The organism is Asticcacaulis sp. P4_H10, from assembly GCF_056400965.1.
Map to the genome: position 1 here is coordinate 175,191 of NZ_JBFUKH010000010.1, position 57,671 is coordinate 232,861.

43 protein-coding genes, 1 tRNA gene and 1 riboswitch (2 of these 45 cut by a window edge) are annotated in these 57,671 nt (G+C 61.5%); of the genes, 15 read left to right on the forward strand and 29 right to left on the reverse strand.

Translation table 11 applies throughout. The annotated features are described in order from the left end of the window. The 5 genes from AC1DON_RS18825 to metB form a co-directional block, all read left to right on the forward strand. Nucleotides 1-747, forward strand: partial view of an RNA polymerase sigma factor gene (locus tag AC1DON_RS18825; protein WP_476936353.1) — the 3' portion only. 495 nt of this gene lie to the left of the window's left edge; 747 of the gene's 1,242 nt are visible here — the last part of the coding sequence; the start codon falls outside the window, past its left edge; it ends in the stop codon at nucleotides 745-747. Between the two features lie 105 nt (nucleotides 748-852). Further along, entirely contained in the window at nucleotides 853-2,526 is a 1,674-nt protein-coding gene (locus AC1DON_RS18830) for a methyl-accepting chemotaxis protein (RefSeq protein WP_476936354.1), read from the forward strand. Nucleotides 2,527-2,664: 138 nt separating this feature from the next. Further along, a complete protein-coding gene (locus AC1DON_RS18835; protein ID WP_476936355.1) occupies nucleotides 2,665-3,993 on the forward strand; it encodes a Gfo/Idh/MocA family protein in 1,329 nt (442 codons plus the stop codon). Nucleotides 3,994-4,083: 90 nt separating this feature from the next. After that, nucleotides 4,084-4,206, forward strand: a riboswitch (SAM riboswitch). 99 nt (nucleotides 4,207-4,305) lie between these two features. Continuing rightward, nucleotides 4,306-5,298: a homoserine O-succinyltransferase MetX gene (gene metX / locus AC1DON_RS18840; RefSeq protein ID WP_476936356.1), complete on the forward strand. Its 993-nt coding sequence runs from the start codon at nucleotides 4,306-4,308 to the stop codon at nucleotides 5,296-5,298. A 129-nt stretch (nucleotides 5,299-5,427) separates the two neighbouring features. Further along, entirely contained in the window at nucleotides 5,428-6,642 is a 1,215-nt protein-coding gene (metB, locus tag AC1DON_RS18845) for a cystathionine gamma-synthase (protein ID WP_476936357.1), read from the forward strand. Here the strand turns inward: metB and sigJ are convergent. Both sigJ and AC1DON_RS18855 read right to left on the reverse strand, forming a co-directional pair. Beyond that, a complete protein-coding gene (gene sigJ, locus AC1DON_RS18850) occupies nucleotides 6,629-7,513 on the reverse strand; it encodes an RNA polymerase sigma factor SigJ (protein WP_476936358.1) in 885 nt (294 codons plus the stop codon). The two genes, metB and sigJ, sit on opposite strands and share 14 nt — an antisense overlap. Then, nucleotides 7,510-7,962: a carboxymuconolactone decarboxylase family protein gene (locus tag AC1DON_RS18855; RefSeq protein WP_476936359.1), complete on the reverse strand. Its 453-nt coding sequence runs from the start codon at nucleotides 7,960-7,962 to the stop codon at nucleotides 7,510-7,512. Before AC1DON_RS18855 ends, sigJ begins: the two co-directional genes overlap by 4 nt. 132 nt (nucleotides 7,963-8,094) lie before the next feature. Between AC1DON_RS18855 and AC1DON_RS18860 the strand changes: the two genes are divergently transcribed. From AC1DON_RS18860 to AC1DON_RS18880, 5 genes are all read left to right on the forward strand, one after another. Beyond that, nucleotides 8,095-8,976: a Cif family virulence factor gene (locus AC1DON_RS18860; protein ID WP_476936360.1), complete on the forward strand. Its 882-nt coding sequence runs from the start codon at nucleotides 8,095-8,097 to the stop codon at nucleotides 8,974-8,976. 185 nt (nucleotides 8,977-9,161) lie between these two features. Next, nucleotides 9,162-10,235, forward strand: a complete 1,074-nt coding sequence (gene mgrA / locus AC1DON_RS18865) for an L-glyceraldehyde 3-phosphate reductase (protein WP_476936361.1) — start codon at nucleotides 9,162-9,164, stop codon at nucleotides 10,233-10,235. A 215-nt stretch (nucleotides 10,236-10,450) separates the two neighbouring features. Then, on the forward strand, nucleotides 10,451-10,678 hold the full coding sequence (locus AC1DON_RS18870; RefSeq protein WP_476936362.1) for a hypothetical protein: 228 nt from the start codon (nucleotides 10,451-10,453) through the stop codon (nucleotides 10,676-10,678). Nucleotides 10,679-10,798: 120 nt separating this feature from the next. Beyond that, nucleotides 10,799-11,020 (forward strand): hypothetical protein, encoded by a 222-nt coding sequence (locus AC1DON_RS18875; protein ID WP_476936363.1) that lies wholly within the window; start codon nucleotides 10,799-10,801, stop codon nucleotides 11,018-11,020. Between the two features lie 70 nt (nucleotides 11,021-11,090). After that, nucleotides 11,091-11,756: a DNA alkylation repair protein gene (locus AC1DON_RS18880; RefSeq protein WP_476936469.1), complete on the forward strand. Its 666-nt coding sequence runs from the start codon at nucleotides 11,091-11,093 to the stop codon at nucleotides 11,754-11,756. A 2-nt stretch (nucleotides 11,757-11,758) separates the two neighbouring features. Here AC1DON_RS18880 and AC1DON_RS18885 read toward each other — a convergent pair whose 3' ends face one another. Beyond that, complete coding sequence (locus AC1DON_RS18885) at nucleotides 11,759-12,778, reverse strand: glycoside hydrolase family 43 protein (RefSeq protein WP_476936364.1); 1,020 nt, start codon at nucleotides 12,776-12,778, stop codon at nucleotides 11,759-11,761. Between the two features lie 290 nt (nucleotides 12,779-13,068). Here AC1DON_RS18885 and AC1DON_RS18890 point away from each other — a divergent pair, with 290 nt between their 5' ends. Continuing rightward, on the forward strand, nucleotides 13,069-13,806 hold the full coding sequence (locus tag AC1DON_RS18890; protein ID WP_476936365.1) for a FadR/GntR family transcriptional regulator: 738 nt from the start codon (nucleotides 13,069-13,071) through the stop codon (nucleotides 13,804-13,806). On the opposite strand, the gene AC1DON_RS18895 is transcribed toward AC1DON_RS18890, so the two are convergent. Together AC1DON_RS18895 and AC1DON_RS18900 are read right to left on the reverse strand one after the other, a co-directional pair. Next, nucleotides 13,803-14,900: a glycoside hydrolase 5 family protein gene (locus AC1DON_RS18895; protein ID WP_476936366.1), complete on the reverse strand. Its 1,098-nt coding sequence runs from the start codon at nucleotides 14,898-14,900 to the stop codon at nucleotides 13,803-13,805. The two genes, AC1DON_RS18890 and AC1DON_RS18895, sit on opposite strands and share 4 nt — an antisense overlap. Before the next feature lie 192 nt (nucleotides 14,901-15,092). Next, on the reverse strand, nucleotides 15,093-17,840 hold the full coding sequence (locus tag AC1DON_RS18900) for a TonB-dependent receptor (RefSeq protein WP_476936367.1): 2,748 nt from the start codon (nucleotides 17,838-17,840) through the stop codon (nucleotides 15,093-15,095). 355 nt (nucleotides 17,841-18,195) lie between these two features. On the opposite strand from AC1DON_RS18900, the gene AC1DON_RS18905 reads away from it, so the two are divergent. Continuing rightward, nucleotides 18,196-19,332 carry a hypothetical protein gene (locus AC1DON_RS18905; protein WP_476936368.1) on the forward strand — a complete coding sequence of 379 codons (1,137 nt, stop codon included), beginning with the start codon at nucleotides 18,196-18,198 and terminating at the stop codon, nucleotides 19,330-19,332. A 3-nt stretch (nucleotides 19,333-19,335) separates the two neighbouring features. Here the strand turns inward: AC1DON_RS18905 and AC1DON_RS18910 are convergent, their stop codons facing one another. Continuing rightward, nucleotides 19,336-20,265, reverse strand: a complete 930-nt coding sequence (locus tag AC1DON_RS18910; protein WP_476936369.1) for a glycoside hydrolase family 43 protein — start codon at nucleotides 20,263-20,265, stop codon at nucleotides 19,336-19,338. Nucleotides 20,266-20,535: 270 nt separating this feature from the next. Between AC1DON_RS18910 and AC1DON_RS18915 the strand changes: the two genes are divergently transcribed. Next, a complete protein-coding gene (locus AC1DON_RS18915; protein ID WP_476936370.1) occupies nucleotides 20,536-22,032 on the forward strand; it encodes a tryptophan halogenase family protein in 1,497 nt (498 codons plus the stop codon). 47 nt (nucleotides 22,033-22,079) lie between these two features. On the opposite strand, the gene AC1DON_RS18920 is transcribed toward AC1DON_RS18915, so the two are convergent. The 17 genes from AC1DON_RS18920 to kduI form a co-directional block, all read right to left on the reverse strand. Further along, nucleotides 22,080-23,240, reverse strand: coding sequence for a glycoside hydrolase 5 family protein (locus AC1DON_RS18920; protein WP_476936371.1), 1,161 nt, complete (start codon nucleotides 23,238-23,240; stop codon nucleotides 22,080-22,082). Between the two features lie 205 nt (nucleotides 23,241-23,445). Then, nucleotides 23,446-24,759, reverse strand: coding sequence for an extracellular solute-binding protein (locus tag AC1DON_RS18925; RefSeq protein WP_476936372.1), 1,314 nt, complete (start codon nucleotides 24,757-24,759; stop codon nucleotides 23,446-23,448). Continuing rightward, complete coding sequence (locus tag AC1DON_RS18930; RefSeq protein WP_476936373.1) at nucleotides 24,756-25,601, reverse strand: carbohydrate ABC transporter permease; 846 nt, start codon at nucleotides 25,599-25,601, stop codon at nucleotides 24,756-24,758. The genes AC1DON_RS18925 and AC1DON_RS18930 overlap by 4 nt, the downstream gene beginning before the upstream one ends. Then, complete coding sequence (locus AC1DON_RS18935; protein WP_476936374.1) at nucleotides 25,598-26,464, reverse strand: carbohydrate ABC transporter permease; 867 nt, start codon at nucleotides 26,462-26,464, stop codon at nucleotides 25,598-25,600. Before AC1DON_RS18935 ends, AC1DON_RS18930 begins: the two co-directional genes overlap by 4 nt. Further along, nucleotides 26,461-27,561 (reverse strand): ABC transporter ATP-binding protein, encoded by a 1,101-nt coding sequence (locus tag AC1DON_RS18940; RefSeq protein WP_476936375.1) that lies wholly within the window; start codon nucleotides 27,559-27,561, stop codon nucleotides 26,461-26,463. Before AC1DON_RS18940 ends, AC1DON_RS18935 begins: the two co-directional genes overlap by 4 nt. Nucleotides 27,562-27,663: 102 nt before the next feature. Beyond that, nucleotides 27,664-28,431, reverse strand: coding sequence for a FadR/GntR family transcriptional regulator (locus tag AC1DON_RS18945; RefSeq protein ID WP_476936376.1), 768 nt, complete (start codon nucleotides 28,429-28,431; stop codon nucleotides 27,664-27,666). Between the two features lie 57 nt (nucleotides 28,432-28,488). Next, nucleotides 28,489-30,117, reverse strand: a complete 1,629-nt coding sequence (locus AC1DON_RS18950; RefSeq protein ID WP_476936377.1) for a sodium:solute symporter family transporter — start codon at nucleotides 30,115-30,117, stop codon at nucleotides 28,489-28,491. A 384-nt stretch (nucleotides 30,118-30,501) separates the two neighbouring features. Then, nucleotides 30,502-31,821 (reverse strand): BNR repeat-containing protein, encoded by a 1,320-nt coding sequence (locus AC1DON_RS18955; protein WP_476936378.1) that lies wholly within the window; start codon nucleotides 31,819-31,821, stop codon nucleotides 30,502-30,504. Nucleotides 31,822-31,885: 64 nt separating this feature from the next. Next, complete coding sequence (locus tag AC1DON_RS18960) at nucleotides 31,886-34,804, reverse strand: TonB-dependent receptor (RefSeq protein ID WP_476936379.1); 2,919 nt, start codon at nucleotides 34,802-34,804, stop codon at nucleotides 31,886-31,888. A 121-nt stretch (nucleotides 34,805-34,925) separates the two neighbouring features. Continuing rightward, nucleotides 34,926-38,006 carry a TonB-dependent receptor gene (locus AC1DON_RS18965; protein WP_476936380.1) on the reverse strand — a complete coding sequence of 1,027 codons (3,081 nt, stop codon included), beginning with the start codon at nucleotides 38,004-38,006 and terminating at the stop codon, nucleotides 34,926-34,928. 137 nt (nucleotides 38,007-38,143) lie between these two features. Next, complete coding sequence (locus AC1DON_RS18970; RefSeq protein ID WP_476936381.1) at nucleotides 38,144-39,106, reverse strand: FecR family protein; 963 nt, start codon at nucleotides 39,104-39,106, stop codon at nucleotides 38,144-38,146. Next, a complete protein-coding gene (locus tag AC1DON_RS18975) occupies nucleotides 39,093-39,683 on the reverse strand; it encodes an RNA polymerase sigma factor (RefSeq protein WP_476936382.1) in 591 nt (196 codons plus the stop codon). The genes AC1DON_RS18970 and AC1DON_RS18975 overlap by 14 nt, the downstream gene beginning before the upstream one ends. 87 nt (nucleotides 39,684-39,770) lie before the next feature. Next, the gene (locus AC1DON_RS18980) at nucleotides 39,771-40,211 is read right to left on the reverse strand and encodes a GlcG/HbpS family heme-binding protein (RefSeq protein WP_476936383.1); all 441 of its coding nucleotides are present in this window, start codon (nucleotides 40,209-40,211) and stop codon (nucleotides 39,771-39,773) included. A gap of 177 nt (nucleotides 40,212-40,388) precedes the next feature. Continuing rightward, nucleotides 40,389-43,274 carry a TonB-dependent receptor gene (locus AC1DON_RS18985; RefSeq protein WP_476936384.1) on the reverse strand — a complete coding sequence of 962 codons (2,886 nt, stop codon included), beginning with the start codon at nucleotides 43,272-43,274 and terminating at the stop codon, nucleotides 40,389-40,391. 632 nt (nucleotides 43,275-43,906) lie between these two features. Then, on the reverse strand, nucleotides 43,907-45,166 hold the full coding sequence (locus AC1DON_RS18990; protein WP_476936385.1) for a DUF2264 domain-containing protein: 1,260 nt from the start codon (nucleotides 45,164-45,166) through the stop codon (nucleotides 43,907-43,909). Nucleotides 45,167-45,178: 12 nt separating this feature from the next. Further along, a complete protein-coding gene (locus tag AC1DON_RS18995; protein ID WP_476936386.1) occupies nucleotides 45,179-46,390 on the reverse strand; it encodes a glycoside hydrolase family 88/105 protein in 1,212 nt (403 codons plus the stop codon). 62 nt (nucleotides 46,391-46,452) lie between these two features. Continuing rightward, nucleotides 46,453-47,301 (reverse strand): 5-dehydro-4-deoxy-D-glucuronate isomerase, encoded by an 849-nt coding sequence (gene kduI / locus AC1DON_RS19000; protein WP_476936387.1) that lies wholly within the window; start codon nucleotides 47,299-47,301, stop codon nucleotides 46,453-46,455. A 515-nt stretch (nucleotides 47,302-47,816) separates the two neighbouring features. On the opposite strand from kduI, the gene AC1DON_RS19005 reads away from it, so the two are divergent. Beyond that, nucleotides 47,817-48,425, forward strand: coding sequence for a hypothetical protein (locus AC1DON_RS19005; protein WP_476936388.1), 609 nt, complete (start codon nucleotides 47,817-47,819; stop codon nucleotides 48,423-48,425). A gap of 12 nt (nucleotides 48,426-48,437) precedes the next feature. On the opposite strand, the gene AC1DON_RS19010 is transcribed toward AC1DON_RS19005, so the two are convergent. Continuing rightward, nucleotides 48,438-48,514 (reverse strand) — tRNA-Arg (locus AC1DON_RS19010). Nucleotides 48,515-48,795: 281 nt separating this feature from the next. Here AC1DON_RS19010 and AC1DON_RS19015 point away from each other — a divergent pair. Continuing rightward, nucleotides 48,796-51,729: a helicase-related protein gene (locus tag AC1DON_RS19015; protein ID WP_476936389.1), complete on the forward strand. Its 2,934-nt coding sequence runs from the start codon at nucleotides 48,796-48,798 to the stop codon at nucleotides 51,727-51,729. On the opposite strand, the gene AC1DON_RS19020 is transcribed toward AC1DON_RS19015, so the two are convergent. The 5 genes from AC1DON_RS19020 to AC1DON_RS19040 all read right to left on the reverse strand — a co-directional run. Further along, nucleotides 51,677-53,068 (reverse strand): hypothetical protein, encoded by a 1,392-nt coding sequence (locus AC1DON_RS19020; RefSeq protein WP_476936390.1) that lies wholly within the window; start codon nucleotides 53,066-53,068, stop codon nucleotides 51,677-51,679. The genes AC1DON_RS19015 and AC1DON_RS19020 overlap by 53 nt on opposite strands. Continuing rightward, complete coding sequence (locus tag AC1DON_RS19025; protein ID WP_476936391.1) at nucleotides 53,068-53,634, reverse strand: TetR/AcrR family transcriptional regulator; 567 nt, start codon at nucleotides 53,632-53,634, stop codon at nucleotides 53,068-53,070. Before AC1DON_RS19025 ends, AC1DON_RS19020 begins: the two co-directional genes overlap by 1 nt. A 55-nt stretch (nucleotides 53,635-53,689) precedes the next feature. Beyond that, entirely contained in the window at nucleotides 53,690-54,067 is a 378-nt protein-coding gene (locus AC1DON_RS19030; RefSeq protein WP_476936392.1) for a hypothetical protein, read from the reverse strand. Between the two features lie 102 nt (nucleotides 54,068-54,169). Beyond that, nucleotides 54,170-55,261 (reverse strand): calcium:cation antiporter, encoded by a 1,092-nt coding sequence (locus AC1DON_RS19035; protein WP_476936393.1) that lies wholly within the window; start codon nucleotides 55,259-55,261, stop codon nucleotides 54,170-54,172. Nucleotides 55,262-55,327: 66 nt separating this feature from the next. After that, nucleotides 55,328-57,671: the 3' portion of a glycoside hydrolase family 9 protein gene (locus AC1DON_RS19040; protein ID WP_476936394.1), read on the reverse strand. Its footprint extends 152 nt past the window's final position; only the last 2,344 of its 2,496 coding nucleotides appear in the window; its start codon lies beyond the right edge, outside the window; it ends in the stop codon at nucleotides 55,328-55,330.

Consider the following 57,671-nt stretch of genomic DNA (forward strand, 5'->3'; position numbering starts at 1 on the left):
GCCGGTATCGGCTTCAGCGACATAGCCCCCGAAGATTTCGATATCCGGCTGGGCGCCGTGCTCCAGGTCATCTACCTGATCTATAATGAAGGCTATTCGGCTTCGAGCGGTCCGACCTACCTGCGCCTGTCACTGTGCGAGGAAGCGCTCAGGCTGGCGCGTATGCTGGTACACATGGCCGGGGACGAGGGCGAGATCCACGCCCTCTTGGCCCTGATGGAGCTGCAGTCGTCGCGCGCCCGTGCCCGGACGGACGCCACGGGGACGCCCATCCCTCTGCCCGAACAGAACCGCCATCAATGGGACCGGTTGCAGATCGCGCGCGGGCTGAAGGCACTCGAAGCTTCTCGCAAACTTGGCGGTCCGCCCGGCGTCTATTACCTGCAGGCGGCGATCGCCGCGTGTCATGCCCGCGCTGTGACGGCCGACGCCACTGACTGGCCGCAGATTTCGGCGCTCTACAGCCTCCTTTTCGAAATGACTCAATCTCCCGTGGTAAGGCTTAACCACGCGGTCGCCGTCGGCATGGCCTATGGTCCTTTGAGCGGTCTGCAACTGCTGGCCCCGCTGCAAACCGAAGCGGCGCTTAAGGACTATCATCCGCTGTGGGCCGCGCGCGGAGAGCTTCTTTATCGGGCCCAGCGTCACGACGAAGCCCGTCGCGCGTTCGAGACGGCTGCCGCCATGACGCGCAATGCGCCTGAAAAGACAGCCCTTTTGGCGCGCGCGGCCGCCTGTGCGGGATGATTGCACGCCTGAAGGGAATTCGTCACCTTCCATTAACTGTAACCGGCTTATAACAGCGAAATCTCGCTGTAATAACAGCCGCTTATAGTATGGGAGTACCCCCAAATGACGATCAAGTCGCGCATCCTCCTGCTGGTCGGATGTTTCGCATTGATGGCCGCAGCCGTCACCGGCCTGGGCCTGCTGACCATCCAGGACTACAACCGTATCCTGCGTGAGGTCTCAGAGGCGCATGAAAATGCCTATCGCGGCGAACATCTCAACCGCCTGGTGACCGCGGCCGTCATGGAATCGCGCGGCGTCTACATGTCCAAGGACATCGAAGAGGCCAAGAAGTATGCCGATGGCGTCGACAAGAACCTCGACAAGATCCAGAAGCTGCTCGGCGAATGGCAGCCCGCGCTGAGGCCGGGACAACTCCCCGAATTCGACGGCGTGAAAGCCAAGGCCGACGAATTCACCGGCTTCCGCCGCGAACTGGCGCGCCTCGGCCGCGACGTATCGCCCGAAGCCGCCAACGTCCAGGGCAATAACGAAGCCAACCGCTCCAACCGCAAGGCCTTCCAGGAAAAGATCGACGCCATGGTGGCGCATATCCATACCAACCTGGAAGCGACCGAAGCCAAGCTGGTCGCCTACAAGGAAAAGCGTATCTGGCAATTCCTGCTGATCGCCGTTACCGGCATCCTGGCTGTGCTGGGGGCATCGTTGTGGGTCGCTTTCCGGCAGATTTCGCGCCCGCTGCAGCACGTCAGCGAAAGCGTCGTGCGCATCGCCGAAGGCGCCTACGACACCGCCATTCCGGAAACGCGCGGCAAGGACGAGATCTCGTCGCTGTGGCGTTCGATCCGCACCCTGCGCGACCAGGCGCTGGAAGCCGAGACGCTGAAAGCCCACCAGCGCGAGGAAGAAGAGCGTATCGCCATCAACATGCGTGAAGAACGCCTGCGTATCGCCGGCGAGTTCGAACAGAGCATGGGGGAACTGGCCAACCGTTTCGCGACCTCCTCGCGCACGGTCGCCGACCAGGCCCGAACCCTGTCGCAAAGCGCCGACGACGCTTCGGCCCGGACCGAATCAGTCAACCATGCCGCCATCGACGCCGCCAACAACGTGTCGAACGTCGCCGCCGCCACCGAAGAACTGTCGGCCAGCGTCGGCGAGATCAACAACCAGGTGTCGCGCACGTCTGAAATCACCCAACTGGCCGTCGTTGAGGCCCAGAAGACCGAAGCCGCCATCCAGACCCTCAACACCGCTGCCAACCAAATCGGCGATGTCATCAACCTGATCCAGGCGATTGCCGCTCAGACCAACCTGCTGGCGCTCAACGCCACCATCGAGTCGGCCCGCGCCGGCGATGCCGGCAAGGGCTTCGCCGTTGTCGCCTCGGAAGTGAAGCAACTGGCCCAGCAGACCGCCCGCGCCACCGACGATATCCGCGCCAAGATTTCGGAAATCCAGTCGGCGACCTCAGCGACGGTCAGCTCGATCGATACCATCGTCAAGACGATCGAAAACATCGGCAGCCTGACGACGGGCATCGCCGCCTCGGTCGAACAGCAGGGCCTCGCGACCAATGAAATCGCCAACAACACCAACCTGGCCGCGACCGGCACGATGGAAGTGACCGGCCACATCTCGGGCCTCAGCCATGCCGCTTCGGCGACCGGCACCGCCGCGCAGTCCCTGCTCAGCCTGTCCAACGACCTGGAGCGCCGCTCCGAGGATCTTCAGGCCGAAGTCTTCGACTTCGTTGGCCGCCTGCGGTCGGCATAAAATCCACCGAATATTTCCGCTTAAAAGCCCTGCTTCGGCAGGGCTTTTTTGTTGCGTCCCGCTCGATGCGGTAATTCCGCTTTACAAACGGCGAAGGCTGGTATCGATTACAAAAAACAAATGCCTCAGGGGGCAAACATGTCATCATTCAACCGCCGCAGCTTTATCGGTGCCGCTACGGGCGCTTCCACCCTCGCCGCCGTCTCCGCCCACGCGGCGACCAAGGCCAAAAAGGCCGCCCCCAGCGACCAGGTCAATATCGCGCTCATCGGCGCCAAGGGTATGGGCTGGTCTAACATGAAAGCCCACCTCAAGGTGCCGGGCGTCAATGTCACCACGCTGTGCGACATCGACGACAAGGTGCTGGCCGATCGCGGCACCGAGCTTCAGGGCATGACCGGCAAGGCGCCAAAGATCGTCCGCGACTATCGCCGCGTCCTCGACGACAAGGATATCGACGCTGTTATCATCGCCACGCCGGACCACTGGCATTGCCTGATGGCGGTCGACGCCTGCTCCGCCGGCAAGGCCATGTATGTCGAAAAGCCGCTCGGCAACTCGATTGCCGAATGTAACGCCATGGTCGCCGCCAAGCAGCGCCACAAGTCGGTCGTCCAGGTCGGCCAGTGGCAGCGGAGCAATCAGCACTGGGCCGACGCCATCGCCTACGTCCATTCCGGCAAGCTGGGCCGTGTGCGCATGGTCAAGGTCTGGGCCTACCTGCCGTGGGCGCCGATTGTCACGCCACAGCCGGATGGTCCGGTCCCCGCTGGCGTCGATTACAATATGTGGCTGGGGCCAGCGGCGGAGCGCCCCTTCAATCCAAATCGCTTCCATTATAATTTCCGCTGGTACTGGGACTATGCCGGCGGCCTGATGACCGACTGGGGCGTCCACCTGATGGACATGGCCGTGCTGGGCATGAAGGCCGGGGCACCGAAATCGGTCATGGCGCTGGGCGGCAAGTACGCCTATCCCACCTCGGCAGCCGAAACACCGGACACCTTGTCGGCGCTCTACGACTACGGCGACTTTTCGCTGCAGTGGGAACACAGCCAGGCCATCGGCAACGGCTATTACGGCCGCGAACATGGCGTCTCCTTCATCGGCGAGAACGGCACACTGGTCGTCGATCGCGGCCAGTGGATGGTCCTGCCGGAAAAGGCCGACAAGACCGGCGCGCTGAAGATCGAAGCCGTCGAGCCGATAAAGCCTTCCGATAACGGACTGGACAAGCATGCGGCCAATCTGATCGCCTGTATCAAGGACCGGTCACTGACGCCGAACTGCACGATCGAAGACGCAGCCAATACGGCCATTGTCTGCCAGATGGGCAATATCGCCTATCGTACCAAGGACAAGATTTTCTGGGATCAGGCCTCGGGCCGCTTCGGCGATAATGCCTCGGCAAACAAACTGATTACCCCGACCTATCGCGCCCCGTGGAAGCTGCCGCCGGTCGCATAAAGCGCTGTCCGGCTGGGAAAGCGTCAAGAGAGGCCGGGGTTCGCCCCGGCCTCTCTTGACGTCCTGGCAAGATATCGGGCATATTGTGGTTACTCATCGAGACCAGCCGAGGGATAGGCCCAACGACGCTGGGGCAACCGCTGACATATTCAGTATGGTGCCAACTCCTACGGGGCTGCCCAAGCCGTTTGCGCCATTGGCGCAAGTTGCGGAAAAGCAAAAAAGCCCTGATAGATGAGACGAAGAACAGCGCCGTATGGCGCGTGCTCTCCCGTCTGGTCTCGATGACAGTATCTTGCGACCGGACACACCATGAACGCCCTGCATTTTGACTTTGCCAAGCCCGACCTGATCGGCACTGACGTCGTTGCCATTATTCCCGACGATTTTCGCCTTCAAAGCGGCGAGAAGCTTGAGCAGACGAACGTTATCGCCCGCGTCTACGGTCCGGCCAACGCCCCCGTCGTCGTTGCCGCCGGCGGCATTTCGGCCGGCCGCGTCCTGTTTGCCAAAGAAGACACGACCGATACCGCACCTGGCTGGTGGGAAGGCGTTGCGGGCCCCGGTGAGGCGCTGGACCTCAACCGCTACCGCGTCATGTCGATCGAATTCGCGCCGCAACTGCCGGCCAGCCGTGTCTACACCATTACCACACACGATCAGGCACGCCTTGTCCGGTTGCTGCTCGACCAGTTGGGCACGCAAACAATCTTTTCCTTCATTGGCGCATCCTACGGTGCGATGATCGGCCTGGCCTTTGCAGAGCTTTATCCGGACGATGTCGAGCGCCTCTGCATCATCTCGGCGGCGCACCGCGCCCATCCGATGTCGACCGCCTTCCGTGGCCTTCAGCGCCGCCTCTTGCAGTTCGGCAAGGACAATGGCCGTCCACAGGAAGGCATCTCGCTGGCCCGCCAGCTGGCCATGACGACCTATCGTTCGGACGCCGAGTTTTCAGAACGGTTTGACGGGGCACCGCCGCCGACCGCAGGCGGCAACTATGTCGTCTGTCAGTACCTGCGCGCGCGCGGCGACGCCTATACGGCTACCGATGTTAATCGCTGGATCTCGATGTCCGACAGTCTGGACCGTCACCGCATCGATCCGTCGAAGATCAAGGCACGCGTTTATCTCGCCGCCGTCCCTACCGACCGCCTGGTGCCCTATGCCGACATGAAGTTCCTGCATGAACATCTGGCGGACAGCGTCTTCATCGACTTTCCTTCGCTCTACGGCCACGACGCGTTTCTGAAAGAAATCCCGCTGGTGTCAGAGATCGTGAAGCAATCCCTTCTCCCCGCTTGAGGGGAGAAGGTGGCCCAAAGGGCCGGATGAGGGGTCTCTTTCAGCCGGCACAAACCCCTCACCCGGCTTGCTAAAGCAAGCCACCCTCTCCCCTCAGGTGGGGAGAGGGGAATATGGCAGACCCGGCTTATGACCAAAGACTATCTGAAGGACGCGCAGCTTTCGACGCGTGTGATCAATATCGGCATCGACGCGGACCCGGTGCATGGCGCCGTCATGCCGCCCATCTACCTGTCATCGAACTACACCTTCGAAGGCTTCGGCAAGAAGCGGACCTATGACTATGCCCGCTCCGGCAATCCGACGCGCGAAGTCATCGCCGACGTCATCGCCGACCTGGAAGGCGGCGCCGGCGCGGTCATCACGGCGTCAGGCCTGGCGGCGCTAGACCTCCTGTGGCAGGATCTCGATCGCACCGCGCCGATCGCGCCGGCCGCCGTCGCCGATCCATCGGCGATGAAATCGAAGCGCGTCGTCGTTCCGCACGACTGCTATGGCGGCACCCAGCGCCTGCTCAATGCCCGTCACAAGCAGGGCGTCATCGAATGCGTCTATGTCGACCAGACCGACGAGGCGGCGCTGATCGCGGCGCTGAAAGTCCCGACCGCCCTGCTCCTTTTGGAAACGCCGTCCAATCCGCTGATGCGCCTGATCGACCTGGAAAAGCTGATCCAACTCGGCCACGACAATGGCGCGCGCGTGGCGGTCGACAACACCTTCCTGTCGCCGGCCCTGCAGAACCCGATCCGCTTCGGCGCCGACTACGTCATCCACTCGACGACCAAATATATCAACGGCCACTCCGACGTTATCGGCGGTGCGCTGGTCTGCGCGCATCAGGCCGATGTCCTGCCGATGCGCTGGTGGGCTAATTGCGTCGGCAGCACGCAGACAGCGTTCGACAGCTATATGACCCTGCGCGGCGTGCGCACCCTGTTCGTCCGCATACGCCAGCAGCAGGAAAGCGCCCAAGCCGTCGCCGAGTGGCTGGAGCAGCATCCGGCGGTCAAGGCTGTCCACTATCCCGGCCTGAAATCCCACCCGCAGCATGAACTGGCCAAAAAGCAGCAGCAGGGTCCCGGCGCCATGATGTCGTTTGAGCTCAAGGGCGGGATCGACGCCGTCAAGGCCGTGCTTGATGTCGTTGACCTGTTCAGCCTGGCCGAGAGCCTCGGCGGCATCGAAAGCCTGATCGTGCATCCGGGCTCGATGACGCACGCCGCCATGTCGCCGGAAGCCCAGGCCACGGCCGGCATTACGGGCGGCCTGCTGCGCATCTCGATCGGCCTCGAAGACCCCCAGGACCTCATCAAGGCGCTCGATCGGGCGTTTAAAGGGCTGTGAACTGCCTCAGCTTGTCGGGATTGCGGACGAAGTATACGGCGCTGACCTGATCGCCAGAGCGTTCGATATTCAGCAGGTCGAGGGTGCCGTCGGCGTGATGGCTCAATACAGCCATGGCGCCGTTGACACGCAGGTATTCAGTCTTGATGACGGTGTGCTGACGGAACTTCAGCCAGACACCGATCAGGAACTTCGATACCCGGTCGCGGCCTTCGAGGATATTGATCGCTGCCTGTGCCTTGCCGCCGCCGTCCGAATGCAGGCTGACATCACGCGTCAGCAAGGCTTCGAGCGCTGTGGTATCGCCCGACTGCGAGGCCTCGAGAAAGGCCTGCATAAAAGCACGTTCGTCGCTTTCGCTGATTGAAAACCGCGGCGGTGCCGGGTCTCTTTCTCGTCGCACGGCCTTGCGTGCCCGTGCCGCCAGTTGCCGGCAGGCGGCTTCGGAACGGTCGAGCGTAGCGGCTATGTCGGTAAAGCTGTTGCCGAAGACGTCGTGGAGCAGAAAGGCTGCGCGTTCGAGCGGGCTCAGCCGTTCCAGCGCGTACAAAAGACCGATCGACAGGTCATCGGCCATATCGGCCTCCCCTGCCCGCGCCCCGGTAAAATCAGAGATATCGTGCAACGGTTCCGGCAGCCACGGCCCGACATAGGTCATGCGCTGGCGGTGCGCCGACTTCAGCACATCGAGGCACAGCCGCGTCACCACGCGCGTGAGATAGGCGCGCGGATGGTCGGCGGTCTCGACCTCCCGCACGCGTAATGCCGCCTCCTGCACCACATCCTCGGCCTCCGACAGGGTGCCCAGCATGCGGTAGGCAACGCCAATCAGATAGCGGCGGTGCGTCTGGAAGTGGCTAAGGAGTGTCACTGTGTCTTGTCCTGAGGGTGGACCGTCCGCAGTCCGACGGACACGCGGTTCCAACCGTTGATCTGAGCGATCAGGAAGGTCAGGTCAATGATCTCCTTGTCGCTGAAATGCGCCTTGAGCGCTTCATAGTCGGCGTCGGGTGCGTGCGTATCCGGCAGATGGGTCAGACTCTCGGTCCATTGCAGCGCCGCCTTCTCGCGCGGTGTGAACAGGTTCGATTCCGCGAAGGCGCTCAACAGCAGCAGGCGCTTTTCGGTATCGCCGTCCTTCAATGCCTCCAGGCGATGCATATGGATGCAGTTGGCGCAGCCATTGATCTGCGAGGCGCGCATCTTGACGAGGTGGACCAGGATCGGGTCGAACCCTGAGTCCTTGATATAGGTTTCCACAACCGCCTTGGCGGCAAAAGCTTCGGGGGCGATGGCATAGGCATTCAGACGTTGCGACATAGTATTCTCCTGTGTGTCTGAAGGTAAGACGAGCCAGCGTGATGCCCTGTGACATCCCCCTGAAGAAAATTTCACTTGCCAATGTGGCCAGCCATGAGACCGTCGGCCAAACAGCCAAAAGGGGGCCTTCTCATGCGTATTCTGGCCGGTATCGTCGCATCCGCCATGCTTGTCGCCACCACGGGCGCAATCGCCGCGCAGCCCAAGCCCGTTCAACCCAGTCCCGCAGACGAGGTCTTCAAGGCAGAGCAGGACTTTGACGCCTGTACGGCCGAGCACGGCATCACGGTCGGCTTCCATGCCTATTCGACGCCGGACGCCATCGGTTTCCGTCCCGAAGCGATGCGTATCCACGAACGCCTGAGCGAGGAAATAGCCAAGGGTGAAGGCGGCAAGGACGCGCCGTCCAAGCTGCGCTGGCGGCCCTATCGCGTCGCCGTGGCGGCTTCGGGCGACATGGCATGGGACATGGGGCCCTGGACGATCGCAGGCACTGACCGTGCCGGCTGGTTCTTCACCATCTGGCAGAAGCAGGCCAATGGACGCTGGCTGTGGCCGCTCGATACCGGCGCCGGCGCCGCGCCCGCCAACAAGCTGCCGCCCGTCGGGGCGCGCGAGACCTTTTCCTATGGTCGCACCAGCGCGGTCGATCCGACGGCAGCGGCCTCGGCGGCCGCACGCGACGCCGACCTGAACACGGCACTCGGCGCGCATCCGGCGACCGAGGTCTACAAGGACTTTCTGATTGGCGACATGACCTTTGTCGGCGGCGGCGAAGCGCCGGTCACTGGCAAGAAGGACGTCGCCGCCCTCCTCGGCAAACGGCCGCAAAGCTTAGTCTGGGGGGCTGACGGCAACGGCCAGTCCACTGCCGGCGACATGGTCTATACCTATGGCCATGTGACGGACGCGTCTGGCGCGCACCAGGGACACTATGTCCGGGTGTGGAGCCGCTTCGGCAAAAAGCCCACGGACTGGAAGCTGACCGTCGATATCTATAATTCGGCCAAGTAGTTTCTGTCAGGCCAATTCGGCCTTGCCATACGACGCTGCCGCGATACAACTCCCCGCAACGGAGCAGCAGATTCCGTATGCCGCCGATGAGCGCTTTCCGGGAAAAGGCGCCCCCAAGACCGTAACCGAGAGTCTATGTCCAGCGTATCCGGTTGGATAAAGACTCTGATCAGGAGAGACGCCTTATGGGCCACATGCCCCCCTTTGCCGCCGCGGACACCCGCTACTCGTCCATGCCCTATCGCCGTTGCGGCCGGTCAGGCCTGAAGCTGCCCGCCATTTCGCTCGGCCTGTGGCAGAACTTCGGCGACATCAACGCCCTCGATACCCAGCGCGCCATGTTGCGCAAGGCATTCGACCGCGGCGTGACGCACTTTGACCTGGCCAACAATTATGGCCCACCGTTTGGGTCCGCCGAGATCAATTTCGGCCGTATCCTCAAGGAAGACTTCCCGCCCTACCGCGATGAACTGATCATCTCGACCAAGGCCGGCTGGGACATGTGGCCGGGGCCTTACGGTGGCATGAATGGCTCGCGGAAGCACCTGATCGCCTCGTTCGACCAGAGCCTGAAGCGCATGGGCCTCGACTATGTCGACATCTTCTATTCGCATCGCCCCGACCCGCATACGCCGCTGGAAGAAACCATGGGCGCGCTGGCCCTGCTCTACAAACAAGGCAAGGCGCTCTATATCGGCATCTCCAACTACAATGCCGAACTGACGAAGCAGGCCGTCGCCATCCTCAAGTCCGAAGGCGTGCCGCTGACCATCAGCCAGCCGAACTACAGTCTGCTCGACCGCTGGATCGAGCCGGACCTGCTGGGCGCCAATGCCGACCATGGCGTCGGCACCATCGTCTTCTCGCCACTGGCGCAGGGCTTCCTCAGCACCAAGTACCTGAAGGACGTTCCGGGCGATTCGCGCGCCGCGCGCCTTGATTGGGTGCGCAATGGTCTGAACGAGGCCACCATCGGCCGTATCAAGGCGCTCAACGACCTGGCCCAGGCGCGTGGCCAGAGCCTGGCCCAGATGGCCCTGGCCTGGACACTGCGCGACGCCCGCGTGACCTCGACACTGATCGGCGCCCGCACCGTCGAACAACTGGAGGACAGCCTGGGCGCGCTGAGCAACCTCGCCTTTACGGCAGCGGAACTGAATGCGGCCGACCAGATCACGCGCGGCGATGCCGACATCTTCACCGCCCCGGCCAAGGCCAGTGGCGACGATCTGCGCGCCAACCCTGATTATCGCGCCTGATATTAGGATTCTATTGAGCATAAAGGGCGTGATGCATTGCACCACGCCCTTTATTCTTGCGCGCTATACTGAGTCAAAAACCGTTACCGGGTCTTTGACATATGCCCTTATTGCAATGCGGAAAATTATTCCCCAATCACGCGAACCGAATCACATTTCATCTTTATTTCTGAATCAGTAAAACTTACCCAAGGCTGACATAAGGGTTCACAAGCATGTCGATCACCGAGGAAACCTGCCGCTGGGCCTACGCCAAGGCGATGCGTAACGAAAACATCCGCCGCGCTCTCCAGGAAGCCGGCCGGGCCATCTATCTCGATGATAACCCGTCCGACGAATCGGTTTTTCCTGCTTCTAACCGCTACGTGCTGTCGCGCGTCGAACTGCACGGCGAACGCCAGCCAGAATCTCTCGTCTACTGCAACGGCGTCTGCGTCGCCTGATCCATGTCCTGCACCGTCGCCGAACGTGCGGCGCCACCTCCCTGCTCGATCCGAAGAACACGACTATTGACAGGTGTCCAGAATTAGAACAAAATGTGAACATTAGATCCGGAGTTGATCATGTACGCACAATCCCAGCCGTCTCAAAAAGCCTCCTTAAACTGGTCACGCGTTGATGCCGCCGATACGCGCGTCGAACGCGATCTCAAGATGATCCTCTGTGCCGGTGATTTTCAGGCGCTTAGCGGCGCGCGCGCCGTTACCCCCTGTTATTATCGCGGCCGTGACCGCGCTGGCAACGCCATAACCATTCGCGTCATCGCCGACGAAATGGCGGCCTAGCGTCACCGGCTTGACTTTATTCCACGCCGCACCGCACACTCTTCACTTGCTGTGAGAGGTCTCAAGCGTGATGACTGGCGCTGCGCTGATCGCCGAACTGGAAGCTATGGCCAGGACCGAGGATATCCCATCGGTCGCGCGCTTCTTTGGCGGTGGCGATCCGGACACGACGGTTATGGGCGTCTCGATCGGCGCAATCTTTCCCGTCGCAAAGCGCTACACAAACCTGCCGCTGGATGCGATCGACGCATTGCTTGATGACCATCGCTACGAGGTCCGTATGGCCGCCGTTGCCGTCATGGACTTTCAGGCCCGCGCGCCGAAACTGTCCGATACCGACCGCAAGGCAGTGTACGATCTCTATCTCGGCCGTCATGACCGGATCAACAACTGGGATCTGGTCGATCGTGCCGCGCCTTGGGTTATCGGCGAATACCTGCGCGATCGCGATCGTTCCGTGCTGGAAGGCCTGGCGCGTTCAGCCGATCCGCACCGGCGACGCACGGCGCTGGTCGCCACCTATGCTTTCCTCCGCCGCAAGGATACGGAATGGACCTTTCGCATCGCCGGTCTGCTGGCCGCCGACGCGGACGTCTACGTGCAGAAGGCGATCGCTTCGTGGACGCGCGAAGCCGGCAAGACCGCGCCTGACGTGCTTGAGGCGTTTCTGGCCAAATACGCCGATACCCTTCCCCGCACGACTGCGCGGGAAGCGTCCAAGGGCCTGCGCCAGTAACGCTATTTCGGTGCGTCGAACGGCACGCCTTCCTTCAGTGGCTCGCCGAACTGCGGCCGGCCATCCGCACCCCAGCTAAACGGCTGGATATGCGGTGCGCGCTTAGCCGTGCAACCCATATTGAGACCGGGATTGGCGTGATAGATGATCCAGTGGCTCTTGCCGTCCGGCGAAGTGAAGAAGCCGTTGTGACCGGTGGCATAGACGCCATTTGTCTCCGACTTAGCCAGGACTGGCTTGGGCGACTTCGTCCACACCTTCGCGTCCAGTGGATCACTACCGGCCGGCGCGCTGAGCAGGCCCAGGGCGTAGTCGTCCGACCAGCAGGCGCTGGCCGAATAGGTCATGAACAGCTGGCCATCCGGACCGGGCAAGAACTCAGGCCCTTCCAGGATCTGGCGGCCACCCTGGCGTTCCCAGTCAAGATCGGGGCGCGCGATGATGGTCTCGGCGCCAGCAAGCGTCCATGGATTGCTCATCCGCGCGATGCTGAGCACGCTGTCCGGCCCGACATAGGGCGAATAGACGAAATAGCGCTGCCCGCCATACGCGAAGGTCGTGCCGTCGATGCCGGGATGGGCGGTATTGACCCGGCCCTTGTCGACCCAGGTACCGGCCGTCGGGTCGGGATCGCTGTTTTCAAGCACGAAGACCCCGCGATGGCCGTCATCGTCAAAGCCGGCTTCGGCGGCCGTGTAGAAAAGGTACCACTTGCCGTCGATCTTGTGCAGTTCCGGCGCCCAGATCGAGATGGCGTTCGGTCCCTGACGCGGCGACGTCCATACCGTCTTGCGCCTGGCCTTGGACAAGGCGGCGATGTCCTGGGTTTTCCAGATGACCAGCCGATTACCGAGCGTATGCATGTAATAATAGGTATCACCATCGCGCGTTACCCAAGGGTCCGGTCCTGAGTGCAGCAGCGGATTGGTGAAGGTTGCGGCAGGCGTTGCAGCCATGGCTGGCGCGCAACCCGCCATCAGGCCCATCACGGCGAAAAGTGGCAAACATCTGGAAACTTTCATCGTCGCACCATCACAATTATCGTATTTATAATATAATATTGTGCGTGATGACATAGCGCAATCGAAATCTTGCCGTGTCAGTCTGCTCAAGCAGGAAAGACAAACGACGAAGCGTCAATTGAGGACCAATATAGTCGCAGACGTGACTTATCCGGCCTGTTTCGACAGATTTGGAAGCGCTTCGATCCGATCTATAATACAATTAAGCGGCAAACGACTTGCCGTTTTACGGATTCGGCCATATCACTACCGGTCTGGGCGTTTCATTCTCTTGGGTATTGCAGCCATCTATGCACGTTGAAAAAGAGTCCGGCTCGACCTTGTCCCTGGGCCGCAACCTGACCGTAGGACTGCTTGACCATCTGGGTAAGGCCATCGTCGTCGGCTATTACGACAACAAGGTGTTCCCGACCGAAGCCGTCCTGGCCGAACAGTACAATGTCAGCCGTTCCGTCACCCGCGAAGCCGTGAAGATGCTGACCGCCAAGGGGCTGCTGATCGCCCGGCCGCGTCAGGGAACGGTCATACAGCCAACCCTGCAATGGAACCTGCTCGACAAGGACGTGCTGCGCTGGCTGCTGGAACGCAAGTTCTCGCTGCGCCTGCTGCGTCAATTCACCGAACTGCGTGTGTCGGTCGAACCCAAGGCGGCGGAACTGGCGGCGCAGAACGCCTCATACGAGGACCTTCAGCGCATGAAGCTGGCTTTCGAGCGCATGGTCAGCGCCGATGGCGGCGACGGCGATCCGACCCTGGCCGATATCGACTTCCACATTTCGATCCTGTTCGCCTCGGGTAATCCGTTTTATTATCAGTTCCAGGAATTGATCCGCACGGCACTCAAAACCTCGATTCAGTTCACGACGCGCATCAACCAGTCGACGCCGAATCTGGAAGCGCACGAGAACATCATGAAGGCGATCTTCGACCGGGATCCCAAGCGCGCCTATGCCGCCATGCACCTGATCGTCAACGACGTGCTGATCGTCATCCACGCCCAGGAAGAAGCCGACAAGCGCGAGCTTTAGGATTCGCGCGTCATCCGGCGGATCATGTCGACTTCCGCCTGGCGGTACGGCCGGCCATCGGCATGGAAGATGTCGTGGAACCACAGGGTCGGCTGAATGTCGACATAGGGCCTTTGCCACGAATCCCACGGCATATTGGTCTGGGTCTTGCCGACGACGAAACCCCAGTTGATCATGGCGATGTTTTCGCGCCGGCCCACCGGCAATGCCGAATCGAAGGTCGATCCGTTGCCACGCGCCATGTATTCCGTCAGCAATAGCGGCCGGCCATAAGGGCGCAGTTGCGCGATCCGCGCCTCCAGCGTTTCCGGCCAGTCGTAATTGTGAAAGCTGATGATGTCGGACTGTTCAAGCTGGATACGCTCGACGGCGTTGAGCGGGCCGGCCGGCGACCAGTCCTCATTGTGCCACAGGCCGCTGGTCAGGGGCTGAACAGGGCGGGCGCTGCGCACCCAGTCGAACACCCGAGGCAACAGACCGGCGACAAGACCGATCTTTTCAGCTTCATCCAGTTGGGCATAGGTGGCCCCGCCCTGGTTGTCGGGCTCGTTCCACACGTCCCAGGCGAGGACACGTGCGTCATTGGCAAAAGCGCCGACGACTCCCCTGGCATAGGCTTCGAAGCGTGGATATTGCGCCAGGTCACGTAAACCGTCCGTGCCAGGGCTCTGCGCCCAGCCGGAATTGTGCGTCCCGGGTCTCGGTGCGCGCTGCGGACCGGATTGCGGATTGGGGTCCCAGCACGAATCGAACAGCACGAAAATCGGCCGGATGCCGTGGCGCTGAGCGATGCCTAGGAAGGTATCGATACGTCCGAGCAGGCCAGGCCCATCGGCCCATAGCCGGTCGTGCAGAAAGACGCGCGCGGTGTTCATGCCAATACCGGCAGCCCAGCCCAGTTCGCGGTCGATCGTCACCGGATCGAAGGTCTCGGCCTGCCACATCTCAAGCTGGTTGATCGCCGTCGACGGCGTGAAATTGCTGCCGACCAGCCACGGCTGTTGCGCGTACCAGTCGTGCGCCGCCTGCGCGGTCCAGCGCTGTTCGATTGTGTCTGTAGCCGTCGAAACGCGTACCTGACCAGAAGCCACCATAACTTTACCAACTCCGTTACGCGTCCACGCAACATATATAAGATTTATATGAACAAGCCTGCCACAGCCCTCTTCCCTTGGTCAAACGCCGAAAGGTGAGAGGGCTCCGCAAAACAAAGCCTCCCGGCCCGGACACCGGACAGGGAGGCAAGTTTGAGGAAAACGCAGGAGAGGCGTCTACCAGGGGAAGCTTTAGTAACGGAAACGAAGTCCGACCGAATAGACCGTCTCTTCCGTCCGGATCTGTGTGTTGTAGATGCCTTCGCCACCCCCCGCGATGTCGTTCATGTAGACCCGATAGGTGCGCAACGGTTTCGGGAACAGGTTGTTGAGATCGGTGGCAATCGTCAGATTGTCATTGATCCTGTAGCTGGCCGAGAAGTCGAAGCGCGCCGTGCCCTTGGTATATTCGCAGCCGGGATTGCCGCCCCATTCCACAGGTGTGTCACAGACATTGAGCCACTTGCTGCGCGCATTGTACGCCAGGCGCGCAGACCACGGGCCGTTCTCGAACATGCCGGTCAGGTTGCCGGTCAGGTGCGACACGCCCGGCTGGTTCCGGTCCTGCTCGCAGGCATTGGCGGCCGTCGTGCAGGGGGCCAGTTCGCTTTCCATGTAGGTGGCGTTGGCCTGCACGCCGAAGTGCTGCGCCCAGGTCGGCAGGAAGTCGTAGTCGAAGAAGGTGGTGAACTGGATTTCCGCGCCTTTGAAGGTCACCGTATTGGCGTTGTAAGGCACGCTGATGCGGACATTCTGTGTGTCGGTTGCATAGCCGTTGTTGTTGGGATCTGGCGCCGGGTTGTTGGTGAAGCTGGTGTCGATGATCTTCTTGGTCTGATAGCTGATGAAACCATCGACTTCGCGATGGAAGACGTTGGCCGCGAACAGGCCTGTCGCGCCGAAATAGTGCTCGAACGTGACGTCGAAGTTCTTGGACGTATAAGGCTTCAGGTCGATATTGCCCGAGCCGCCACCCCAGCGGAAATACTCGTTGGCGGCCGAGTCGTATTCGATGCGCGTGCCCGAATTGACGACATAGTTCGGGTTGAGATCGCCGAAGTTCGGCCGCGTCCGCGTCTTGTTGGCGGCAATGCGAACCTGCGTGTCATTCGACAGGTGGAAACGCATGGTGGCGGTAGGCAGGGTGTCGGTATAGCCACTCTCCGAGGTCCGCTGGCTGCTGGTGACGCTTTCGTCCGTCTTGACGACGCGGACGCCAACGATGCCGTCCACCGGTATGCCGAGGTCGAATGCATAATCGGCCTGACCGTAGAGCGCCGTCGACTTTTCGTTCGCGGAGAAATGCTGGGCCGGATTGTAAGGCGGCGGTCCGGCGGCGAAGCCGACCAGGGTGCGCAGGGATTCAGCCTTGGCGCGGATGGATGCAGAGGTCGGTCCTGCCCAACTGCGGACTGTCGGATAATCCTCACCGACAAATCCCGGCCTCGTCGTCTGGATATCCAGGCCGGTATCGGCCAGGAGGATATTGGCGCCTTCGACATTGTTGTAGCGCTCACCATTGTCGAACGCCGCCTTTCTTTCGACAGCGCGGACACCGAAACGGATGCGGGGCAGGAAGGACAGGTTGGTGCGATATTCGGCGTCGGTACGGAACTGGATGTCACGGCCACGCGCCGACAGCTGGCGGTCGAAGAAGCCGCGGAACTTGCCGTTGGCGGGATTGGTCGTATCGAAATTGTCGAAGGTGAAGTTCACGCCGCCGTCGGAGCCGACGTCGTAATCGACATTGACCGCCGGGCTGCTGGTGAAGGCAAAGTCCCAGCTATAGACCGACAGGAAGAATTTCGATTGCGTCGAGGCCAGGTCGGCCGAAACGGTCCATGGCCCGGACTTCCACTTGCCGCCGGTCGCCACCTGATAGGTGTCCGTCCGGCCGGTCGTCGCCGCCTGCCAGCCCTGGACACGGACCGGATTGGTCACCTTCATGCTTTCGACGCGGCTGTTGTCGAGGCTCAGTTCTATATCGCTGTACTGGCTGCCGCCCCAGAGCGGCACTTCCATGTTGCGGTCATAGACCTTGGAGCGATAGCCCTGGTAGAGGAAGTCGGCATAAAGCTCCAGTTCCTCGTTCGGGCGCCATTGCAGGGCCGCATTGGCCGACGGGCGTTCGCGGTCATGTTCGGCGTAGTTGACGCCGATCAGGTCGCCAAAGCGCTTGCCCGCATATTTGGCCGCGTCGGGCGTGCCCGTCCCGCCCGGCAGGGTGGCGCTGACGAAGGAGCCGATGAACCGCTTGGAATCGAGGAAGTGGAAGCGGTTATACGAAACGTTGAACAAAGCGCCGAACTCACCGGCGCTGGTCGACCAACGGTTACTAAGCAACAGGTTGCCGTTCGGAGCGTAGTCCTTCGACTGGTTGGCGTAGAGATAGTTCACCATGCCAGATATCTCGCGCCCCTTGAAATCGAAGGGGCGACGACCGCGGACATTGATCAGGCCGGCGATGCCGCCTTCGACCTGGTCAGCGGTCGTTGACTTGTAGACTTCGAGGGCGGCGACATTGCCTGCGGCAAAATCCTGGGAGGCCACGAAACGGCCTTCGGCGGTAAAGATGTCGCGACCGTTATAGCTGGTGGCGATGTTCGGCAGACCGCGCACCAGGACGCTGTCGGCTTCACCGCCGTTGCGGCCGACGGTGACGCCGGTCACGCGCGCCAGCGAGTCGGAAACCGCCTGGTCGGGCAGCTTGCCGATTTCAGCCGCGACGACAGCATCGACGATCTGATCGGAATTCTTCTTGATGGCGCGCGATGTCGCCAGGCTGCGTCGCAGGCCGGTAACGACGATGGCGTCGCCCTCGGCAGGGGCTGCGGCCGCCGGGGCAGACTGTTCAGGTGCGGCTTGGGCCATGGCGATGCCGCCCGATGCCAGGATCGATACGGTGGAGGCCGTCGCCAGGATATAGGCTTTGAGTTTCATTCCCTGTTCCCTACTTGCTTGATGCTCGGGCGCGTCCCGGGTAGGACCGCTCATTGCGCCTGTTATATGATTTATATGATCACGATATCAATTCTTTTTTAGGGATGCGGCTTGGAAGTTGCGACGAGATGCAATTATGATACAATTTAAATATGTGTTTATTTTCAATGTATTGATACGTTAACTCTATCGACGCACGGTTTTTGTGCATATTTGAGCGCGGTGGAACGCGCAATTCATTTTCATATTTATCGTACTTTTAATTGGCAATGCCCGGGATTGTTGCGATGATTCCCACCGGGTGGCTTGACGCCGATCCACCCGTGGACAGAATTAGAGACAGGAAGGCACACCCATGACGACACCCTCAGACGCACTGCGGCGTAATGATCGCGCAGCCACGGTCTTGCTGGCCCTCGCCTGGGCATTGGCCCTGCCGGCGCAGGCTGGCTCATTGGGCAATGCCACCGGCATGTATCCGCGCCTCGTCCGCATGGCGAACAGCGCAAAACCGCCCCTGATCGCCAGCGTCACCGCCTTCGACAAAGGCACCCATGCCGACATCTTCCGCAGCGATGACGACGGCGCGACCTTCTCCAAGGCGGGCGAGGTCCACGATGCCGACTTCAACAGCGGCCTGTGCTGTGGCGGGCTCTATTCGCTACCCGTCGCAATCGGCCAGCTCAAGGCCGGCACGCTTCTTTATGCCGGTTCCGTTGGTCAGGGCGTGGACGACAAACCCATGCAGCTCAAAATTTACCGCAGCGACGATCAGGGCGTGACCTGGTCGTATCTCTCCAACTGCTATACCGCACCGATAACCCGTAAGGGCGGCGGGTTGTGGGAGGTCGAATTCCTCGTCACGAAAGATGGGAAGCTGGCCTGTCTGTTCTCGGATGAAACCGTGCCCGGCCATTCGCAGATCCTGCAGCAGTCGCTGTCGTCGGACGGCGTGCACTGGTCGGAGCCCAAGGCCATTGTCCAGCTTGATCCGCCGGCGGACCGCCCCGGCATGCCGGTGGTCTCGAAGCTGAACGACGGGCGGTTCTTCATGACCTATGAAATCTGCGGTCCCATACACAATTGCGATGTCTATAGCCGAACCTCAAAGGACGGCCGCGACTGGGGCGATCCCGCCAACCTCGGCACGCGGCTTGCCACGCCGGACGGGCTCACCTTGCGGGCCACGCCGACCAATACCCTGCTGCGTAACCGTCTCGTCGTCACGGGTCAGCGCGTCTACACGAATGGAATCCATCAGGCGGATAGCGGCGCCACGGTCTTTGTCGATGACAGCGGTACCGGCAACGGCCCGTGGCGCGCCCTGCCCGCGCCCGTCGATGTCCGCAATATCCCCCCCGACGGCAATGTCTGCCAGAACTATTCGTCACCGCTCCTGCCTTCGCGCGACGGCCAATCGTTGATCGCGCTGGCGTCGGACTTTGTGGACGGGCAGTGCCGGGTGCAGTCCGGCATCATACCGCTGCCCTAGGTCTCATCGCGCCACCACGACCGGCTTGCCGGTACTCCAGTCGAGGAGATCGATATACATGACGCGCCGGCGGTTATGGTCCTTATCGTTACCCAGCCAGCCGTGATAGGCGATCCACATGTCGCCATCGATCTCGAACAGGCTCTGGTGACCCGGCCCAATCAGCGGCGGATCGCCTGCTTCGCTCTTCAGGATCGGATTTTCCCTGGCATCGAGGCATGGCCCTGCCGGCGTCTTGCACATGGCATAGCCGGTCGCGTACTTGTCGTTGCTGTAGTCATTGGCGGCATAGAACAGCCAGTAGATCGGGCCGCGCTTGATCATCTGGGGCGCCTCGACGACCTTGCCTTCCCAGGGCTGGTCATTGGTGACGCCGGGCAGCAGTTGCGGTTCTCCGGCGAGGCTCAAACCATCCGGGCTCAGGCGCTGGGCGATGATACCGGTCGGCACGCCGCAGCAATTGCCGTCGGTCTTGACGTAAAGCCAAATATCCTCGCCGTCGCGGAAAGGACTGGCGTCGATGGCGCCGACATTGCCGCCGCAGGTCAGGGGCTCGGCCTGCGGCCTGAACGGTCCTTCCGGTGCATCGGCTATGGCGACGCCGACGCACAGGGTCTGGCCGTCGGGACGCATCTGGCGGGCGTGGCGGGCGCTGAAATACATGACGTATCTGTCGCCGATCTTCATGACTTCCGGCGCCCAGATATCCGAACCATAGCGCCGCGCCCACGACGGCAACCTCGGCATGGCATCAACGGGGGCACTCCAGCTCAAGCCGTCGGGCGAGCGCGAGAACTGTACGTTCATATGACGGTTGCCGATATCGCCATTTGTGGCGTAGGCCACCAGGCCGTCCTTCACGCCCAGCACAAACGGATCGGGGAAGTTAGCGTCGAGCACCGGCTGGCGCTGGACAGGTTCTTGCGCGCACACGCTGCCCACCAAACCGACCAATATAACCGCCACAACCGCCAACTTGCCTGAACAAGGCATGACACCCACCCTTTTCGTTTTCACCGTCGACAGCCTCAGGCGCGCCGTGTTTATGATGCGCAAATCTTTGCGCGTGCACGCCGCCGGAACATGACCGGTCTAATTTTGGTAAGATTTATCACTTTTATCATATAAATCAATTGTCATGATTGTCCCCCGGTGATAATCAAAAATACTGTACGCAAGCAAAGACTTGCGTGGGGAGGCAGCATGGATCGCCATATCCGCAATATCGTCATTGCCGGTGGCGGGTCGGCCGGGTGGATGGCCGCCGCGGCACTCAGTAACGCCCTGCAGAAAAACTGCACCATCACCCTGATCGAGTCCGAGGAGATCGGTACGGTCGGCGTCGGTGAAGCAACCATCCCGCCTATCGTCCGTTTCAACCAGACGCTGGGCATAGATGAGGCCGAATTCGTCCGCGCCACGCAAGGCTCCTTCAAGCTCGGCATCCAGTTCATCAATTGGGGCAAGCTCGGCCATTCCTACTTTCACCCGTTCGGCAGCTTCGGGCGCAACTTCGACATGGTCGGCGTCCACGACTACTGGCATGCCGCCCATCAGGCCGGACAGGCGACCAGCCTCGATGATTACTGCATGGCGTGGTCGGCGGCCAGGCGGAACCGGTTCGCGCCGCCGTCGACCGACCCCCGCCACGTGCTGTCGACCTATGATTATGCCTACCATTTCGACGCCGGCCTCTATGCCGGCCTGCTGCGCCGCTATGCCGAAGCCAAAGGCGTCCAGCGCTACGAAGGCAAGATTGTCGATGTCGCGCTCAATGCCGAAACCGGCTTTGTCGAGACCGTTACGCTTGGCGACGGCCGGAGCTTTTCGGGCGACCTTTTCATCGACTGTTCGGGCTTTCGCGGCCTGCTGATCGAAGGCGCCTTGAAAACCGGCTATCAGGACTGGACGCACTGGCTGCCGTGCGATCGGGCGCTCGCCGTGCCGTGCGCTTCGAGCGCGGATTTCACACCCTACACGCGCTCGACGGCGCATGCCGCCGGCTGGCAATGGCGCATCCCGTTGCAGCACCGCACCGGCAATGGTCACGTCTATGCCAGCCCCTTCATCAGCGACGAAGACGCCGCCTCCGTTCTCATGAGCAATCTCGACGGTGAGGCATTAGCCGATCCCCGGCCCTTGCGCTTCACCACCGGGCGGCGCAATCGTTTCTGGAACCGCAATGTCGTCGCCGTCGGCCTGTCGAGCGGTTTTATGGAACCGCTGGAATCGACCAGCCTCTATCTGATCCAGTCAGCGATAGCCAAGCTGCTGACGCTCTTCCCCGATTGCGATTTCGACCCGGTGCTGAGTGATGCATTCAACCGCCAGACGCGCATCGAGTTCGAGCGCATCCGCGACTTCATCGTGCTGCATTACAAGCTGACCCGGCGCGACGATTCCGCGCTGTGGCGGTACTGCGCCGACATGGCCATCCCCGATTCCTTGAGCGAAGCCATCGACCTGTTCAAACGCTACGGCAAGATTATCCCGCGTGAACTCGACCTGTTCGGCCATCCGTCGTGGCTGGCGGTCCATATAGGCCAGTTGAACTTTCCCGAACGCAACGACCCGCTGGCGGATTACCGCAATGCCGATGGCGTGGAATGGCTGGCCAAGTTCCGGTCGGTCATTGAAAGCGCCGCTGAGACCTTGCCGGGCCATCAAGCCTTTATCGACCTCGCCGGAATGCGCGCGTAAAAAGGCCGGAGAAGTTTCCCTCCCCGGCCCCTTCTTACGTTTTTGGGCTACTTCTTCTTTTTGAAAGCCTGCTCGGCCTCCGTGGTCATGGCCTTGATCTGGTCGGTCTCGGCTTTCCGGTACGGCTTGCCGTCGGCATAGAAGATGTCATGGAACCACAGGGTCGGCGGATTAAGCGTATAGGGCCGCTCCCATGAATCCCATGGCATGTTGGTCTGGCTCTTGCCCAGCACGAAGCCCCAGTTGATGACGCCGACATCGTACTTGCGCGCCATCGGCAAGGCCGAGTCGAAGGTCGAACCATTGCCGCGCGCCATGTACTCGGTTAGGATCAGCGGCCGGCCGTAGCCCTGCAGCGACTTGATGCGACCTTCCAGGCCTTCGGGCCAGTCGTAGTTATGGAAGGTGATGATGTCGGACTGCTCGACCTGGACGCGCTCGACGGCGTTAAGGCGCTCCTTCACATCCCAGTTGTCGTTGTGCCACAGGCCGGCGGTCAGGGGCTGCTTCGGATCCTGGCTGCGCGCCCAGGCAAAGACCTGCGGCAGCAGCTTGGCGACCTGGGCGATCTTCACCTGTTCTTCCATTTGGCGGTAATTGCCGCCACCGCGATTGTCGGGCTCGTTCCACACATCCCAGGCCAGGATGCGATTGTCCTTGCCGAAGGCGCCGACAATGCCCTTGACGTAGGATTCGTATTTCGTCCAGCCAGCCTCATCCATCAGGCCCGCCGTGCCGGGGCTCTGCACCCAGCCGGAATTGTGCGTGCCGGGGATCGGCGGATGCTGCTTGCCGAGGACCGGGTTCGGATCCCAGCACGAGTCGAACAGCACGATCATTGGCTTGATATGGTGCTTTTCGGCGATCGTCAGGAAGGTGTCGATGCGCTGTTTGAAGCCCTCGGGATCTTGGCTCCACAACTGGTCGTGCAGGAAGACGCGCATGGTGTTCATGCCGATGCTTTCGGCATAGCCCAGCTCCTTGTCGATCTGTGCCGGGTTGAACGTGTCGGCCTGCCACATCTCGAGCTGGTTGATGGCGTCGGCGGGCAGGAAGTTGCTGCCGACCAGCCAGCGCTGCTTGCCATACCAGGCATGGGCCTGCGCCGGCGTCCACTGCCGGGTTTCGGCCTGAGCCATAGACAGGGCCTGGTTGGCCATGACCAGGGCGACGCTGCTGCCGATCAGGAAGAACTTCATCGGTTTCATTGCTATACCTCTATTCCATGTCTCGAATTTTTGCCGCCTCGGCAGTTATGCGTCCGGCGCTGATGCCACAGCCGCAACGGAAAGCCTGAAAGGGAAGCAGCCATGGCTGGAAGACGACATAACCTAATCCCTGCGATTATTTATCCGATTTATAAGATAATTAATTGGCACAGCCGAAAGGGTGGGTCAACCGCAAAAAATCGCTTCAGGACAGATTGCCAAGCATGTCGTTGATGCGCGTCTCGGCGTCCGCCAACGCCTGGTCGATCGGCTTCAGGCCGGTGATGGCGGACGCCAGTTCGTCGCTGAGCATTTCCTGGATGGCGAACTGGCGCTGGACGTCGGTCGGCAGGCCCTGGCCGTAATTGGTGATGGCCACCAGGTCGCGGCGGTGGGGCCCTGCCCGCCATTGCGGGTCATCGGCTACGGCCTGCATTGAAGACAGGTGCCCCGACCGCGTCCAGTCAGCTTCGTGAGCCGCCAGGAACTTCAGCAGGCGATAGGTGGCCGCCTCCTGCGCCGGCGTGCGGTCTTTTCGTGGCATGACCCAGGCGTGACCGTCGACAAAGGCGGGATCGGCCTGGCCGAACAGACGCGGATAGGGCTTGACGCGATAGCCGCGATAAAGCGGCCGGCCTTCCTGCGCCGCCTCGGTATCGAAGGTGCCGATCATCCAGGTGCCGACGATATAGACCCCGCCCTCGCCATTAATGAAGGCCGTCGTCGCCGCTGCATAGTCCTGGTCGCGCGTCGTCAGCTCCTCGGCATAGATTTGCCGGAACAGGGCGACAATCTCGCGCGCCTTGGGGGTGTTGACGCGGATGCGATTCGGTTCCGGAAATACGACCTCGTGCTGCGCCAACAGATAGGTATAGAGGTTGCGGGCATAGGCCGCCTTCTCATTGACGATCGACTGGACGAAATAAGGTTTTCCAGTTCTGGCGCGGAACTGGCGCGCCTGAATGAGCAGCTCTTCGGCATTGCGCGGCAGGATGGGCTCGCCATTGCGCACAAGCCCGGCTTTGGCGAACAGGTTCATATTGATGTGGAACAGCTGGGTCCAGGTGTCGAACGGCAGGCCGTAGACCTCTTGATTTATGGTCACTGCCCGCCGCGCCGCCGGTGTAAAGGCCGTCGTAGCCACGCCCTGCTCACCTAGCCCCCGCCCCATCGGCACCAGCAGGCCATGGCTTTGATAGTCAGGAATAACCGCCATGTGCATGCTCACCAGGTCGGGCGCATCGTCGGCTGCCAGTTGCGCCGAAAGCTGGTTATAGCCCGGCCAGGCGACCGTGTTGACATTCAGGCGGATGTCGGGATTTTCGCGCTCGAAACGGTCGAGCAGTTCGGTGATGATCTCACACTCGCCGTTGGGGTTCTGCGTCGCCTTGCCGAACTTGGGGACGTGGGCGCGGCAATCGCCGAAGATGCGCTGGAGCGTAATCGTGGTACGCGGATCGGGCGCGTCGCAGCCACCGAGGGCGACCAGCGCACACAGGAGCGCCGCCCACCGCTTCACAGCTTCACCATGCCGGTAACGGCTCCGACGATGTGGCGCTGAAACAGGATGTAGATAATCAGCACCGGCAGGCCAGCTACCACCGCCTGGGCCGTCAGAACGCCCATGCCGGTGACTTCGATATAGTTGCTCTGGGCGGCCGCCATGCCTTCGGTCAGGGTGAACATGGCCGGGCGTGTCGCCGAGATTAGCGGCCACCAGTAGTCGTTCCACGACAGCAGAAAGGTGTAGATGGCAAGACTTGCCAGGGCCGGCACGGTCTGCGGCAGAAGGATGTGCCAGAAGGTCGAAAAGGTCGATGCGCCGTCGAGCCGCGCTGCGTCTTCGAGGCTTTTCGGCAGGGCGCGGAAGGCCTCTGTCATCAGGAAGACGCCGAGTGGCGCCGACAAGCCGGGCAGGATCAGCGCCAGATAGGAGTTGTGCCAGTGCAGGTCGCTGAAGATCTGGTGGCGCGTCAGGATGACCGACTGGTCGGGAATGGCCAGCCCCATCAGCACGAACCCATATAGCCAGCTGCGGCCCGGGAAGGTCAGGCGCGCAAAGGCAAAACCTGCCAGGGTCGAGAGCACCAGCACACCGGCCACCGACGCTCCTGATACGACCAGCGAATTGGCGAACCAGCGAAAGAGCGTTTGGTTGCGGAACAGCTCAGCGTAGTTGTCGAGCGTATAAGGGCCAGACAGGCTGAGGGGCGCATGACGCATCAGCTCGACATTGGGCCGGAACGACAGGTAGAGCGCCCACAGCAGCGGCAGCAGGACGAAGGCCAGCATGGCGGCGCAAAAGGCGAGCCTGAGCCAAGCCCAGGTCTGCCGACCGTGTGTGCTGGCCAGTGCGCTCATGTCCTCCCCCACAGCCGGCGCGCCAGTTGCGGCACCAGGGCGACGACCAGGATCAGGGCAAACAGGATTTGCGAGGCCGCGGCTGCATAGCCGACGTCCCAGCGGTTGAAGCCGGTCTCGTAGATATAGAGGACCATCGGGCGTGACGCGCCGTTCGGCCCGCCCTGAGTCAGCAGTTGTGGCTGACCGAAAAGCTGGAATTGCAGGGCGCACTCGTAGGCGGTCACCAGCACCAGGGCCGGGGTCAATGCCGGCAGGGTGACGTTTTGAAACACCGACCACGGCGTGGCGCGGTCGAGCGCTGCGGCTTCGTAGACCGAGCGCGGCACCTGCTGGAGCGCCGACAGGAAGAGGATCATCGGCAGGCCGAGGCTCCACCAGACGGTGATCAGGACCAGGCTGGCCAGGACCAGGTGCGGATCGCTGAGAAAGGCGACGGGGCGTGCGCCCACGCCCTGGGCGACATGGCTCATCATCCCACCATCGATGGTCAGGACCTGCCGCCAGACGATCGTCATGACCGTGACCGACAGGACCGACGAGGCGAAGACGATGCTGCGCAAGGCCGCGGCAAACCGGCCTGCCCGGTTGAGCGCCAATGCCAGGGCAAGCGCCACGGCGAGCAGCACCGGGACGCACAAAAGAACGAACAGGATAGTGTTGCCAAGCGCCTGGCGGAAGGTGGCATCGCGGAACAGCCGCGCATAGTTTTCCAGGCCGATAAAGGTCGCACCACCGAAGAGGTTGGCACGGTGCAGGCTGAGCGACATGCCGGTCAGCAACGGATAGACCAGCAGCCAGAGATAGACCGCCAGAAAAGGCAGCACGAACAACAGGTGTGTCCAGCCACGCCGTTCGGTCATGATGCCTCGGCGTGATAGGCCGTGCCATCGGCGTCGAACAGGTGCGCGCGGCCGCCGTCAAATGACAGGCCAACCGCGTCGCCGTCGCTATACTGGCTGACGCCGGTTTGTGTCGCCACGATCTCGCGGCCATCGGACAGGACAACGTGGACCCACGACTGTTCGCCCAGCCGCTCGACAAAGCCGACCGTAGCGCGGATCTGGCCGACTTCAGGCGCCGTCAGGGTGATGTCTTCGGCGCGCAGGCCCAGCCGCCATGACGCGCTTTCGGGAAGATCGGCATGGCGGATCGCGGTCGGGATCAGCGAACCGGCCAGATCGAAGGTCGCCCTTCCCACCCCTGGTTCGCGGACCGCGCCCTCCAACACATTCATCGGCGTGGCGCCGACAAACTGGGCGACGAAGATATTGGCCGGCCGCATGAAGATCTCGAGTGGTGTCCCGATCTGCTGGATACGGTGTTCGTGCATGACCATGATGCGTGACGCCAGTGTCATGGCCTCGACCTGGTCGTGGGTCACCATGACGGTCGTGGCCGCCAGTGTCTTGCTGATATGCGCCAGTTCGCGCCGGGTGCGCAGCCGCAGCGCCGGATCGAGGCTCGACAAGGGTTCGTCCATCAACAACAGGTCGGGCCGGCGCACCAATGCCCGCGCCAGGGCGACGCGCTGCTGCTGGCCGCCGGACAGCTTGCCGGGTTTACGATCGAGGAAGGGTTCTATAGCCAGTGCGCGTGCGGCATCCGCTATGCGGCGGGCGATCTCGTCGGCCGGCACACGGGCATTGCGCAGGCCGAATGCCAGATTCTCGGCCACGGTCATGTGCGGATAAAGCGCGTAGTCCTGGAAGACCATGGCGACGCCGCGATCGCCCGGCGCGACATTGTGGATCGGCACGCCGTGCAGCAGGATGTCGCCGCCATCGACGCGTTCCAGGCCGGCGATCAGCCGCAGCAGCGTGGTCTTGCCGCAGCCCGACGGCCCCAAAATGACGAAGAATTCGCCCTTGTCGATAGCGAACGACAGGCCGCCGAACAGCGGAAGTCCGTCAAAGACCTTGGCAACGTTGCGGAATTCAAGAGCCGGTGCGGACGGCATGTCTTTCGTATTTCACCCTGTCGGCGGAGTCTTGCGCCTTTACGGTATCTGGTACCCTTTCCACCCGCCAGAATAAAGCAAACAGATCGAATGGAAAGGGTTTCAGGTCATGCGCCGCATCTGCGACCGCTTCGTGTCTTCGCGTGCGAACCGAACCAGGCTCTCCATGGCCCATCGGGCGTCGCGAGCATTCTTGGCCGCTACGGCTTCGAAGACGCGGGCGTGGTCGGGCCAACTGTTGCGCGCATCGGCCGGGTCGGTCGACTTCAGCCGAGTCGTCCAGGCAATGGCGGCGGCGATCGAGCTGTTGAGCGAAATCAGCACCTCATTGCGGGTCGCCAGCAGCAGGACCTTATGGAATTCGAGGTCCGCCACCCGGCCGGCTTCGGTCGCCAACGTCTCACGGCCCATGATGTCGAGCGCTTTTTTCAGGCGCACGACCTCTTCGTCGCTGCGCCGCTCAGCCGCAAGCTCTGCCGCGGCAGGCTCATTGATCAGCCGCAGTTCGAACAAACCGTCCATGAATGCGTTCGACGGCGTGGTTTCGAACATCCAGCCCATGACTTCGGGATCGAGCAGGTTCCAGCGCGACCGTTCGCAGACCAGCGTCCCGCGCTTGGGTTTGCTTTCGATCAGGCCCTTGGCCGCCAGGATTTTCAACGCTTCGCGATACGGCGTGCGCGAAATATTCAGCGCCTCGCTGGAATCGATCTGAAACGGCAGAATATCGCCGGGCTTATAGGTCCCGTTCAAAATATCTACCGCAAGCCGGCGCGCCAGTGAACCATGAAGACGGCCCTGTGACGGAACTTCTTCGAAGGTGAAATCAGCCGTTGCTTCCGAGCCGTCGGCTCTGATCTTGCTTGCCATGGTTTTACACGCCCCTGCTCATGCTTATGCGCGACTTGTCGGGCCTTAGCAAGCACCCTACCAGAGGAGCGTATAGATCAGAACCAGGATCACGACGATACCGGCAGCCATTATGTTGAAGGCCGGCGTCGTGCGAAACTGCGACAGCGACGTTTCCGGCATCCAAAGCGCCTCGGCGTTCGGTCTCAGCTTCGAGATTGCGACCGTCACCAGCAAGGATATCCAGAACACCCAGCCGACGCGGTCGAGAAAGGGCATGTCGGGAATGACGCGCAATGGCGCCAGCCATGCCAGGTTAGTCTGTTGATGGGCTGCGCTGGCGGCAAAGAACAGCACGGACGCGGCGACTCCGGTCAGCAGGCCATAGAGTGCGCCGGTCGTGGACGTGCCCTTCCAGAACATGCCAAGCAGGAAGATGACGACGATCGGCGGCGCGAAGAAGCCGGTCAGGTTCTGGCCGATCTGAAACACCAGGTCGAAATTGCCAAGCAGCGGCTTGGCGACAACAACAGCGATGAGCAGCGCGACCGTGGCGGCCCAGCGGCCGGTGGAAACCAGCGCCTTTTCCGACAGGCCCGGACGCGCCGAACGCACCAGGTCAAGCGCGAAGATGGTCGCGATCGAGTTGATCTTCGAGGCGGACGACGCCACGATAGCGGCGATCAGGGCGGCAAAGACGAGCCCAAGCACCCCCGGCGGCAACAGCCGCATCATCGACGGATAGGCCAGGTCGCCGCGCGCAAGGTTGGGGGCGAGAATCAAGGCGCACAGGCCCGGCAGCACGACGATCAGCGGCATCAGCAGCTTCAGATAGGCAGCCAGGGCGATGCCGGTCTGGGCTTCGGGCAGCGACTTGGCCGACAGGGCGCGCTGGACGATGTACTGGTTGAAGCCGAAATAGGAGATGTTCATCACCCACATGCCGCCGACCAGGACCGCCATGCCCGGTATTTCGGCATAGTTCGGATCGTTCTTGGCAAAGATGAGGTGGAAGTGGCCGGGATACTGCTGGTGCAGGCGGCTGAGCCCTTGCAAGATGCCGTCCGGAGACAGCGAACCGCCGATGGTGCCCAGTGAGAGCGCCAGTATGGCCAGGCCACCGACGATTAGGATCGTCACCTGCACGATGTCGGTCAGCGCCGCCGCCCTCAGGCCGCCGTAGAGCTGATAAGACAGGGCGAACAGGCCCAGCAACGCCAGGCCGATCAGCGGGTCGAGGCCGGAAATATGGCCGATCGTCGTGGCGCCGAGCCACAGAATGCCAGTAAGGTTGATAAAGGTGTACTGAATGAGCCAGAAGACGGCCATCAGGGTCTTCACCCGCCGGCCATAACGACGCTCCAGGAAGCCCGGCATGGTCTCGAAGCCGGCATTGTAGAACACAGGCAGGATATATTTGGCGACCACGATCAGGGCCAGAGCCGCCATCCACTCATAGGACGCAATCGCGAGGCCAAGCCGATACCCCGCGCCCGACATACCGATAATTTGCTCAGCCGAGATATTGGCGGCGATGATCGAGGTACCGACTGCCCAGAAGGGCAGTTGCTTGTCGGCAAAGAAATAGGCGCTGACGTTCAGGCCACGCGGCGCACTGCGGGTCACGTACCAGGCAGCAAGGCATATCGCGATGCTATAGGCAGCAACGATCGCGATATCGACCGGAGAAAGACCACTTGTTGTCATGATAAGCTAACTGAACATCGCCGAGCCACCCCGCCGCGGAGCGATGCATCTGTAACAGACACGCTTTTCAGTTGGCTAGAGCATTTCCCGGCGAAGTGGACACCGGTTCGCCGTCTGGAAATGCGGTAAAACAAAAAAGTGCATTTCCCGGCGAAGTGGACGCCGGTTCGCCGCCTGGAACTGTCACAAAGTAAAAGCCTGGAGTGCCCGCGCAAGTTCCACACATTCCGCCCAACCGCAAAGGACGAGATTAGCGCACGGGAGCAAAAGGTCCAGATATTGAGATCGGATTATTCCATTTTCTTCTTTTTTGGAATTCAAGCTATAAAAATGCCCCCACGGATGGGGCAGCGCGAACCTGTCGTGGCAAAGAACCGGTCGTTTTCATTTCACATCGGCAATGCCTTGCAGCAGCACAAGGTCGGACGGGGCCGGAATGGCGGGTTGTGGCAGGTCGCGATTGGGCGGCAGGCTACCCCAGACGAGGGTAAAGGTCCGGCCGTCCGGCGCCGTCGCCTGCATGGCGTTAAGGCGTTGACCATCGGCCAGGTGGACTTCCCTTGCGGCGATGTCCGCCAGCCCCTCGACCTTGCGCTCCTCGATCAGCTTCAGCGTCTTGGCGTCGACGATAAATTCCAGGGATTGGCCGAGCTTCACCACCGGCACGACCAGTTGCCCAGGCGCGCCCGGACGCGCGCCCTTGACGAAGATTTCGCTGTTGAGAGAGCCGCCGCCGCTGAAGTCCCAGCGATAATTGGTCCAGGCGCTGATCTGGCGTTTCGTCCAGCCCTTGCCTTCGCGCCGCGCCAGCCAGATCTGCGTGTTCCCGGCGGCATCGTATTTGTGATAGGTGATGGTCGCCCGGCCCTGGTCGTCAAAGCCGATAATTGTGTTGTTATTGATCATCCCGCCCTTGACCGGCACGGGATCGACGATCTCGGCCTGGCTGAGGCGGATCGGCAGGGGTAAGGGCGTTCCGTCAGCCTTTTCCCAATGGATCAGATCGCGCGTCCGCGCATAGCTCAGGTCGTGATTGGTCTCGGCCATCGGCGTTTCACGCCAGACCCACGCGATATGGAACCAGCCGTCAGGCCCAAGCACCGGCCCCATGAAATAGGCGTTGCGCTCCCCTTCCCCATCGACCAGTGGCGCCGACGTCAGGGCCTTCCACTGCTGCGCCGTCTCATCGTAGACGTTGTAAAGCTCGTTGCCGGCGCCGCTAGAACCGTCGCGGTACTTGTAGATCAGCCGTCCCTGCCCGTCCTTGAGGAAGATCGGATAGGTCATGTGCTGTTCGCGCGCAGGATCGACCATGACGGAGGCGCGTTTCAACGTCCGGACATCGCCGCCGGGATCGCTGCGGAAATAGGTCAGCGGATCGACGTGCATATTGCCGGCGACGTGGACGGCGCCCGCGCCATCCAGCGCCATGGCGATATAGTTGTGGCTGTCCCAGCCGAGCCAGGTATCGACCTTGTGATAGATCCAGTGCGCCGGATTGTTGAGCGGCCGTTGCGCGACGGTCAGTTGCCGGTTGGCATCATAATAGGCGACATAGAGATGGGTCTTGCTGGCGACCATGGCAAAGCGGGCGCTGTGGCCTGCCCAGACCTTGTCGATCGCCTCAGGCGCTTTTGCCGGGGTTTGGGCCAACGCGGGAGATGCCGACAACAGCAAGGTTAGAGCAAGGGCGATCAAACGCATGAAGCGGCTTTCAAATAAAAAAATGGGGCTGCCCAAGGGTAGAAGGCAGCCCCAGTAGGAGGCTCTAGAATGACGCCCGGACGCTTAGCTGTACAGTGCGGCCGTCATAATCGACGCGGCGGACCTTGCGTTCGTCGACTTCGAACTCGGACCGGCGGGCGTCGGTCAGGTTGAAGGCGTCGATACCCAGCGTAATCCGGTCCGACAGGTTGTAGGAAGCCGAGACGTCGAACTGGCCGCGCGCCTTGACCGAACGCGCCGCCCCCGCAAACGTCCCGCCGGCCGCAAGCTCATAGCGGTCGCGGTAGTTATAGACCGCGCGGACACCGAACTTTGGCGTTTCATAGTACAGGATCAGGTTGGCCGAGTTCTTCGACACCCCTGGCAGGACCGCCGCAGTGCCGCTGACGGTCGTGCCCTCTACATTGGCATAGGTGTAGTTGAACGCCCCGCCCAGCTTGTCCCACGGCGCCGGCAGAAAGTCGAAGTTCTGCTGGACTGTCAGTTCGGCGCCGGTGACTTCCAGTGGCGTCGGCGAGTTGAGCGCGCCATTGACGTCGATCTTGGCCGGTGTACCGCCAGTGATGGTCAGCGTGCTGTAGCAGCTGTCGCCATTAACCGACCAGGTGCCGAGGCCAAGGCCGTACCCGTCCGCCGGGCACAGGACCGAGTCGCGCGTCTCCGCCTGAATCTGGCCGAAGATTTCCTTCTTGTAGAGCGCCAGGCCGATCAGGCCGTTGGGTCGGTTATACCATTCCAGCGACAGGTCGTAGGAGTTCGAGGTGTAGGGCTCGATCTCGACACGGCCCAAGGCCACGGCATAGCCTTCGGTCGTGGTCGTCACCGTCGTGCCGATTGGCGAGATGTCGCGCGCGTTCGGCCGGACAAAGGTCTTGTAGGCGCCAAAGCGCAGGACGACGTCTTTGGTCAGGTCCGCGGCGATTAGCAGCGACGGCAGCGTATTGGAATATTCCGTCTCGCGCGTATTCAGCTTGAAGGTCGCCGTCTGGCCCGTGCCGGTACGGTCGAGCGAGGTGATGACCTGTTGGGTACGCTCCTGGCGGACACCGACATGGCCGCGCAGGCGGACGCCGTGCACTTCCGTGTCGATCTTGGTCATGATGTAGGCCGATGATACGTCGTCCGACTTGGTGAAGTTGTTGTTGGTGAAGTTGCCATCGGCCGGATCATTGACCCAGCCCGCATAGGTCAGGCGCTGACCGGGCAACAGCGTCACCGGCTGGAGGCGTGACAGGGCGTAGTCGTAATCGACCGTCTGCCAGTTGCTCAGGGTGTTGCCGCCCTTGCCGCCGAAGAAGTCATCCGCGAAGGCGCTCTGGACGACGAACTTGCTGTCGATATTGCTGCTCTGGACGCCGACGGCGCTGCCACGATAGCCGGTCGAGGTATATTCCTGCGTTTCAGCGCGCAGGCCGAACTGGATGCTGGACAACCAGGACGAGTCGATAAAGCGCTCGATATCGGCCTGGACGGTCGAGACCGAGTTCTTGGCCGTCGAGTCGCTGCCGGCCACGATAAAGCGGTTGCCGTTCGGATTGGCCAGTTCGGGCCCGGCGGCCGGATTGGCCGTGCTGGTCCACGGGCCGGTCGTGTCTGTGACCAGAGGCGTCGTCTGGGTGAAGGACAGGACGAAGTCCTCGATGTCATCGGCGCCGCTGAAGAAGCTGCCCTTCAGGCCGTTGCCGGTGCCCGACACGCCCAGAGGCTTGGCGGTATTGCGCACATCGAGCTGGCTCTGGAAGCCGAAATTCTCGGCTTCGGAATGGGCGGCGGCGGCGCTGATCCGCCAGTCCTGGCTGCGATATTCAGCCGTCAGGTTCAGGCCGTTGGTCATCTGCTTGAACGACTCCTTGCGGTAGGAGGCGTAGACGCGCGGATTGGTGAAGTTGTACTTGTCGACGTAATAACGACCGTCCTCGCCGAGATACGGCGTGACGGTCGGATCGATAATGGTATTGCCATCGCGCATGTCGATATCGAGGATATCGGTCGCGGTCAGCGGCATGTCGCGGTTGCTGTAGAAGTAGGTGCCGCCGATGCGCAGATTGTCGCTGACCTTGAATTCGGCGCCGACGACGCCGGTCAGCAGATTGCCCTCATTGTACTTGACGCCCTGACGGATGTCGGACGGCAGAAGTATGCCATTCTTGGCCTTCGTGCCGGTGCCAGTAGCGGCGCAGACGTTGCCGCTGGCGCAGCTGCCATTGGTCTCGAACGGCGCATAGTAGTCTGCGAAGCGGCTGGCGAAGGTCGGCGTCGTGGTGGCGTTGAGCGTCGTATATTGCGGGAAGTGCAGCGAGTCGCGGCGGAAGTTTTCCTCACGATAGGCCAGGGTGCCGAAGACGGCGGCGCGGTCGTCGAGGAAGTGCTTCGTGCCCGAGACAGTGACCGACGGCGTGAAATACTGGCCAAGCGAATTGTATTCGGTCCCGGCCTTGATCCAGGCGCCGTCCTTGCGGCCGAGTGCCGGCTGGATTTGCAGGTCGATATTGCCGCTGATGCCGCCCGGCTGATCAGCCGCCGAGACCGACTTGATGACCGAAATGGCGCTGAAAATATCCGAGTTGAAGGCCCCCAGCGGCGCCGCGCCGCCCAGGACCGGCGAGGCGAAGTTCATACCGTTGAGCGTGATCTTGGCATAGCTGCCCGGCAGGCCGCGCAGGTTGATCGAGGCGTTGCGCGAATCCTCTTCGCGGTTGACCTGGACGCCCGGGATGCGTTGCAGGGCTTCGCCGACATTGAGGTCGGGAAAACGACCCAGGCCGTCCGAGGAAATGCTGTCAGATACACCGACCGCCGCACGCTTCATCTTCAGCGCATCGCTATAGCTTTTCTTGAAACCCGTGACGACGACTTCGTCGGCCTTTGGCGCGTCCTGCGCCAGGGCGGGTGTGGCGGCGATGGCGAACAGGCTCACAGTTGCCATGAGGGCGAGCGCGCCCCCGGAAACTCTCTTTTTCATGTGCGTTCCTCGGTCTGAGTTGGTCAGTTATTTTTTAAAGAGGCAGCAAACGCAGCCCCCTGATCCACTCAACGAGTGCCGGAAAATTTTCCGCCAAGATTTTGTTAACTGTGATTGCAGATCAAAAAATAGTCCGCAAATTCAACGTGAAGGTACGTCCGTCATAGTCATTGGCGCGCGGCAACCGGACGTCGCGCTGATACTGCGACCGCCGGGCATCGCCAAGATTATAGGCGTCGAGCGACAGTGAGTATTTCGGACTGAGGACGACCGAGACGGACGCGTCGACCTGACCCCTCGCCTTTACGCGACTGCTGCCGCCGGTAAAGGTGCTGATGCCGGCCAGCACATATTCGTCGCGGTAGTTGTAGATCAGCCGCGCCCCCCACCTGGGCGTCTCGTAATAGCCGATCAGGTTGTAGGTCCGGTCTGAAACCCCAGGCAGGATGGGATCCGAGCCATCAGCATTGTGGCCGGAAATGCGCGTCAGCGACGCGTTGAACAGGCCACCCAAATGCCGCCACGCCCCCGGCAGGAAGTCGAAATTCTGCTGGATGCTGAACTCGACACCGTCGATGATGATCGGATTGTCACTGTTGTAATTGCCGCTGGCCGTAATGATCGCCGGCCGGCCGTTGACCAGGACACTGCTGAGGCAGGCCTCGCCTTCCAGCCTGAGATGGCCGAGACCGAAGGCGGTCGCATCCTGCGGGCACAGGCGTTCCAGCCGCGTTTCGGCAGCGACGAAGTTGGTGACGCGCTTGCGGTATACCGCCAGGGAAAGCAGACTGCCTGGCCGGTTGTACCACTCCAGCGACACGTCCTGAGAGGTGGCGGTATAGGGCCTGAGATCGTAGCCACCATAGGCGATATGGAAGCCGTTGGAGTTGGCGGTGACGGTTGTGGCCGGGCTCAGATTGCGCGGCTGGGGTTGGGCATAGGTCTGGTAGGCGGCAAAGCGCAGCACAAGGTCGTCACGAAGATTAGCCGCGATCAGGATCGATGGTAGCCACTGCCGGTAGGAAGAGGTGAAGCGTGCAAAATCGTAGCTTGGCGATCCGTCGTCGGCATTATGCCGGTTGAGCGTATCGACCGTCTTTTGGGTATCTTCGATGCGGACGCCGATCAGGCTGGTGATGGATACGCCCTGCAGGTCGATGACCGACCGCACTTGCGCATAGGCCGACGCCGTGCGGTGAACGACCGTAAAATTGGCATTGCTGTAGGAGCCGTTGGTGGCGTCGTTGATCCAGCCGGTCTCTGTAAGACTGTCGCCGGTCCCGACGGTCACTGGTCGCAGCCGCGACAGCGCATAGTCGTAATCAACGCGCATGGTGCGTTCGAGAAAGCCGGGCGCGACACCACCAAAGAAGTCACTGCTGACGCCCGGATGCAGCAGATCAGGCCCTAGGGCATCGACCTGCACACCCTTGGCACTGGTGCGATAGCCGCGCGACAGGAAGCGCGCGTCTTCCAGCCGGACGCCTCCGGACAGGCTGTCGATCCATTGCCCTAAGAACCGCCGCTCTCCATCGACCTGGACGGCGGACAGATGGTTTTCGGCGTAACCTGAACTCCCGGCGACGACGACCTGATCGCCCAGGGCGTTCTGCTGGAACGACGGATTGGCCTGATCCAGCCACGTCCACGGGCCATAGGTCTGGCGGATATCGGCGCTGTTGAGCGCTAGTTCGTAACCACCGATATCCGTCCCGCCGGAAGAAAAGGTGCCGGACAGCCCGGTGCTGGATCGCGCCGCAGTGCGCCAGTCGACCTGGGTCTGTTCCTGATAGTTGCGCGCCTGGGACAGGACGATGGCGCCCGTCCACGTCCAGTCGTTGTCCGCCCACTGCGCCTGGCTGTCGAGGCTCCAGACCTGCTGCGTCGTCGGCTCAGAGCGTGCTGACAGATTGACCTGCGGCGTGTCGAAGCTGAAGCGATCGACAAAGGCCGAGCCGTCCTGCAGGCGCGATGCCGGTGCTGACGGCGACACGGTCGTCGCCAGCGGGCGCAGGTCGACCTCGATCATCTCCATATAGTTCTGATCGAGCGTCCGCCGGCTGAAAAAGCCGTTGCTGGTCAGCTTTAGCCGGTCGCTGAGCCGGTACTCGACGCCTGCGGCGGCGCTGATCAGGCGGCCTGCGTTGTACTTCGAAATCTGGCGGATATCGGAAGGAAACAGCACACCGCGCCGGTCCATGGCTCCGGTGCCGGCCGCCGCGCAGGTCTCTCCCGATGGGCAACTGCCGTCTGGCTGAAACGGCGCATAGTAAGGCGCGTAAAGAGACGCGAACCCCGGTGTATTGGCGGCCAGCGGCGTGTACTGGCTGAAATTGATCGAGTCGCGCCGGAACCGCTCTTCCTTGATGGCCAACGCGCCAAAGGCAGCAAAGTCCACGTTGGGCTTGATCGTATAGCTGATGCTGGCGGCCGGGCTCGTCGTTCCGCCCAGTGTATTGTACTCATAGGCGATCTTGGCGAAGCCGCCGGGTTTGCGCCCGCCGGCCGGCTGGATTCTCAGATCGACAATTCCGCTCAAGCCTCCGGACGGATTGCTGGCGGCGGGGCTCTTGATGATCGAAATGGCGCTGAAGATATCCGAATTGAAGGCCCCAAGCGGCGTCGAACTGTCGAGGATGGGCTCGGCGAAGGCCTGGCCGTTGAGCGTGGTTCGCGCAAACGTCCCGGGCAGGCCGCGCAGGTTGATCGTGGCGTTGCGCGCCTCGACCTCGCGGTTGATCTGAACGCCGGTAATGCGCTGGACGGCCTCACCGACATTGAGGTCCGGGAAACGCCCCAGGCCATCCGAAGAGATCGCGTCGCTGACCGCGATCGTCGCCCGCTTGAGCCGTATCCCGTCGGCATAGCTGCGGCGATAGCCGTTGACGATGACGGCCGGCCCGGCGGCCTCCGACGCGTCGTCGTCAGTCTCGGGCGTGACGGCCGCCTTGACGACCACAATCGCGCCGCTCGACTTGACACGATAGTCGAGGCCGGCGCCTGCAAGCATGACGCCCAGCGCCGCATTGGGTGTCATGCGTCCCGATACCGCCGACGTCACAACGCCGTCCAGGTCCCGGGTATTGGCCAGGATTTCGACGCCGGACTGACGAATAAAGGCGGGGATGGTCTTCGCAGCGGGTCCGGCCGGGATGTTGAATGCCTTGTGAGCCGCACCCGCGCCGGCCGGAGACGCGGACACGACAAGGACGGCCGCTGAAAGCAGCCCGAACCACCCTGTCCCATACCCGGCACCGTTCATCCCTCGGGGCCCTCGCCTGTACTTTTTTATTCGAATAGCGGATTTGTCCGCTATTGGCCCCGTTACCGAGGTTAAATCTATCGCTTGTCCGAAGCCTTCTTATCGCCCAGCCGGATACGTTCCGGCTCGACCCTGACCGGCACATCCATCAGTTCGCGCACAGTGTCGGCAAAATCCTCGGGCTGATCAAGGCGATACTGGCCGACCAGGCGTTCGTTGCGAATGGCCGGGTCTTCGATGGAAATCTTGATGCGGTTATAGCGATTGAACTCCTCGACGGCGGCTTCCAGCGTCTGGTTCTGCAAGATGATCTTGCCCTCGCGCCAGGCCAGCTTGCGCGTGATATCCTCGGCTTGGGCGCTGACCGTGATCTCTTCCTTCGCGTCCGGCACAAAGGCGCCATCACCAGCGTGCAGCCGTTTGGGCGCGGCACCGCCATTCCAGACCTCGACCACGCCTTCGGTGACCAGCACCTCGGCGCCCAGCGCCTTGCGGCGGACGGAAAACGCCGTGCCGACCGCGCGTACCCGGACATTACCTGCCTCGACGACAAAAGGCTTCTTCGGGTCCTTGGCAACTTCGAACAGGACCTCGCCCTGGACCAGAACGATCCGGCGCAGTTTCGGCGTCATGTCGACAAGCACGCGGCTGTCGCTGTTCAGGCTGGCGACCGAGCGATCGGAAAGCGGAACTTTCCGCATTTCGCCAAGCGCGGTCTGGATTTCGGTTTGCGAGCGGTTGGTCAGCGTCAGCACGCACAGCCCTGCCGCCGAGGCCGCTGCTGCTGCGATCCCGCCGACAAGAACACGGCGCGACACCACCGGACGGACGGCTTTCGGCGCCTGAACATCCGGGCGCAGGTTGGACTGGACGGTCGCCTTGTCGAGGCTGTGCCAGATAGCCTGGGCGCGCAGATAGGCCCCCTGATGGCGCGGATCGGCGTCGTACCACGCTTCGAAAGCGATGCGGTCGGCGTCGGAGAGCGCGTCGCCCGACTGCCTTACCACCCAATCCAGTGCTTCATCATCAATCTTTGACATGTGTGTTCGCTGCGGCGCCCCTGACCAATCCGTCGGTGCGCGCTGCACCATACTCCGTTACCCCAACTCTTGCGACCATGTCGGCAATCAGCCGCATGCCGTTCATCGTCTCCTTCTCAACGATATTCTCGCTGATATTCAGATCGCGCGCCGTTTCGGCCTGCGAAAACCCGTAAATCTTGCGCAACCGGAAGACCTGCCGGCAGCGTTCGGGCAGATTGGCGATGACGCCAAGCACCCATTTCAGTTCGGCCCGCGCCATGGTGGCGGTTTCGGGCGTCGGTCCACCATCCGCCGCCAGTTCGTCCAAATCCTGGATCGCCTCGAACCGCACGATGCGGTCGCGGCGCGCCTGGTCGATGATGATGTTGCGCGCCATCTGGAAAAGGTAGCCACGCGGATCGCTGATATGTTCCGTCCGGGTCAGTTTGAGCAGGCGGAAATAAACGTCCTGAATCAGGTCGTCTACCTCCTCCGCGCTCCGGCAAAAGCGTCGCACCTTCAAACGCAGTTCGGCTTCGAACGGCAGAATATGCGAGCTTACCCACGCGACCGTTTCCGGATCAGCCCCTCTCATGTGGCCTCCTTCTGAAACCCACAACGAATGATACAGATTTTTCCGCCAAGAAATTATTTTCTCCGTCTGACGGTGCCAGCCGTTTTGTTAGTTTACAGGATTGGCTTTCAGGGCTTCACGCGCGCAAACGTCAGCCGTGGCGTGATCGGTATCGGCGACCGCCAGGCCGCCGATGAGCTTGCCGGCCTTGTAGATGGGCAGCGAGCCGCCGTGGGCGTTCAGCTCGGGATTGGCCTTGATGAGGGCGGCAAAGTCCGGGTCGGAGGCCTCGCGCGGCTCCATTTCCGAGCCCGGCGCCTGGAACTTGACGGCCGTGGCAGCCTTGCGGGGTGCTGCGACCGGCGCCTTCTTCGCGCCATCGCCCCTCAGAATGACGATCGCAATACCATCGGCATCGACCACCGCCGCGCTGACCAGTGCGCCCCTGGCTGCACAAACGGAAACGGCAGACCTGGCCAGGGCCACGGACTGGTCGAGCGGCAAATCTCCGACCGCCGCGGCAGTAAGGAACAGGGACAGGACAATCATCGGCTTTATCTCGGCAAAAAGACCGGTGGCGAAAAATCGCCACCGGTGGGAAGGTTGAGTGCCTGAAACGGGGAGTAACAAACACCTGGAGGTTATCCGGAAGGCAGGGGGCATTCCGGATAATTGGGGTGAGCGATATACCGAAAGCGTACCCCGCTTTCAGTGTATCGCCTGAACCTAGAACTTGCCACGTATGCCGACCTTGATGGTGCGGCCGTCATACTTGGCGTAGTCGAGGCGGGTCTTTTTGCCGTCACCATAACGGCCGGAAACGTCATCGAAATAATCATAACCCAGCGTGTTGGCGAGGTTGAGGGCATCGACGCGCAGCTCGATATTGGCGTTCAGCTTGTAGCTGATATTGCCATCGAGATAGCCCGCGCCGGCGTGCCAGCGTTGCAGGTCCGAACCATTGGACGTGATCTCGATGATGTTCTTGTCCTTGTAGTTATAGGTCAGGCGCACGCCCAGCGGCCCCTTTTCATAGTAGCCGGTCAGGCTGTACGAATATTTCGGGACCGTGTTCACATCCAGTCTGCGGCCGTCCGTCGTGTAGTAGTGCTGGGCGTCAACCTCTCCGGCCGCAATGAAGGGCTCGGAATTGACGTGGGTATAGCTGGCCAGGGCGCCCAGGCCGTCCCACGGCGCCGGCAGGAAGCTGAAGCTCTGCTGGTACGCCAGTTCAAAGCCGTTAAGATCGAGCCTGTTGGCGTTGACAAAGGTATCGACCGTGATGTCGAGGTTCGGGTCAACCTTGCCGTTGACGTCCTGCCAGATAATGGCCAGCGAATTGTCAGGCAGGCCGAGGCTTGAGAACGGCACGTGCGTCGGAACGGCCTTGGTGACGTCGATAAGTCTTTTGTTGAAGTAACCGACACTGACGATGCTGCCGCGGCCGAAGTACCATTCCAGCCCCGTATCCCAGTTGGTCGAGAGTTCCGGCTTTAGGTCCGGATTGCCCGACGTGGCATAGGTATTGTAGATATTGGGGATAACGGTCTGGGCCGCGATGCGCGACAGCGAGGCACGGGTAATCGTCTTGCCCCAGGACGCGCGCCAGATCAGGTCATCGCGCAGATTGTAGGCCATACTGACCGACGGCAGGATGTTGAAATACTGGTTTGTCTCCTGGTTCGGCTGATAGGCGTTGTTGGTGCCGGTCTTTTTGAAATTGTCGATCGTCATGTCCGTCATCGAATAACGGACACCGGCATTGATCCGCAGTTCGCGGCTGAACGCCTGACCGATGAAGTCCGATTGGATGAAGCCCGTGGTGATGGCCTCGTCCGCCTTGAAGCTGGTCGACAGATCGACCGGGGAGGCCATGGCCGCGCCGATCGGATCGAGTGTCGCATTGACATAGCCGCGCGAGAAGGTCGCCCATTGCTGCGGATAGTCATCGCCGATGACCAGGTTATCGAGCGGCACGTGGTCGAGCATCGCGGTGCGCAGACCGGCGGCACCGACAGCGGCGAGCTTGGCCTGGGCGATAGACGTGCCGTTGCGCTTCGTCTTCTGCTTCTTGGTATCGACGTAAGAGATACCGGCCTTCAGATGGCCTGTCCACGAACCGAGGGTGTAATCCCAGTCGGCGACCAGCCTGGCGGTATGCTCACGATCGACTTCACGGTTCCAGTCGATGGCCGTGCTGAAGTCCTCAAAATTGGCGGGACTTGTGAAGCTGATCGGCGCGGACAGGCCCGGATAGACGTGATCGTCTCCCCAGGCGATGGTCGTCGTGACACCATAGATGTTGGAGACGATGCGCTTGTTGTCATAGAAGGCCGTGCTTTCGGACGTCGAAATCTGGCCGGTCAGCTTGAGGGTATCGCTGAGCTGGTAGGTGCCATTCAACGAGGAATAACCGAACCGGGTCTCGGCGTTGTAGTAATAGCTTTCGCCAAGATAGGCGGTATTGCCGAAGGTACCCTGCAGCAGGTTGCCGTCGATGATCTTGACATCGATCGGCACAAAGCCGTTGTGGCCGGACGTGCCGGCACGGGCGGCCATGTTGGTCGTACGCGAATTGCGGATCGGCAGGCCGAAGGTAAACTCGTCACGCGAATCCTGGAGGTGCGAGAACAGCATGTCCAGGCTGACATTCAGTTTGTCGTGCTTATACTGAACTGACGACACCAGGCCGTCGCGGTCGCGGGTGTTCTCAGCGCCGTAATAGCGGTAGAAGCGCGGCAGGAAGGCGTTGTCGATAGCGGTGCGATTGCCCAGCATGCCGGCGGCGCGCGTATCAGCCCAATCCAGGGCAAAACCGAATGGACCGGTGCCCATGGTGGCCGGCGTCGCGGTGGGATTGGTAACCACAGGCGTGGCGGCGCGATAGTTGCTGTTATAGCCGCCGGTTGCTTCGAAGCCCGACTTCATATTGACGCTGGTCGAATGCGCGACGCCGACCAGGAAGCCCCAGTCCCCCCAGGTATTGGAGTAGAGAGCGAACAGGTTGGGATCGATATGTTGCGAAGCCGTGTTGTAAGACGCCGAGGCGCCGTAGCGGATCACCTGCTTGCCGCCGCCGTCGAATGGACGCGGTGTCTGCAGGTCGACCACGCCGCCGACACCGCCCTCTTCCAGTTCGGCCAGCGGCGTCTTGTAGAAGTCGACGCGGCCGAACAGTTCCGAAGCGAAGACGTCGTAGTTGAAGTCGCGAGACGAACCACCGACATTGGTTGACGAGGTGGTGTGAACCGGAGCGCCATTCAGCGTAGTCACATTATATTCCGGACCGAGGCCACGGATCGAGATGCGCTGGCCTTCGTTGGAAGCGCCGTCACGGCTCATATAGATGCCCGGGATGCGCTGCAGGGATTCAGCGACGTTTGCTTCCGGGAACTTGCCGATGTCTTCGGCAACGATCGAGTCGCGCACGGCGATCGCGTCCTTCTTGAGGTTCAGCGAGCGCTGCAGCGAGCCCCGGAACCCCTGGACGATAACGACTTCGCCGTCCTGGCCAGACGCAGGCGCCTGAGACGCACCATCCTGGGCCCATGCCGACAGTCCGCCACCGACGCCCATGGCCAGAATCGTCGTGAACAGTAATTTTCTTTTCATATTCCCTCCTGTCGCGAGACAACCCGCGCGCCTTTTTTCATTTTGCGCACGGCCCCCTCCGACCCGTGCGATTGCAGCACCTTGCTTATTGGCTGACGGCTTTACTCGGATGGCGATGTCCGGAATTTTAGCGGAACACGCCACCCAACCCTCTTATCAGCCACGGCGATTCATAGCGCATAACGACACATGAGTACATATATCGGAACGGATATTGTATGATTTTAAAGACTGGATTACACAGATAGCGAATGAATGTCACATAATCGCAACATACGGGACTTCGTATCGATTATAGGTACGAATCCGCCGCAGCACTTCGACCTAAAAGCTCGTGCACAGCGTTATATTTTAAACAATTTCAATTAGTTAAATGATAAAATAGCTGCACACCCGACACAGCGACATTCCAACAAGCTCGTCACAAAGCCACCGATACACACCTAACATGATCTGTATTTTCGTCAAAGCGCAACAGGCAACCACGTTTATCCTGCATTTCACGCCCGAAAGGATTATGTTAAATCGTAATTATAACGATATCCCACTTGCCATGAGTGCCCAATATCGAAGGGCACGCACCGGATACCGGCGCATGCCCTTGAAAATACGAGACAAGATTTGCGGCCGGATCAATAGTCGACGGCGTAGTCTTTCGGGAAGGCGGCATTGGCGAATGCCTTTTTCTGCGTCCAGTCCTGAGCCGGCGCCGTCCAGAACGAGTCCGTTTCCGGCAGGCCCAGTGCCAGGAAGCCCTCGGACGTGATGTACATGCTGCCGTTGTTGGAATACCAGTCGCCAAGCGCCGGCTGATGACCAGCAAAGCCGATGGTCAGGTAACCGTCGCCGGTGAAGTTGCTGGGATCGGTGAAAATCGCCCGGTGAACAGCCGTCATCGCAGCGCGGACCTGGCCTTCCGGCAGTTTTGGCGGCAGCGCCTTGCGCCATGCTGCCAGCCCCAGCGGCTGGAAGACCGCCGTCCGGTAGGTCAGCGACCGGCCGATCGGCGGATAGGTTCCCGTCGGCGATACGAAGCGCTCGAGGTGCTCGCAATAACGCTGCATCCGCCTCATCCACACCGGCAACTGCTCGGCCGGCTTCAGGTTGTTGAACCTGGCGTCATACTTGACCAGGGTTTCGAGGATCTCGATCAGCATGGGATAGATGACGTAGGCATTGTAATAGTCGAAATGGAACTTGGCGCCGTCGGCCACCCAGCCATCGCCGACGTACCACTCTTCCATCTTCTTGATCGCCAGATCGACGCGCATCGGGTCCCAGTCCTCACCGACCATCAGCAGGAAGGCCTCATTCATCGCAGCGAACAGCAGCCAGTTAGTGTAAGGCGGCGAAATGCGGCGCAGGCTTTTGACCTCCTTGACGATGCGTCCCTTAGTCGTGGCGTCGAGCGGCTCCCACAACTGCTTTGGCGCCCGCATCAAGGCATTGGTGAAATAGGCGGAATCGACCAGGGCCTGGCCGTGACCGCCCCACAGCAGATAGTCTGGGCTCGCCGGATCGACCGAGTGGACATAGGACTGGACGGCGGCAGCGGTCAGTTTCTGCCGCACCCTGCCTTCCGGCGTGTCGGTGGCCGGCAGGCTGAGCCACGGCGCCAGCCCCGAAATCAACCGGCCGAAGCATTCCATATAGGCGACCTGCTTGTCGCGGCCATCCCAGATCGGGCTGACCTCGACCGGAAAGGTCGCCTTGAGCTGACCGTTGGCCATATGGGTCAGGACAGGCTCGGCCATCTTGTGCAGCAGGCCGGCCATATAGGCGCGGTCATTTTCCACGGCGGGCCGCACCGGCTTGGCGGCCGAAGCCGCAGTCGCGGCGCCGGCAGCGGCGACACCGCCGACGGCCGACAGAAGGAAGTCTCGTCTTTGCATGATGATGCTTCCTTATTTCGCGGAGGACTGGACGGTCAGATCCTTGCCCGGCTTGAGGTTTAGGTCGGCCACAGCCGTCGCCGCCAGCAGGAAGGCGCCAACGCCATAGAATTGCGTATCGTCATAACCTACGCTTTCCGGGCGGTCCGAAACCGGCTGCACATAGCCAAACCTGCCGTTCGGATGCACCGCCCGCACCAAGGCCGTCCAGCCCTTGCGGACCACCGGCTCATATTCGCCGCTGTCGAGCAGCCCGGCCTTGATGCCCCAGGCGAAACCATAGGTGAAGAAGCCGGTGCCGCTCGATTCCGGCAGCGACTTCGCGGGGTCCGACAGCAGCGACGGCGACCAGTAGCCGTCGGGCTTCTGGATGGCCTTAAGCTTGACGGCCATTTCCTTGAAGACAGTTTCCATGCGGACGCGGCCCGGATCGCCTTGCGGCAGCAATGGGATCATGCGCGCCAGGCCGGCAAAGACCCAGCCGTCGCCGCGGCTCCAGAACACCTTTTCGCCGTTCGGACCGCGCCGGTCGAAGAAACGCGAATCGCGGAAATACAGGTGCTCTTGCGGATCGTAGAGATAGTCGGTCGTCGCGATGAATTCGGTCTTGGCGTAGTCGGCATACTTCGGATCGCCGGTCACCTTCGACAGCTCGAGCCACGCCGCCGGCGCCATGAACAAGGCATCCGACCAGCACCAGCGCTGACTGCAGTCAACGCCGCGCGGATCGGTATATTCGCGATGCTTGAGGCCGACTTCGGGCGGGAAAGCCAGGATGGTGTCGAACCGCGCCTTAAGCGGCGCGATCGCGTCAGGACCCGCACCATTTTGCGACGCCCAGAGATAGGACTGGCCAATAACGTGGTCGTCGGCGTGATAGGTCGCCGGCCCCAACTGCCACTTGTTGGCCTCGCCGCGCGCCAGGATGGTCTGCTGGTAGATCGGGTTTTTCGAGTGCTCGGCCATTTCGGTCAGGCCGACGAACAACGCCCCCTGCACCCAGCCCGTCTTGTTGGGCGTATCCGGCGAAGCCTTGTTGGGGATAGCGCCCCCCGCCATGTTCGCCAGCTGGTACTGGGCGACCCGCTCAGCCAGGACCAGGACCTCGTCGCTCTTATAGGGGATGGCGGCTTCGGCGGCCGGCTTTGCCGCCGCGAAGGTTGGGGGCGCCGCACACAGCAGCACGGCAACAGCGGCGGACGCCAGGATTCGCGATTTCAGCATGTTTGATGTCCCTCTCTTTTTATAATTCTTAATCCCGAACGTCGGGTGTCCGGGTACGCAACCTAACGCAACTGGCAGATATCGAGCGCATCCATGTCGTTATAGTCGAGGTTTTCTCCGCCCATCGCCCATATGAAGGCATAGGGCTCGGTGCCGCAACCGGCATGGATCGACCAGGGCGGACAGATTACCCCCTGTTCATTGCCCGCCACCAGATGCCGCATCTCGGCGGGCCTGCCCATAAAATGGAAGACGCGCGCGCTTTCCGGCAGGTCAAAATAGAAATAGACCTCCGAGCGCCGGTCATGAAGATGCGGCGGCATGGTGTTCCAGACACTGCCGGGTTCGAGAATCGTCAACCCGACCAGCAACTGTGCGGAGCGGCAGACACCCGGCACCACCAGTTGATGGATGGTGCGGCTGTTGGCAGTCTCGAGGCTGCCGCGCTTGAGCGGATTGCCCGACTTGATCGGGATCAGTTTCGTGTCAAAGGATCGGTGCGCCGGCGTCGATGCCAGATAGTAGCGCACCGGCGCATCCGCCGCGATGGCGCGGAACGACACGGTGCCCGCACCGCGCGCGATATAGAGCGCGTCCTGGCTGTCGAGCCGGTAATGCACGCCGTCGACCTCGACCAGGCCCGGATTGGCGCCGACATTGACGACGGCCATTTCGCGATTGGCCAAGAACGAATGCCCCGCCAGCGATTCCGGCGCGTCACAGGTTGGCAACTCAACAGGCTGAGCCCCCGCCCAGACGCCGCCAATGACCAGGCGTTCCTGATGCACATAGTTGAGCGAGACGCGGCCTTCGCGAAACAGATCGGTAATCAGATAGCGGTCGCGAAGGTCGCCTTGCGACGCTTTCAGAACCTCATCGGGATGGGTGGCGTAAAAGACCCGATCGTACATAGCGCAGCGCCCACCCCTTGCCGTTTCGGCACAATAAGTATGATATAATAAACTGTATCATTTATGGATGCCACGGTCCACATATAGTGACGAAATCTTTTGAAAGTTTTTCAATGGCCGGCGTTGCTAGCCTTAAAAAAACGGGGCCGCTAACTACAGCGGCCCCAACCGTCGTGAGAGCGATCCAGGGAGAATTACACTCATTTGAAGCCGGGTTGGACACGGGCTTCGGACGAAAGGCAGGAATGGGCGTACCAAGCGGGATAGCACGCCCATCACCTTTTGTCTCATACAGGCCAATACATGTCCATATGATGAAGCTTAAATTGTATGATATTTCGCGAAAATTGCACGATACCGGCGCATCAGAAACGAATCTCACGAAATTAAATACGAGTTATTTGACGCGAGACGCCCCAAGCCATGAGGCCAAAACAACAGGGTGACGCCAGTAACCACTCCCTCTATGCTCCCCCAAAAGATGGACAATACCATCGTCAATCGGAGGGCGTGACATGCGTACAATCAGTTTATGGTCGCTGGCCGTGCTGCTGGGCGGTTGCGCCGCCTGGCCCGCCCACAGCCCGCAGACTGCCGCCAAGGGTTTTCAGGGCCTTTTCCTGCACGATGAATGCATAGGCGAAAATACCGCCCAGCCCGATACCTGCCTGCATAAGCGGCAGCATGAGACATCCTTCGTCTTCGGCGGCAAGCCCACGACAACCTACGACGTAACCTTGCGGGTGCGCGGCCTGTTCGAGCCAACCACGATGGAAGGCGGCGCAGCAAACGATCAGGCGCATGCCTACTTCTACACCGGCGGCCACAGCCGTACCCCGGACTATTCGCAGTGGCGCATCAAGGTGTCGTCGCCGCAGCAGACCTACACGCTGAACAACTACCCTTCGGTGTCGCACACTATCTATAAAGAAGATTTCGAGGCCCGCATTCCGGTGGCGGCAGGCGCGACTGTCACGATAGAGGCGATCGATGGCAATGACCGGCAGATCGACAATGGCGCCAAAGGCCGCCCGGACCGGCAGCAGGTGATCGACGGTGTGACGGACACACCGCTGGCCGGCCAGATGGTGCGGCTCGACGTGGTGAGCGTAACCGCGCGCTAGCCCGAAGTGATATGGCGACCCCTGAGGGACTCGAACCCCCGACCTCTGCTTTAGGAAAGCCTTGCTCTATCCGGCTGAGCTAAGGGGCCACGCGTGCCCTCTTTACCGCGCACCCGTGTTTGCAATCAAGCCGGAAAGGAATCTGTTCACATCCATCCCGAATCTCGCCAATATGGTTAACGCTAAATTCAGCTACCACATGTAGTATAGAACAGATTGGCAATAGTGATTCGTCACTGATTCGGACACGTTTCGTTTCCGTCTCGTTCGGCCTGTGCGCAACACCTCGTTTACGATTGCGTGACACGGCCCATCCTGCCCCCATAAATGCCTTTCCAAAGCCGTGCCGGGAACGTATTGAGTGCGGGCGATGTCAACACCCGTTTATGCCCGCCCCACCCCTGAGCCGTCCAAAGTCGTGGCGGTCCTGGGCCCCACCAATACCGGCAAGACCCACTATGCGCTGGAGCGCATGACCGCCCATGCCACCGGCATGATCGGCCTGCCCTTGCGTCTGCTGGCCCGCGAAATCTATGAGCGCGTCGTCGCCATGAAGGGCGTCAACGCCGTTGCGCTGATCACCGGCGAGGAAAAGATCATTCCGCGCCTGCCGTCCTATTTCATCTGCACCGTCGAAGCCATGCCGCTGGAGCGCCAGGTCGATTTCCTGGCCATCGATGAAATCCAGCTGTGCGCCGACGCCGAACGCGGGCACGTCTTCACCGACCGGCTGCTGCACGCGCGCGGCCGACACGAAACCCTGTTTCTCGGTGCCAAGACATTCGCGCCCCTGTTCCGCCGCCTCTTTCCGGGGGCCGAGATCATGATGCGCGAGCGCCTGTCGGAACTGAGCTATTCCGGCCCTAAAAAGCTGACCCGCCTGCCCAAGCGTTCGGCCATCGTGGCGTTCTCGACGGAAAAGGTGTATGCTATCGCCGAACTGATCCGGCGTCAGCGTGGCGGCGCGGCGGTCGTCATGGGCAGCCTGTCGCCCAAGACCCGCAACGCCCAGGTTTCACTCTTCCAGAACGGAGAGGTCGAATTCCTGGTCGCCACCGACGCCATCGGCATGGGGCTGAACATGGACATTGCCCATGTCGCCTTTTCGGGACTATCCAAGTTCGACGGCAAGTCGACACGCCACCTGACGGCCCAGGAAATAGGCCAGATCGCCGGCCGCGCCGGCCGTTTTACGAGTGCCGGGACTTTCGGCGTCACTGGAGAATGCCACGACATGGACGAAGACCTGGTTCACGCGGTCGAACAACATCAGTTCCTGCCGATCGAAGCGGCGGAATGGCGCAATTCGACGCTCGACTTCACCTCGCTTGAGGCCCTGCTGAAAAGCCTCACCCTGCCCTCGCCGGAACCGGGCCTGGTCCTGGCCAAGGAAGCGCTCGATGAAAAAGCGCTGCGCTATCTGGCGCAGGACGAAGACGTCGCCGCCAAGATCAAGAACCCGGTCAGCCTACGCATCCTTTGGGAAGCGTGCCAGCTTCCTGATTTCCGGAAAATAGGAACCGAGGAATATTTCAAGCTGGTCAGCCACCTGTTCTGGTCGCGCATTGGCCCGGACGGCGCCGTGCCGGAAGACTGGATCGAGAGCGAAGTCAGCAGTCTCGACAAGATGGAAGGCGATATCGACACCCTGTCGTCGCGCCTGGCCGGCGTGCGGACGCTCAGCTACATCGCCAATCGCGGCGGCTGGCTGAAGCGCACCGAACACTGGCGCGAGGTTACCCGCGACCTGGAAGAGCGCTTGTCGGACCGCCTGCACGAAGCCCTGATGCAGCGCTTCATCGACACGCGGACCAGCTCACTGCTCAAGGCGCTCAATGCCGATGAGGAACTGCGCCCGGAAGTCACGCCCGAAGGCAAGGTCATTATCGAAGGCCACGAGGTCGGCGAACTGAAGGGACTGACCTTCAGCCTGTCGTCGACCCAGAGCGTCATCGAGGACAAGACCCTGCGCCAGGCAGCGTTCCGTGCCGTCAATCCGTTGCTGCTCGACCGCCTGCGCGACCTCGGCAATACGGCGTCTAAGACGCTGCGCCTGCAAGATGGACGTGTGCTGTGGAACAAGGAGCCGGTCGCCAAGATCGAGCCCTCCGATCCGTTCGCACCACGCATCAAGCTGCTGGACAGCGCCGATCATCCGGCGCTGCGGGCGCGCGCCGAAAAGCGCGTCTCGGACTTTGTCCGCCAGACCAGCCTGCATACGCTGAAGTCCCTGGCCAAGGTCAAGGCGGCGTCTGAAAACGAAGCGACCGCGGCCCAGGTCCGGGCCATCGCCTTCCAGCTCTATGAAAATGGCGGCGTCACCCGCCGCGACGAAACGGTCAAGATCAATCCCGAAGACCGCGCGGCGCTGAAGGCGCTGGGCGTCGCCGGCCACCGCTACCTGTGGTTCCTGCCCGACCTGCAAAGCGGAGGCGCACGCCATTACCTGCGCAGCTTTGGCAAGGGCGAAGGCCAGAAAGCGTTGAGCCTGCAGGGCCAGGTGGCGATCGGCGACCATCCGCCAGTGACGATCAAGACGCTGTCGCAGCTCGACAAGATCATGGGCAATGGCCTGTTCCACAAGGGCGCGCTCTATATCCGGCCCGATGATTTCGCGTCGCTGGGCCTGGACGAAACGGCGCGCGATACTCTCCTTCAGGCGCTGGGCTATGTGAAGGTCCAGTCGCAGAGCTTCCCGGTTGTGGTGAAGCCGGCCAAGGTCGAGACGCCTGTGGCCGAGGCCGTTGCTGAGGTGACGGAAGAGGTTCCGGCGGAGACTGTCGCCGAGACTGTTGAACCGGTCATCGAAGCCACGGAAACGGCCGAAGCGGAGGTCACCGCCGAGGTGGCTGAAACCGAAGCACCGGTTGCGGTCGCCGAAGACGCCGCTCCGGCTGAAGAGGTAATTAAAGCGCCTGTGGAAGCCGCCGACGAAGTTGCTGCGCCTTCCGAAGCCGTCAGCGAAGCAATCGTCGAAGCCGCTGAACCGGTGATGGAAGAGCGTCTGGGCTGGCGGCAGAAGTCGCTGGAGCCACGCGCGCCGCGCCACCGGGGCAAGCCGCAGCACAAGGGCAAGCCACGTGAAGGGGCCTCGGCCGAGGACGGCAAGCCTGGGCGTTCGGGTAAGCCACGCCACGGCAAGGGCGACCGCAAGCCTGGCGGCAAGGGCAATGACAGAGATCGGCAGGAGCGCAACAAGGACGGCGCACCGCGCGGTCCGCGCCCTGACCAGAAGCCGCGCGAGCCCTACGTCAACCCCTACTCGCCGTTCGCCATCCTGCGCGAAAAGCTAGGCCAAGGCTGAGCAAGGCCCACAGGCCGAGCGTCACCCACGCAAAGACATCGCCGATTGCGTTGTAGATCGTCCGGCCTGAGCCCCCAGCCAGGTCGCCGATCAGTTTGCGCGGACCATCGGCGGAAGGCGCTTCGGCGATGATGCGGCCTTTTGAGTCGCTCAACGTCATCAGGCCTTCCGACGCCGATCGCGCCAGGGCAAAGCCGTTCTCGACGCCGCGCACCACCGCCATGCGGCCGTGCAGTCGCGCGTCGCCGCCGAAATCCCACGCCGGCGCCAAGAGCAGCGTCACGCCGCCATAGCCCCGGATCATAGGGGCAAAGTCCATGTCCTTGCAGATGGCGATGCCGGTTTGCCCCAGGATCAGCGGCCCGGGTCCGGCAGAGAATTCACGCTCCAGCCCCGGCACCATGCGGCGCTTCAGATAGGTCTGGACCGGCTTGCGCGGTGAATAGAGGCGCGCGCTGTTGACTTGGCGGCCACCGATAAATTCGTCATAGCCGACCAAGACGGCGATGCCGGTCTCATCCGCCACGCCCTGGAATATCGGCGCAACCGATGCTGCCCCCTTGGCCTCGACAAATATCTTTTCCGGCAGGACGGCATAGGCCGGACGGTCGGCGGCGACTTTACGGATTTCGTCGGCATACAGGCGCGCGATGGCGGGCGCTTCTGACGGTTTGAACCGCCAGCCAGCGTGATTGTCGTTGCTGAGAAGCGCGACGCGCACGCTTTGTCCCTGCGGCTCCGACAAGGAGACGAGACCGTAGACGACCGCAGCCACCGCAGGAAGGCCCCAAGCCAGCCAGCCCCCGACCTGGCACGGATGCCGGATTACAACCGCCAACCCCGCGGGAATGACGGCGGCAAGGAAGCTCAGGGCCGGAACACCGCCGACCGATGCCGCCTGTAACAACGGCAGGACATCGACCAGCGCATAGCCCAAGGCACCGAAACTGCCATTGGGCGAAATGAGCGAGACCAGATATTCACTGCCGGCGGTCATTGCCGCGTAACCGAGGACAAACTGCCAGGGCGCGGCCCGCAGTGCCCGTGCGAACAGTATGGCCAGGGCAAACAGCAAGGCCTGGAACACAGCTATGCCATAGATCAACGGCAGGACCTTGCCATAGAACAGCATCGGCCCCGCCTCGCCCATCAGCCCGGCAGCAAAGGCCAGGCCGAACAAGCTCCATCCATGCCGCGTCGTCAGGGCATGTAAAAGGAGCGGTATCGGCGCCACCAGGACCAGCGCACCCCAGTGGCCGGTATCGCGCGACGCGGCCAGCAGGGCGCCGGACACCAGGGCCGCCGCCAATCCCCAATGCCTTTGTCCGAACCTGTCCATCACGCCCCCATTGTGTAGATGCGCCCGGCCGATCGCAGGCAGAGCGCTGTGAAATCCTTGCGCACCATATTGAAGCGGCCCGAGCGATGCAGTTGGATCAGCCCCTGCAAGACACCCCAGACGGCCATTGCCATCTCGAGCGGATCGCCCGCCCGCACCGAACCGTCCGCCTGGCCGCGCGTCAGCTGTTCGACCATACGGCCAACGACCGGTGATTTGCCGGCGCGGAAATCTTCAGGATAGATGCGCTCGACCTCGGTCCGGAGGACGAAGGCCGCGTCGAACAGGGCCGGATCGTCCATAGCGAAATCGACAAACGCGCGCGCCGCGTCTTCCAGCCACATCTGCGCATCCGCCTCAGGAATGGCTTCGACCTGGCCCCGCCACACCGCAAAGGCGTGCTCACCCAAGGCCTTCAACAGATCGGCCTTGTCGGCATAGTGGCGATAGACCGCCATCGGCGTAATGCCGGCCTTCGTGCCCACGCTGCGCAGGCTCAACCCTTCCAGCCCGCGGGCAGCGAGTTCTTCCAGGGCACAGTGAAGGATACGTTCGGCTGTCGTCATGTATACACCGTATACTTGATTGCGCGCTTATGCAAGCGGACAGATTTACCGCCGCTCAGTAATCGTTGGCCGACCTTCGGGCGTTGCCGTGCAGGACGGTTTTCAGTTGTTGGGACAACAGCCGCGCCGCCTGGTGCGGTTCGTGGTGCATGTCGACGGCGCAGATCCAGCCGCTTTCGTCACGCAGGCCAACGGTCGTCGCCTCCATGCCTTCGCCATCGGACAGGATGATGCTGGCTACGATATATTCGCGTTTCGGTCCGGGCCTTCGATAAGCCACTGCTTCGGTGCGATAAAGGCGATTGAGCGCGTCGAGCACCTTGGCGATATTGTCCCTGCCCTTGATGATTTCGTCGAGCAGGTTCGTCTTCAGGACCGCGTCGTCCATCATTTCCGGGACAAGGGTCCTGCCATTTTTCGCTGACACCGGCATATCTCGCTCCGCGTCTCCCCCAGAGGTAGAGTACAACCCAGACGAAATCAGGATTCGATGCGTTTTATTTCCGGAAGCGTCGCAGTATCGGCCTGAAAGGCGCTATAACCCTAAAACAGCCAGCATCAGGAAGGCACAGAACAGCACAAAGTGCGTCGTGCCTTCGATGGCATTGGTCTGGCCGTCGTTCAGGTTTATGGCGGCGACCAGCAGGGTCAGGGCCGTCATAATGCTCTGCGCCGGGGTCATGGCCATGACGATCGGCTGTCCCTGCATCAGGGCCAGGAACTCGATAACCGGCACTGTCAGCACCACAGTCGACAAGGACGCGCCAAGCGCGATATTGATAACCGGCTGCATACGGTTGGCCAGGGCCGCGCGCAGAGCTGTCAGGATTTCCGGGCTGGCCGAGATGGTCGCGACGACAAGCGCCGAGAAGATCGGCGGCACGCCTGAGCCTTCCAGGCCGACGTCGAGCGTCTTCGACATGGCCTCGGCCAGTATGCCGATCAGGACAAGGCCGGCGATCAGGGTCACGACCGAATGCCAGGCACGGCCCTGCGGCTCCGAACCGTGGCCGGCGTGATGATCGGCGCCCTTCGACTCGTATGAATAGCTGAAGAAATAGCTGTGCTTGGTCGTCTGGAGTCTCAGGAACATGCCATACAGAAAGATCATGATGGCAATGGAGAAGATCGAATAGACCTGCCAATGCGCGATCGGCACGAACTCCGGCACCAGCATCGAGACGCCCATGCCGGTCATGATCATGACGATATAGGTCTTGCCCGAGGCGTCGTTATAGGGCTGCTCGCCGTGTTTCAGGCCCCCAAGGATAGCCGCCACGCCGATAATGCCGTTCATGTCGAGCATGACCGCCGAATAGATGGTGTCGCGCGCCAGGGTCGGGTTGTGTGAATCGCCCAGCATGATGGCCAGGATCACCACCTCGACCAACACGGCCGACAGGGTCAGGATCATGGTGCCGTAGGGCTCACCGACCTTTTCAGCCAGGATTTCGGCGTGATGCGCCACCCGCAGCGATACCAGGATAATCACCCCGATTAGTGCCATGGCGGTGATCAGCGAAGGCCCCTGCCCGGCATGGGTGATCGCATGCTCCATCGGCAACACCACCACCGCAACGATTGCAGCGATGATCAGGAACAGTTCTTTGCGGATGAGGGCCAGCATGATGATTCCCAAGGCAGACAAGGGGCTGCCTTGGGAATTGCCGCTACGCTCTAAAAAAGCAAGGGCTTATTGTTTATGAGCCGCCGCCAGGACCAGGAACATGTAGTTGGTCTCGCCGCCGCCCATGACGTATTCGCCCTGCTGCCAGAAATAGGGCCATACCTTCAGCTCCGGCAGGTCGGGCCGGATCAGGGCCGTGCCGGAAATCACGCCACCCGGAATATAGCTCCAGTCGGCGCGGTTGGTGCCGTAGGCAGTCGTAGCCGAACGGGCGCCGACACCCGAGGCAAAGGACGACGTGTTGTCGCCCGGGTGAACGCCCAGCACGAAGTTAAGCGCCTCGTGCTGCAGCGTAACCGGCGTGGCTTCGGGCCAGGCCTTGCGGAAGAAGTACTGATCGACACCGAACTCCTGGATCTGCCAGCCTGCGCCCCAGATGTTAGGCTTGTACGGCACGCCGTAGGGCGTCTCCAGAGCTTCCCTGGCCAGCTTGTCCTGATGCGCCTTGACGGCTGCCGCGACATCGCGACGGAAGGCCTTGTCCTTGATCAGCGGCATGGCCGACGCCAGCCCCGGGCCAGTCTTGTCGATATTGGTGACGATCTCGGCCTTCATGGCAATGAGTTTCTTGACCAGGGATGGATCGCGCGTCGTCTGCGCCAGTTCCGACAGGACAAACACCTTGGCCTTGACGTTTTTGGCGCGATCGAACGCCTTGGCATACAGGTCCTGCGCGGCCTTCAAGGAGTCAGCCGAAAGCTGCGGATTATAGGTCTTGATGACGCGTGACGCGGCCGCCAGACCGCCGGCCGTATCCAGTTCGCGGTCGGGATTATCCTCAGTGAACACCCAGCGATCGTCGGTCAGCGCCGAATGCGTGCCGGTCTTCTCACCGGCCTTCAGCGCCGGATCGTGCATCAGATTGTCGGTCTGGGTCGTGACGTCGCCCAGCAGGGTATATTGCTCGAGATAGGGCTCGATGATGCCGCGATAGGTCCGGCCCATGGCGTTGTAGCCGCCGACGACGCTGAGCAGGCCGTGCTCGATCTGTTGCAGGGCGTCGTTCTTGCCGTCCGGCGTATGGATTTCAGTGACGCGGTTGGCCTGGTCGATCGATGTCGCGTCGTAATCAAGTTTGAACTCCTCGACCATCTTCGCCAGCAGCCAGACCGTGCCCATCTGCGATTCGACGCGCAGGTCGTAGTCGCCGGCGTCGTGCCAGCCGCCGCGGTCCATACCCGGCACGTGCTCGCCCGGCTGATACTTGGTCAGGGTAGATCCGCCCTGCAGATAGCCATCGAAATGGTTGAGATTGACGGGCGCCATGCGGACATCGTCCAGGTGGTCGATGCCGTGCCAGGTGCGGTACTTTTCCTTCACCACCATGTGGCACATCTGCGCCGGCAGGAAATATTCCAGGGTCGGCTGCCAGACGTGGCGATCGAAGACGTCCTCGCCGATCTTGAAGGCATGCGTCTCCTGGCCACGGTAGCTGACCACGTACATGCCGGGGTCCTTCACGGCGCTCAGGTCAGCGCGGAAGTAGTTGTAGCGCAGGAAGCTGCCCCAGTGTTTGGTGTCGAAGTCCGCCACCTTCTGCTTGCCGGTCTCAGTCAGCTTATACAGCGTCACCGGCGGCGCGGCATTGTCGCGTGGGTCCTGCTCGATGACGACGATCTTTTCCTGGCCGGGGCGATAGCCGACCTGCGAGACCTGGACGACGGGCTTGTAGCGCCAATCGGGATCGGTGTTGGGCGTGACAACCCAGGTAATGGCGTCTTTCGTCGCGCCGGGCCTGGTCAGCTCGCGGACAATGAACCAGCCATTGTTGAAATTGCCACGGCCGTCGAGCAGGCTCAATTCACCGGTCTGGCTTTCGAAGCGGATACGTTGCAGGTCGTTGTCGGGCGCGACGACCAGCGTCTTGCCGCGCGCCAGCGAAGCCGCGACCAACGTAGCGCCGTCCTGCTCCATCGGGCCGTTGGCCTGGCGGGTAAAGATACCGCCCTGGCTCTGCCCCTTCGGGTCAGACATCAACCAAGCCTTGCCGAACAGCTCGCCGGGGAAAAGCTCGAAGTTGAAGCCAACCTTGCCTTCCCATTCCTTGGGCAGGGGCTTGTCGAGATCGACCGATATCTGGAAAGCATTGCCCTCCATGGGCGTGACGCGGACATTGTAGCTGAAATTCAGGTCCGGATAGTCGATCGGGTTGAAGCCCTTGCGGTTCTTGGAGTCGTCCGGATATTTCAAGGTCTGCGACACGGTGCCGGTGGCCTTGTCGACGCTCAGGGTCCCCTCGCCGGCCGGCATGGGCGACCACTGGCCCGGCGACGGCTCCAGGCGGATATCGCCGTTTGCAGCGATTCGCGTCCCGTGCTGGATAATGGTCACGCCCGTCTGGTGGCCGTCA

Coding starts and splice junctions, on each gene's coding strand:
- AC1DON_RS18830 (WP_476936354.1), top strand. CDS start 853: ATGACGATCAAGTCGCGCATCCTCCTGCTGGTCGGATGTTTCGCATTG.
- AC1DON_RS18835 (WP_476936355.1), top strand. CDS start 2,665: ATGTCATCATTCAACCGCCGCAGCTTTATCGGTGCCGCTACGGGCGCT.
- metX (WP_476936356.1), top strand. CDS start 4,306: ATGAACGCCCTGCATTTTGACTTTGCCAAGCCCGACCTGATCGGCACT.
- metB (WP_476936357.1), top strand. CDS start 5,428: ATGACCAAAGACTATCTGAAGGACGCGCAGCTTTCGACGCGTGTGATC.
- AC1DON_RS18855 (WP_476936359.1), bottom strand. CDS start 7,962: ATGTCGCAACGTCTGAATGCCTATGCCATCGCCCCCGAAGCTTTTGCC.
- AC1DON_RS18860 (WP_476936360.1), top strand. CDS start 8,095: ATGCGTATTCTGGCCGGTATCGTCGCATCCGCCATGCTTGTCGCCACC.
- mgrA (WP_476936361.1), top strand. CDS start 9,162: ATGGGCCACATGCCCCCCTTTGCCGCCGCGGACACCCGCTACTCGTCC.
- AC1DON_RS18870 (WP_476936362.1), top strand. CDS start 10,451: ATGTCGATCACCGAGGAAACCTGCCGCTGGGCCTACGCCAAGGCGATG.
- AC1DON_RS18875 (WP_476936363.1), top strand. CDS start 10,799: ATGTACGCACAATCCCAGCCGTCTCAAAAAGCCTCCTTAAACTGGTCA.
- AC1DON_RS18880 (WP_476936469.1), top strand. CDS start 11,091: ATGACTGGCGCTGCGCTGATCGCCGAACTGGAAGCTATGGCCAGGACC.
- AC1DON_RS18885 (WP_476936364.1), bottom strand. CDS start 12,778: ATGAAAGTTTCCAGATGTTTGCCACTTTTCGCCGTGATGGGCCTGATG.
- AC1DON_RS18890 (WP_476936365.1), top strand. CDS start 13,069: ATGCACGTTGAAAAAGAGTCCGGCTCGACCTTGTCCCTGGGCCGCAAC.
- AC1DON_RS18895 (WP_476936366.1), bottom strand. CDS start 14,900: ATGGTGGCTTCTGGTCAGGTACGCGTTTCGACGGCTACAGACACAATC.
- AC1DON_RS18900 (WP_476936367.1), bottom strand. CDS start 17,840: ATGAAACTCAAAGCCTATATCCTGGCGACGGCCTCCACCGTATCGATC.
- AC1DON_RS18905 (WP_476936368.1), top strand. CDS start 18,196: ATGACGACACCCTCAGACGCACTGCGGCGTAATGATCGCGCAGCCACG.
- AC1DON_RS18915 (WP_476936370.1), top strand. CDS start 20,536: ATGGATCGCCATATCCGCAATATCGTCATTGCCGGTGGCGGGTCGGCC.
- AC1DON_RS18920 (WP_476936371.1), bottom strand. CDS start 23,240: ATGAAACCGATGAAGTTCTTCCTGATCGGCAGCAGCGTCGCCCTGGTC.
- AC1DON_RS18930 (WP_476936373.1), bottom strand. CDS start 25,601: ATGAGCGCACTGGCCAGCACACACGGTCGGCAGACCTGGGCTTGGCTC.
- AC1DON_RS18935 (WP_476936374.1), bottom strand. CDS start 26,464: ATGACCGAACGGCGTGGCTGGACACACCTGTTGTTCGTGCTGCCTTTT.
- AC1DON_RS18940 (WP_476936375.1), bottom strand. CDS start 27,561: ATGCCGTCCGCACCGGCTCTTGAATTCCGCAACGTTGCCAAGGTCTTT.
- AC1DON_RS18945 (WP_476936376.1), bottom strand. CDS start 28,431: ATGGCAAGCAAGATCAGAGCCGACGGCTCGGAAGCAACGGCTGATTTC.
- AC1DON_RS18950 (WP_476936377.1), bottom strand. CDS start 30,117: ATGACAACAAGTGGTCTTTCTCCGGTCGATATCGCGATCGTTGCTGCC.
- AC1DON_RS18955 (WP_476936378.1), bottom strand. CDS start 31,821: ATGCGTTTGATCGCCCTTGCTCTAACCTTGCTGTTGTCGGCATCTCCC.
- AC1DON_RS18960 (WP_476936379.1), bottom strand. CDS start 34,804: ATGAAAAAGAGAGTTTCCGGGGGCGCGCTCGCCCTCATGGCAACTGTG.
- AC1DON_RS18970 (WP_476936381.1), bottom strand. CDS start 39,106: ATGTCAAAGATTGATGATGAAGCACTGGATTGGGTGGTAAGGCAGTCG.
- AC1DON_RS18975 (WP_476936382.1), bottom strand. CDS start 39,683: ATGAGAGGGGCTGATCCGGAAACGGTCGCGTGGGTAAGCTCGCATATT.
- AC1DON_RS18980 (WP_476936383.1), bottom strand. CDS start 40,211: ATGATTGTCCTGTCCCTGTTCCTTACTGCCGCGGCGGTCGGAGATTTG.
- AC1DON_RS18985 (WP_476936384.1), bottom strand. CDS start 43,274: ATGAAAAGAAAATTACTGTTCACGACGATTCTGGCCATGGGCGTCGGT.
- AC1DON_RS18990 (WP_476936385.1), bottom strand. CDS start 45,166: ATGCAAAGACGAGACTTCCTTCTGTCGGCCGTCGGCGGTGTCGCCGCT.
- AC1DON_RS18995 (WP_476936386.1), bottom strand. CDS start 46,390: ATGCTGAAATCGCGAATCCTGGCGTCCGCCGCTGTTGCCGTGCTGCTG.
- kduI (WP_476936387.1), bottom strand. CDS start 47,301: ATGTACGATCGGGTCTTTTACGCCACCCATCCCGATGAGGTTCTGAAA.
- AC1DON_RS19005 (WP_476936388.1), top strand. CDS start 47,817: ATGCGTACAATCAGTTTATGGTCGCTGGCCGTGCTGCTGGGCGGTTGC.
- AC1DON_RS19015 (WP_476936389.1), top strand. CDS start 48,796: ATGTCAACACCCGTTTATGCCCGCCCCACCCCTGAGCCGTCCAAAGTC.
- AC1DON_RS19020 (WP_476936390.1), bottom strand. CDS start 53,068: ATGGACAGGTTCGGACAAAGGCATTGGGGATTGGCGGCGGCCCTGGTG.
- AC1DON_RS19025 (WP_476936391.1), bottom strand. CDS start 53,634: ATGACGACAGCCGAACGTATCCTTCACTGTGCCCTGGAAGAACTCGCT.
- AC1DON_RS19030 (WP_476936392.1), bottom strand. CDS start 54,067: ATGCCGGTGTCAGCGAAAAATGGCAGGACCCTTGTCCCGGAAATGATG.
- AC1DON_RS19035 (WP_476936393.1), bottom strand. CDS start 55,261: ATGCTGGCCCTCATCCGCAAAGAACTGTTCCTGATCATCGCTGCAATC.